General features: G+C 64.4%; 55 protein-coding genes (1 of these 55 only partly in view). 27 read left to right on the forward strand and 28 right to left on the reverse strand.

Going from position 1 to position 56,136, the window contains the following annotated elements; all coding sequences use genetic code 11:
* Positions 1 to 239 precede the first annotated feature (239 nt).
* Complete coding sequence (locus tag PSV38_RS14145) at positions 240 to 3,122, forward strand: peptidoglycan-binding protein (RefSeq protein WP_300548464.1); 2,883 nt, start codon at positions 240 to 242, stop codon at positions 3,120 to 3,122.
* Positions 3,123 to 3,125: 3 nt separating this feature from the next.
* Here the strand turns inward: PSV38_RS14145 and PSV38_RS14150 are convergent, their stop codons facing one another.
* From PSV38_RS14150 to PSV38_RS14190, 9 genes are all read right to left on the reverse strand, one after another.
* Positions 3,126 to 3,593, reverse strand: a complete 468-nt coding sequence (locus PSV38_RS14150) for a hypothetical protein (protein ID WP_300548465.1) — start codon at positions 3,591 to 3,593, stop codon at positions 3,126 to 3,128.
* A gap of 46 nt (positions 3,594 to 3,639) precedes the next feature.
* On the reverse strand, positions 3,640 to 4,671 hold the full coding sequence (locus PSV38_RS14155) for a phospholipase A (RefSeq protein WP_300548467.1): 1,032 nt from the start codon (positions 4,669 to 4,671) through the stop codon (positions 3,640 to 3,642).
* 65 nt (positions 4,672 to 4,736) lie between these two features.
* Complete coding sequence (locus PSV38_RS14160) at positions 4,737 to 5,267, reverse strand: hemerythrin domain-containing protein (RefSeq protein ID WP_300548469.1); 531 nt, start codon at positions 5,265 to 5,267, stop codon at positions 4,737 to 4,739.
* A 45-nt stretch (positions 5,268 to 5,312) separates the two neighbouring features.
* Positions 5,313 to 5,471: a DUF3309 domain-containing protein gene (locus tag PSV38_RS14165; protein ID WP_300548471.1), complete on the reverse strand. Its 159-nt coding sequence runs from the start codon at positions 5,469 to 5,471 to the stop codon at positions 5,313 to 5,315.
* A gap of 11 nt (positions 5,472 to 5,482) precedes the next feature.
* Entirely contained in the window at positions 5,483 to 5,680 is a 198-nt protein-coding gene (locus PSV38_RS14170; RefSeq protein WP_300548769.1) for a glycine zipper 2TM domain-containing protein, read from the reverse strand.
* 107 nt (positions 5,681 to 5,787) lie between these two features.
* Positions 5,788 to 6,408 (reverse strand): ABC-type transport auxiliary lipoprotein family protein, encoded by a 621-nt coding sequence (locus PSV38_RS14175; RefSeq protein WP_300548473.1) that lies wholly within the window; start codon positions 6,406 to 6,408, stop codon positions 5,788 to 5,790.
* Entirely contained in the window at positions 6,405 to 7,376 is a 972-nt protein-coding gene (locus tag PSV38_RS14180) for an MlaD family protein (protein ID WP_300548475.1), read from the reverse strand. The genes PSV38_RS14175 and PSV38_RS14180 overlap by 4 nt, the downstream gene beginning before the upstream one ends.
* Complete coding sequence (locus tag PSV38_RS14185; protein WP_300548477.1) at positions 7,373 to 8,116, reverse strand: ATP-binding cassette domain-containing protein; 744 nt, start codon at positions 8,114 to 8,116, stop codon at positions 7,373 to 7,375. The genes PSV38_RS14180 and PSV38_RS14185 overlap by 4 nt, the downstream gene beginning before the upstream one ends.
* Positions 8,117 to 8,118: 2 nt before the next feature.
* Positions 8,119 to 8,901 (reverse strand): ABC transporter permease, encoded by a 783-nt coding sequence (locus tag PSV38_RS14190; RefSeq protein WP_300548478.1) that lies wholly within the window; start codon positions 8,899 to 8,901, stop codon positions 8,119 to 8,121.
* Positions 8,902 to 9,083: 182 nt separating this feature from the next.
* Between PSV38_RS14190 and PSV38_RS14195 the strand changes: the two genes are divergently transcribed.
* The 9 genes from PSV38_RS14195 to PSV38_RS14235 all read left to right on the forward strand — a co-directional run bounded on the left by PSV38_RS14195 (position 9,084) and on the right by PSV38_RS14235 (position 16,173).
* Positions 9,084 to 9,920 carry a hypothetical protein gene (locus tag PSV38_RS14195; protein ID WP_300548480.1) on the forward strand — a complete coding sequence of 279 codons (837 nt, stop codon included), beginning with the start codon at positions 9,084 to 9,086 and terminating at the stop codon, positions 9,918 to 9,920.
* Between the two features lie 19 nt (positions 9,921 to 9,939).
* Entirely contained in the window at positions 9,940 to 10,389 is a 450-nt protein-coding gene (locus PSV38_RS14200) for a CHRD domain-containing protein (protein WP_300548482.1), read from the forward strand.
* Positions 10,386 to 10,775 (forward strand): acyl-CoA dehydrogenase family protein, encoded by a 390-nt coding sequence (locus tag PSV38_RS14205; RefSeq protein WP_300548484.1) that lies wholly within the window; start codon positions 10,386 to 10,388, stop codon positions 10,773 to 10,775. Before PSV38_RS14200 ends, PSV38_RS14205 begins: the two co-directional genes overlap by 4 nt.
* Positions 10,723 to 11,202 (forward strand): hypothetical protein, encoded by a 480-nt coding sequence (locus PSV38_RS14210; RefSeq protein ID WP_300548486.1) that lies wholly within the window; start codon positions 10,723 to 10,725, stop codon positions 11,200 to 11,202. Before PSV38_RS14205 ends, PSV38_RS14210 begins: the two co-directional genes overlap by 53 nt.
* Positions 11,203 to 11,412: 210 nt before the next feature.
* Positions 11,413 to 12,183 (forward strand): acyl-CoA dehydrogenase domain-containing protein, encoded by a 771-nt coding sequence (locus PSV38_RS14215; protein ID WP_300548488.1) that lies wholly within the window; start codon positions 11,413 to 11,415, stop codon positions 12,181 to 12,183.
* Between the two features lie 96 nt (positions 12,184 to 12,279).
* Positions 12,280 to 13,503, forward strand: a complete 1,224-nt coding sequence (locus PSV38_RS14220; protein ID WP_300548489.1) for an oxygenase MpaB family protein — start codon at positions 12,280 to 12,282, stop codon at positions 13,501 to 13,503.
* A 52-nt stretch (positions 13,504 to 13,555) separates the two neighbouring features.
* On the forward strand, positions 13,556 to 14,110 hold the full coding sequence (locus PSV38_RS14225; RefSeq protein WP_300548491.1) for a ProQ/FinO family protein: 555 nt from the start codon (positions 13,556 to 13,558) through the stop codon (positions 14,108 to 14,110).
* 84 nt (positions 14,111 to 14,194) lie between these two features.
* On the forward strand, positions 14,195 to 14,908 hold the full coding sequence (locus PSV38_RS14230; protein WP_300548492.1) for a c-type cytochrome: 714 nt from the start codon (positions 14,195 to 14,197) through the stop codon (positions 14,906 to 14,908).
* On the forward strand, positions 14,905 to 16,173 hold the full coding sequence (locus tag PSV38_RS14235; protein ID WP_300548494.1) for a cytochrome c: 1,269 nt from the start codon (positions 14,905 to 14,907) through the stop codon (positions 16,171 to 16,173). Before PSV38_RS14230 ends, PSV38_RS14235 begins: the two co-directional genes overlap by 4 nt.
* Positions 16,174 to 16,177: 4 nt before the next feature.
* Here PSV38_RS14235 and rocD read toward each other — a convergent pair whose 3' ends face one another.
* Positions 16,178 to 17,401, reverse strand: coding sequence for an ornithine--oxo-acid transaminase (gene rocD / locus PSV38_RS14240; RefSeq protein ID WP_300548496.1), 1,224 nt, complete (start codon positions 17,399 to 17,401; stop codon positions 16,178 to 16,180).
* A gap of 118 nt (positions 17,402 to 17,519) precedes the next feature.
* Here rocD and PSV38_RS14245 point away from each other — a divergent pair, with 118 nt between their 5' ends.
* Complete coding sequence (locus tag PSV38_RS14245; RefSeq protein ID WP_300548497.1) at positions 17,520 to 19,511, forward strand: S8 family serine peptidase; 1,992 nt, start codon at positions 17,520 to 17,522, stop codon at positions 19,509 to 19,511.
* On the opposite strand, the gene PSV38_RS14250 is transcribed toward PSV38_RS14245, so the two are convergent.
* Genes PSV38_RS14250 through PSV38_RS14260 form a run of 3 tightly spaced genes read right to left on the reverse strand, consistent with a single transcriptional unit; the run spans position 19,508 to position 22,964 of the window.
* Entirely contained in the window at positions 19,508 to 20,314 is an 807-nt protein-coding gene (locus PSV38_RS14250) for a hypothetical protein (protein WP_300548499.1), read from the reverse strand. The two genes, PSV38_RS14245 and PSV38_RS14250, sit on opposite strands and share 4 nt — an antisense overlap.
* Positions 20,311 to 21,126 carry a citryl-CoA lyase gene (locus tag PSV38_RS14255; protein ID WP_300548501.1) on the reverse strand — a complete coding sequence of 272 codons (816 nt, stop codon included), beginning with the start codon at positions 21,124 to 21,126 and terminating at the stop codon, positions 20,311 to 20,313. The genes PSV38_RS14250 and PSV38_RS14255 overlap by 4 nt, the downstream gene beginning before the upstream one ends.
* Positions 21,123 to 22,964 (reverse strand): thiamine pyrophosphate-binding protein, encoded by a 1,842-nt coding sequence (locus PSV38_RS14260; protein ID WP_300548503.1) that lies wholly within the window; start codon positions 22,962 to 22,964, stop codon positions 21,123 to 21,125. The genes PSV38_RS14255 and PSV38_RS14260 overlap by 4 nt, the downstream gene beginning before the upstream one ends.
* Before the next feature lie 262 nt (positions 22,965 to 23,226).
* Between PSV38_RS14260 and PSV38_RS14265 the strand changes: the two genes are divergently transcribed.
* Together PSV38_RS14265 and PSV38_RS14270 are read left to right on the forward strand one after the other, a co-directional pair.
* Positions 23,227 to 24,150 (forward strand): ABC transporter substrate binding protein, encoded by a 924-nt coding sequence (locus PSV38_RS14265; RefSeq protein WP_300548505.1) that lies wholly within the window; start codon positions 23,227 to 23,229, stop codon positions 24,148 to 24,150.
* Position 24,151: 1 nt separating this feature from the next.
* Entirely contained in the window at positions 24,152 to 26,203 is a 2,052-nt protein-coding gene (locus PSV38_RS14270; RefSeq protein ID WP_300548506.1) for a response regulator, read from the forward strand.
* Here the strand turns inward: PSV38_RS14270 and PSV38_RS14275 are convergent, their stop codons facing one another.
* A complete protein-coding gene (locus tag PSV38_RS14275; RefSeq protein ID WP_300548508.1) occupies positions 26,204 to 28,297 on the reverse strand; it encodes a TonB-dependent receptor in 2,094 nt (697 codons plus the stop codon).
* A 15-nt stretch (positions 28,298 to 28,312) separates the two neighbouring features.
* Between PSV38_RS14275 and PSV38_RS14280 the strand changes: the two genes are divergently transcribed.
* A complete protein-coding gene (locus tag PSV38_RS14280) occupies positions 28,313 to 28,453 on the forward strand; it encodes a hypothetical protein (RefSeq protein ID WP_300548510.1) in 141 nt (46 codons plus the stop codon).
* 101 nt (positions 28,454 to 28,554) lie between these two features.
* On the opposite strand, the gene PSV38_RS14285 is transcribed toward PSV38_RS14280, so the two are convergent.
* The 4 genes from PSV38_RS14285 to PSV38_RS14300 all read right to left on the reverse strand — a co-directional run bounded on the left by PSV38_RS14285 (position 28,555) and on the right by PSV38_RS14300 (position 30,339).
* A complete protein-coding gene (locus PSV38_RS14285; protein ID WP_300548511.1) occupies positions 28,555 to 29,214 on the reverse strand; it encodes a DUF3617 domain-containing protein in 660 nt (219 codons plus the stop codon).
* A gap of 216 nt (positions 29,215 to 29,430) precedes the next feature.
* Entirely contained in the window at positions 29,431 to 29,649 is a 219-nt protein-coding gene (locus PSV38_RS14290) for a hypothetical protein (protein ID WP_300548513.1), read from the reverse strand.
* Positions 29,650 to 29,659: 10 nt separating this feature from the next.
* Positions 29,660 to 29,842, reverse strand: coding sequence for a hypothetical protein (locus PSV38_RS14295; RefSeq protein WP_300548514.1), 183 nt, complete (start codon positions 29,840 to 29,842; stop codon positions 29,660 to 29,662).
* Between the two features lie 110 nt (positions 29,843 to 29,952).
* A complete protein-coding gene (locus PSV38_RS14300) occupies positions 29,953 to 30,339 on the reverse strand; it encodes an FKBP-type peptidyl-prolyl cis-trans isomerase (protein WP_300548770.1) in 387 nt (128 codons plus the stop codon).
* A 171-nt stretch (positions 30,340 to 30,510) separates the two neighbouring features.
* Here PSV38_RS14300 and PSV38_RS14305 point away from each other — a divergent pair, with 171 nt between their 5' ends.
* Complete coding sequence (locus PSV38_RS14305; RefSeq protein WP_300548516.1) at positions 30,511 to 31,503, forward strand: MDR family oxidoreductase; 993 nt, start codon at positions 30,511 to 30,513, stop codon at positions 31,501 to 31,503.
* Here PSV38_RS14305 and PSV38_RS14310 read toward each other — a convergent pair.
* Together PSV38_RS14310 and PSV38_RS14315 are read right to left on the reverse strand one after the other, a co-directional pair.
* Entirely contained in the window at positions 31,487 to 31,678 is a 192-nt protein-coding gene (locus tag PSV38_RS14310; protein WP_300548518.1) for a hypothetical protein, read from the reverse strand. The genes PSV38_RS14305 and PSV38_RS14310 overlap by 17 nt on opposite strands.
* A 12-nt stretch (positions 31,679 to 31,690) precedes the next feature.
* Positions 31,691 to 33,571, reverse strand: coding sequence for an AAA family ATPase (locus PSV38_RS14315; RefSeq protein ID WP_300548519.1), 1,881 nt, complete (start codon positions 33,569 to 33,571; stop codon positions 31,691 to 31,693).
* A 179-nt stretch (positions 33,572 to 33,750) separates the two neighbouring features.
* On the opposite strand from PSV38_RS14315, the gene PSV38_RS14320 reads away from it, so the two are divergent.
* The 5 genes from PSV38_RS14320 (at position 33,751) to PSV38_RS14340 (ending at position 42,628) form a co-directional block, all read left to right on the forward strand.
* The gene (locus tag PSV38_RS14320; RefSeq protein ID WP_300548521.1) at positions 33,751 to 34,791 is read left to right on the forward strand and encodes a ligase-associated DNA damage response exonuclease; all 1,041 of its coding nucleotides are present in this window, start codon (positions 33,751 to 33,753) and stop codon (positions 34,789 to 34,791) included.
* Entirely contained in the window at positions 34,788 to 36,470 is a 1,683-nt protein-coding gene (locus tag PSV38_RS14325; RefSeq protein WP_300548523.1) for an ATP-dependent DNA ligase, read from the forward strand. Before PSV38_RS14320 ends, PSV38_RS14325 begins: the two co-directional genes overlap by 4 nt.
* Positions 36,467 to 38,908: a ligase-associated DNA damage response DEXH box helicase gene (locus tag PSV38_RS14330; RefSeq protein WP_300548525.1), complete on the forward strand. Its 2,442-nt coding sequence runs from the start codon at positions 36,467 to 36,469 to the stop codon at positions 38,906 to 38,908. Before PSV38_RS14325 ends, PSV38_RS14330 begins: the two co-directional genes overlap by 4 nt.
* A gap of 17 nt (positions 38,909 to 38,925) precedes the next feature.
* Entirely contained in the window at positions 38,926 to 39,621 is a 696-nt protein-coding gene (gene pdeM, locus PSV38_RS14335; protein WP_300548526.1) for a ligase-associated DNA damage response endonuclease PdeM, read from the forward strand.
* A 175-nt stretch (positions 39,622 to 39,796) separates the two neighbouring features.
* Positions 39,797 to 42,628, forward strand: coding sequence for a hypothetical protein (locus PSV38_RS14340; RefSeq protein WP_300548528.1), 2,832 nt, complete (start codon positions 39,797 to 39,799; stop codon positions 42,626 to 42,628).
* Here the strand turns inward: PSV38_RS14340 and PSV38_RS14345 are convergent.
* Both PSV38_RS14345 and PSV38_RS14350 read right to left on the reverse strand, forming a co-directional pair.
* Complete coding sequence (locus PSV38_RS14345) at positions 42,618 to 44,861, reverse strand: ATP-dependent DNA helicase (protein WP_300548530.1); 2,244 nt, start codon at positions 44,859 to 44,861, stop codon at positions 42,618 to 42,620. The genes PSV38_RS14340 and PSV38_RS14345 overlap by 11 nt on opposite strands.
* The gene (locus PSV38_RS14350; RefSeq protein WP_300548532.1) at positions 44,858 to 45,616 is read right to left on the reverse strand and encodes a hypothetical protein; all 759 of its coding nucleotides are present in this window, start codon (positions 45,614 to 45,616) and stop codon (positions 44,858 to 44,860) included. The genes PSV38_RS14345 and PSV38_RS14350 overlap by 4 nt, the downstream gene beginning before the upstream one ends.
* Positions 45,617 to 45,891: 275 nt before the next feature.
* Between PSV38_RS14350 and PSV38_RS14355 the strand changes: the two genes are divergently transcribed.
* On the forward strand, positions 45,892 to 46,842 hold the full coding sequence (locus PSV38_RS14355; RefSeq protein ID WP_300548534.1) for an Hsp20 family protein: 951 nt from the start codon (positions 45,892 to 45,894) through the stop codon (positions 46,840 to 46,842).
* 79 nt (positions 46,843 to 46,921) lie between these two features.
* Here the strand turns inward: PSV38_RS14355 and PSV38_RS14360 are convergent, their stop codons facing one another.
* Positions 46,922 to 47,845, reverse strand: a complete 924-nt coding sequence (locus PSV38_RS14360) for an SDR family oxidoreductase (RefSeq protein WP_300548536.1) — start codon at positions 47,843 to 47,845, stop codon at positions 46,922 to 46,924.
* A gap of 160 nt (positions 47,846 to 48,005) precedes the next feature.
* Here PSV38_RS14360 and PSV38_RS14365 point away from each other — a divergent pair, with 160 nt between their 5' ends.
* The gene (locus tag PSV38_RS14365; protein ID WP_300548538.1) at positions 48,006 to 48,488 is read left to right on the forward strand and encodes a hypothetical protein; all 483 of its coding nucleotides are present in this window, start codon (positions 48,006 to 48,008) and stop codon (positions 48,486 to 48,488) included.
* Positions 48,489 to 48,549: 61 nt separating this feature from the next.
* Positions 48,550 to 49,008 (forward strand): hypothetical protein, encoded by a 459-nt coding sequence (locus tag PSV38_RS14370; RefSeq protein ID WP_300548540.1) that lies wholly within the window; start codon positions 48,550 to 48,552, stop codon positions 49,006 to 49,008.
* 55 nt (positions 49,009 to 49,063) lie between these two features.
* Here the strand turns inward: PSV38_RS14370 and PSV38_RS14375 are convergent, their stop codons facing one another.
* On the reverse strand, positions 49,064 to 49,282 hold the full coding sequence (locus PSV38_RS14375) for a SlyX family protein (RefSeq protein ID WP_300548542.1): 219 nt from the start codon (positions 49,280 to 49,282) through the stop codon (positions 49,064 to 49,066).
* A gap of 61 nt (positions 49,283 to 49,343) precedes the next feature.
* Here PSV38_RS14375 and PSV38_RS14380 point away from each other — a divergent pair, with 61 nt between their 5' ends.
* The 4 genes from PSV38_RS14380 (at position 49,344) to PSV38_RS14395 (ending at position 53,341) form a co-directional block, all read left to right on the forward strand.
* A complete protein-coding gene (locus tag PSV38_RS14380) occupies positions 49,344 to 50,147 on the forward strand; it encodes a BPSS1780 family membrane protein (RefSeq protein WP_300548544.1) in 804 nt (267 codons plus the stop codon).
* An 8-nt stretch (positions 50,148 to 50,155) separates the two neighbouring features.
* The gene (locus PSV38_RS14385) at positions 50,156 to 51,529 is read left to right on the forward strand and encodes a hypothetical protein (protein WP_300548545.1); all 1,374 of its coding nucleotides are present in this window, start codon (positions 50,156 to 50,158) and stop codon (positions 51,527 to 51,529) included.
* 81 nt (positions 51,530 to 51,610) lie between these two features.
* A complete protein-coding gene (locus PSV38_RS14390) occupies positions 51,611 to 51,973 on the forward strand; it encodes a response regulator (RefSeq protein WP_300548547.1) in 363 nt (120 codons plus the stop codon).
* A gap of 258 nt (positions 51,974 to 52,231) precedes the next feature.
* Positions 52,232 to 53,341 carry a PEP-CTERM sorting domain-containing protein gene (locus PSV38_RS14395; protein ID WP_300548548.1) on the forward strand — a complete coding sequence of 370 codons (1,110 nt, stop codon included), beginning with the start codon at positions 52,232 to 52,234 and terminating at the stop codon, positions 53,339 to 53,341.
* A gap of 15 nt (positions 53,342 to 53,356) precedes the next feature.
* Here the strand turns inward: PSV38_RS14395 and PSV38_RS14400 are convergent, their stop codons facing one another.
* The 4 genes from PSV38_RS14400 to PSV38_RS14415 all read right to left on the reverse strand — a co-directional run.
* Positions 53,357 to 54,475: an iron-sulfur cluster-binding domain-containing protein gene (locus PSV38_RS14400; protein WP_300548550.1), complete on the reverse strand. Its 1,119-nt coding sequence runs from the start codon at positions 54,473 to 54,475 to the stop codon at positions 53,357 to 53,359.
* Complete coding sequence (locus tag PSV38_RS14405; RefSeq protein WP_300548552.1) at positions 54,468 to 55,616, reverse strand: acyl-CoA desaturase; 1,149 nt, start codon at positions 55,614 to 55,616, stop codon at positions 54,468 to 54,470. Before PSV38_RS14405 ends, PSV38_RS14400 begins: the two co-directional genes overlap by 8 nt.
* Before the next feature lie 224 nt (positions 55,617 to 55,840).
* Positions 55,841 to 56,047 (reverse strand): DUF3606 domain-containing protein, encoded by a 207-nt coding sequence (locus PSV38_RS14410; RefSeq protein ID WP_300548553.1) that lies wholly within the window; start codon positions 56,045 to 56,047, stop codon positions 55,841 to 55,843.
* A gap of 48 nt (positions 56,048 to 56,095) precedes the next feature.
* Positions 56,096 to 56,136 carry the end of an MFS transporter gene (locus tag PSV38_RS14415; RefSeq protein ID WP_300548773.1) on the reverse strand. Its footprint extends 1,153 nt past the window's final position, so the window shows 41 of its 1,194 coding nt (coding positions 1,154–1,194); its start codon lies beyond the right edge, outside the window; its stop codon occupies positions 56,096 to 56,098.

The following is a 56,136-nucleotide window of genomic DNA, read 5'->3' on the forward strand; positions in this document are numbered from 1 at the left end:
GTTCAAACAACCACGGCCGGTCAGATGTTGATGCGTGCTGCGCACGCCCACCTCGACACTCCGCTTCTCAGCACCAAGCAGGCGCCCCGCTGGTGGCCTGCCACGGTTGCATTTCGTGGCACGCCACCGCCTCATCCCCACCCCGCGCTCCCATCCCAAGCACCCAACACAAGCGCCACACGCCCCCCCTAGCTTGAAGCCGGCCCTAGGGATGGCAACCCACGCGCCTCCCTCTAAAAATGACTCACTCCACTCACAAGGGCGGGATCATGGGCAGTCTATTGATCAGGGGCAGTCAGGGCGCAGAAGTCAAGCGCCTGCGCCAACAGTTGGCCAGAGAGCTCGGCCCCGACGGTGCCGACTACGCCAAGCTGGCCTCCGGCCAGGACTTCGACGCTGACCTGGAAGCCGCCGTGCGCCGCTGGCAATCCGGCACCGGCCTGATCGCCGACGGCGTGGTCGGCCCCCGCTGCCAATCCCTGCTGGGCCTGGTCACGCTGCCCCCCTTGGCCATCAACCTGGACCACGACGCCGTGCGGCGCCTGTTCCCCGCCACCAAACCCTCCAACATCGCGCGCTACCTGCCCTACGTGGCCGCCGCCCTGCAGGCCATGGGCTTGAACGACCGCAGCATGATCTGCGCGGCCCTGGGCACCATCCGCGCTGAAAGCGAGGGCTTCCTGCCCATCTCCGAATTCCCCTCGCAGTTCAACACCAAGCCCGGCATGGCACCCTTCAGCGCCTACGACGGGCGCAAAGCGTTGGGCAACACGCAACCCGGCGATGGCGCCAAGTTCAAAGGACGCGGCTTCATCCAATTGACCGGCCGCGCCAACTACGCCCAGTACGGCACTGAGCTTGGCATGGACCTGACCAGCAACCCCGACCTGGCCAATGCCCCTGAAGTGGCCGCCATGTTGCTGGCCACCTTCCTGGCCCACCGCGCCGACCCCATGCGCGCCGCGCTGGCCGAAGGCCAATACCTGGCCGCTCGCAAGATGGTCAACGGCGGCTCCCACGGCCTGGACCGCTTCAAGAACGTGTTCGACCTGGCCAAGCAGGTTTGGCCCATCCCCGAGCCCAAAGTGGGCGTCAGCTCTGCCACCCGCAAACGTGCCAGCGCTCCCCACATCAGCAAGAAGCGCCCCCTCACCGTCGCCAAAGACCCAGCCGACCTGCGCGACCGCTTCTACATGCCGCCCCCCGTGAGCCTGCCCGGCGAGTACCCGGATTCCAGCGACATCAAACGCTTCCTGTCCACCTACACCAAGGCCGGCCTGATCCTGGACCAGGGCCAGGAAGGTGCCTGCACCGGCTTCGGCCTGGCCTGCACGGTCAATTACTTGCGCTGGCGCAAACAGCAGATGCCCAAGGCGCTGGAGTCCGTCAGCGCGGCCATGTTCTACAGCTTCGCGCGCCGCTACGACGAGTACGAGGGCGAGAACTACGAAGGCTCCAGTTGCCGGGGCGCCATCAAAGGCTGGTTCCACAACGGCGTCTGCCTGAACACCGACTGGCCCCACCGCGACCACGATCCCGCCCAACCCAAGTACGGCTACGCCAAGCGGGCCGCGCAGACTACCCTGGGTGTTTACTTCCGCATCGAGGTCAAGTCGATCACCGACCTGCAGGCCGCGATCCGTGAGGTGGGTGCCATCTATGTGTCCAGCACCACGCACGAGGGCTGGAACCAGATCAGCAACCAAGCCCGGCCCCCCTCGGGCCACGCCGGCCTGCCCGTGATCCCGTATGACGGCCACCCGTCCGAAGTCGATGGCCACGCCTATGCCTTGGTAGGCTTCAACGAACAAGGCTTCGTGCTGCAAAACTCCTGGGGACCAGGCTGGGGCGCGGGCGGCTTTGCCGTGCTCACCTATGCCGACTGGCTGGCCAATGGCATGGACGCCTGGGTGGTCGCCCTGGGCGTCTCCGGCGTGATGGTGGGCGGCATGACCACGGCCGCCGCCAGCCAATCACGCGCCCATGCCAGCGACCCCAGCACCTGGTGGGACGAACGCCGCGCCTACCAACACAGCATCGTGCTGGGCAACGATGGCCGCGTGCGCCGCTACCTGACCGAAGACGAGATCAGCCGCACCTTGCTGCACCAGGCCTCGGTCTTGCCCGACACCTGGTTCCGCAGCCAGCCCGACAAGGTCAAGCGCCTGGTGATTTACGCGCATGGCGGGCTCAACAGCGAGGCCGACGCCATCAAACGCGCCCGTGCCATGGGCCGCCTCTTCACCGGCAACGGCTGCTACCCGCTGTTTCTGGCCTGGAAAACCGGCCTGATGGAGAGCATGGGCAACCTCATTCAGGAGGCCTTCGGCAAACAGCCCACCCGGGCGGCTGGCGTGGGCGAATGGATCAGCGACCGCACCGACCTTCTCATCGAAAAATCCATCGGCCGACCCCTGGTCAAACCCGTGTGGAGCGAGATGAAAGAGAACGCCGAATTGGCCTTCAACACCACGCGCGGCGGCGACCTGCTGATCACGGCTTTGCAGAAGCTGGTGTCCACCTGGGGCGATGACCTGGAGATCCACCTGGTGGGCCACTCGGCGGGCTCGATCATCCTGGGGCACATGCTGGACCTGGTGGCCAAGCGCGGCCTGGTCACCAAGATTTCATCGATCCAGTTGTGGGCGCCCGCCTGCACGGTGCAGTTCGCCAACCAGCACTACGCGCCGCACGCGGACCTGATGAAGAAGCTGCACCTGCAAGTGCTGTCCGACCGCATTGAGCGCGACGACAACGTGGTGGCCATCTACCGCAAGTCGCTGCTGTACTTCGTCTCGAACGCGCTGGAGACCGACCTGCGCACACCCATCCTGGGCATGGACAACGTGTTCAACGCCGACTACCGGGGGTGGGATGGCTCGTCCAGCACGGGCGAGTCCTTGCGCAACTGGCGCCAGGCGGCGGCCAGCGCCGGTCTGGTCGCTGGAGAACGATTGGTGGTGGTGGACCAGGACAAGGTCATCATCGCCAAGCCGGACCGCCAGGCCAAGGCCGCGCATGGCACGTTTGACAACGATGTGGACGTGGTCAGCCGCGCGCTGCAGCGCATCACCGGCACCGCCAAGTTGAAGACGCCGGTGGACGATCTGAGGGGCTTTTAAAATCTAAGTCGAATACGAAGCGTCATCCACCTGAATGTCATGCTCCAGGATGACGGCGCCCAGATGACCTTCGGGCGGACGGCCAAAGAAAGGCCCGCCTGGCTCGGAGAACAGATACACGTCGGACTGCAAGGCCCCGCAATGCGGGCAATGGTTGGTCAGACGGCTCACACCATCGTCACCAGGCAGCTCAACCCGCAGGTTGGGCGCCAGCAGCAAGAGCGCGTCGGTCAGCTCGGTGGGCGGGTTGGCGATACCGTACACATAGGTGCGGCTCTCGCCCGATTCACCCAGGTCGACCACATCGGCCGCGACCACGGCATGCACCTGGGTCAGGGCATGGCACTTCCAGCACGTGGCGGTGGAAGTGCGCATGTGGATCGGGGCGACCAGGCGCAAGGCGGCGGCATCCGCAGACTTGGGGGCAGCGCCTTGACCGGAGTTTTTCTTCAGGCTGTGGGGAGTGCTCATCCAATCGATCCCTAGAAGAGTGAAGGCTCCACGCTAACACGTCTTGTCAGAATTTGAAGATGGTCAACCCCAGACTCAGGCTGGTCTGCTTGAAGTTGTAATCCAGCAAAGTTTCGCCATAGCCCTGGAAGAGTTGGGCATACCAACGCAGGCCATCGGGCCGATCACGGAACACCGGGTAGGAGTAATCCAGCTGCACCGAGCCCTTGCCCGAGAACGAAGGCCGCCAAGCCACGGCCGCCGTGGAGCGCCCGGGCGTCCACATCATCTGCAGTTCGGCCCGCTTCATGTAATCCTGGATGTCGGGGTTGTCGTCGCCCACGGAGTTGTCGGTCTTCAGCCGGTGCTCCAGCCGCAGGTTGAACATCAGGTCGCGACGCTCAAGACCCGCCTGGGCATAAACGCGGTTCCAGCTGCGCGACAGCGGGTCGGGCTGGCCATTGGATTGGTGGACGATGCCGGCCTGCGTCATGCGCCATTTCCAGCCCAGCGGCAACGATTGCCAGGAGGCCGGGGTGGGCACCACGTAGATGACTTCGGGCTGGTAATCTGTGCTGCGGAAAGGCGCCGATTGGTCGCGGTTCCACAGCTGCCACATGGACTGCTGGGTATAGGCCACCCACAGGTCGGCCCCGGGCAGCAGTGCGTTTTCCCAAACCTTGCTGCGCAGCGAAACCTGGATTTTCGCCTCGCCATTTTGATAGCGGGGCAGGTTGCTGGCCTTGGCGCGGGTCGGGCTGCTGGGATTGCGGTTCACGCTCGCCATGCTGTGCAGGGGCATGAAAAAATTCGGGCGGTAGCTGGTGTAGTTGAAGGTGCCACGCTTGTCAGCCTGGTCCAGCTCCCAGTAGCGGGACATGAAGCTGCTTTCGGACTGTTGTGTGGTGGCAGGCGTCGCGGCCTGGCTGACGGGCACGGCCTCGGGAGTGCCAGGCACCGCAGCAGGTGAAGCCGGCAGGGTCACCATGGCTTCTCGCCCCGCCAGCCTGTCATAGCAGGCCAGGCGTGCGCTGGTGTCCGGCAAACCCAGGCATTCCTTCAGATCAAGGGAGGCCTGGGCGAAAGCGGGGGCAGACATCCCCACGCTCAAGGCCAGCAGGGAAGAACGGAGGGTGTGGTGTAGGGTAGGCATGCGTGATTGGATCACGCGGCCACTTCGGCACCAAGCTCCGACATCAATTCTTCCTTGCGGCTGGCCATCGCGTCGCCCAACTGGTGCAAATCCAGGTGAGCACGCTTGACCTTGGGGAACAACTCTTCTTCTTCCTCGGTGGCGTGGTGGTCGATGTACTCGCCCAGCACGGTCACCTTGGCGTCGTACAGGTCTTCGGTGGGCTCCATGTCCTGGATCTGGGCGATCAGGTCCTTGGCGCTGGCATGCTCCACCACCGCTTCCTTCAGCAGGTCTTCGGCCTTGGTGGCCTGCCCTGCAGCGGGATAGAAGATTTCTTCTTCGATCTTGGCGTGCACCGTCAGCAGCAGGCAGATGTGCTCGGCCAGGGCCTGCTTTTCTGCCTCGCCGCCATCGGCCTTGACCAGCTTCTCATAGTCCTTGAACAACTTCTTGACTTCCTTGTGGTCGGCGGTCAGCAGTTGCACGGCATCAGGGGTGGTCTTGGCCTTGGTTTTGGCAGCAGGGGTTTTGACAGCTGTTTTCTTGGCGGTGGTTGGCATGTTGTTTCCTTGGGTTGATGGAAAAAGTCAGTCAGTCAGCGAAGGTCAAAGTCGGCCCATCAGCATCAGCACGATCAGCACGACCAGGATCAAGCCCAGGCCGCCGCTCGGACCGTAGCCCCAGCTTCGGCTGTGGCCCCAGGTGGGCACGGCGCCGATGAGCATCAACAAAACAACGATCAACAGGATGGTTCCCAAGCTCATGATGGCTCTCCTTATTTCTTGATTTGATTGCCAATGACGCCACCGACGGCGGCACCACCGATGGTTCCGCCAGCGCTGCCGCCGGTCAGCACCGCACCCGCTGCAGCGCCAACACCCGCGCCCACAGCGGTGTTGCGTTCACGGGCGGACATGTCGCTGCACGCCCCCAGGCCAAGCAAAGCCAAGGCGGTGGTGGCGGTTAACGCCATGCGAACGGATGTTTGTCGAATGTGGTTCATGGCACTTCTCCTTTAGTGGGTAACACCTTGTTGTTAGCAAACGAGGTGCCCACGGGGGCTTTGCCGTGAAATAAATATCAGCGCAGGGTTTGGCTGACGTCTTGCGCCACCTGATTCAACAGCTGACTCATGGCAGCTGCCTGGCCCACCGGAGTGTCTGGCGACACTGGCGTGCTGGTGGTGCTGTTCCCGGAGAAAACCGGGGTGGGCGTGCTGCCTGGGCCGGTGATGCGCCAATTCACGTCCGCCCGCAGCTGCCCGGCGTTGCGCACATAGTCCAGCGGTGCCAGGTTGACGATCAATACCTGCCCGGTGGGCATGGACGGGCAATGCGAGTCACACACCGTCCAATTCGGCAAAGCTTGCCGCAAAAGCAGGGCCAGGTGGTTGGTCAGCCCCACCTCCAAGCGCTCGGCCCAGGCGGTGCTCGGCCACTCGCCCAGCGTGCTGTCGGCATTGCGGTAACGCACGGCATCGGTCTGCAGGTACTCCGGGATGTTGACGCGGCGCAGGGTGATGAACCTGGGGGCCGATGCGGCTGAGGCAGGCAGCGTGCCCACAGCGGGAGGGCTCACTGGCTGAGAAGGCGGCAAGGGCAGCGACAACAAGGTCGGCGCGGGCGCGGTGCTGCAGGCCCCCAAGCCCAAGGCCATCAGGACCAAACCATGGGAGACAACAAGGCGGTGCAAAGTGATCATGGTGCTTTCTTCCCAAACAAGATGGTGTTGGGCTGGCGTTCCAACTGGTCGGCGAAGGAGCGCAGGCTGCGCGCCGCCAGCGACAAATCCCGCACCGCCAGTTCGGCGTCTGAGCGCAAGGGCGAGCCCACGGCGCTGAGTTCCGCGACATTGCCCATGGCCTGTTGCGCGGCCTGCGCTGCATCGCGGGCAGCCTGCAAGGTTTGCTGAATTTCGGGCTGGGTTTGCAGCACAACCTTGCGCGATGCCTCCGACAATTGCTCCACCGACGCCAGGGTGGCTTGCGCCTGAGCCTGCACATCCTGCAAGGCCTTGGCCCCCACCACCAGGGTCTGCTTGGCCTGCGCCGCCGCTGCGCCGATCTCCTTGCCCGACAACGCCACCGCCTGTTGGGTCACCTTCAAGGTCTGGTCCAACTGCTTGATGGTCTTGCGGACGTCCTCCACCAGGTCGGCCAAGGGCAACTCTGAGACCTGGTCCAGCAGGGCGTCCAACTTGTCGCGCATGGCGGGGATCTCGGGCGGGGAGCTTGAGCCGCCGCCCAGCAACACCACGGGGGTCTCGGGCTTGAAGTCCAGGTCGATGCCGGTCTGGCCGGTCACCACGCTCTGGATGATGAGCTTGGCGCGCAGGCCGCGCTGCACCAGATCGGGCAGGTTGCGAAAGCTTCCACTCTTCTCATCGCCCATTTTCACAGCGTCGCTGCCCAAGGTCAGCCCCACCGGAATGCGCGTGATCAGGGACTTGGGGTCCACCTCGATGCCGATGCTCAACACCTCGCCAATCTTCACACCCCGAAAGCTCACCGGCGCCCCGACATACAGACCGCGAACACTGCCTTGAAAGTAGACGATGGCCTTTTGCCGCTTGGCGAACAGGTCGGCCCCGCCCAGGGTCACGAGCCCCACGACGATCAGGATCAAGGCCGCGACGACAAAACTGCCGACGAGCAAGGCATTGCGTTTCATAACTTCTCCCGGTGCAGGAACGCGTGCACGGTTGGATGGGTGGCGGTGTCCAGCAACTCGCTGGGCTTGCCATGGGCGATGGGTTTCTTGCTGTCGGCATCCAGGAAGATGCTGTCGTCGGCGATGGCGAACAGGCTGGGCAACTCGTGCGAGACCATCAAGACGGCGGCACCCGTGCGGTCCCGGATCTCCAGGATGAGGTCGTCCAGGCGCTTGGAGCTGATCGGGTCCAGGCCGGCGGAAGGCTCGTCCAGGAACAGCAAGCGTGGTTGCGCCGCGATGGCCCGGGCCAGGCCCGCGCGCTTCTTCATGCCGCCACTGAGGTCCGCCGGGCTGTAGTCGGCGAACTCGGCCATTTCAACCCAGGACAAAGCCTCGCGCGCCCGTTCAATGCGCTCGTCTTCGGACAAGTCCGTGTGCTGCTCCAGGGGCATCAGCACGTTCTCCAGCACGGTCATGGAAGACCACAAGGCGGCGCTTTGAAAGAGCACGCCAAAGCCGGACCGCAGTTTGGTGCGCTCATCGTCGTGGCTTTTCCAATAATCCTTGCCGTCGTACAGCACCTGCCCGTGGGCCGGCTCCAGCAGGCCGATCAGGTGTTTGAGCAAGGTGCTTTTGCCACAACCACTGCCCCCCATGATGGCGAAGATGGTGCCGGGCTCGACCTCGAACGACACCTCCTCCTGGATGAGCTTGTCGCCAAAGCGCATGGTCAGGTCTTGAACGCTGAGCAAGGCCATGGTCAGATCCCCAGCGCGTTGGCGCAGACCGAGAACACTGCGTCCAGCGCGATCACGCCCACGATGCCCGCCACCACGGCCCGCGTGGTGGCCTGGCCCACGCCAGCCGCGTTGCGGTCAGCGTGCAGGCCGTGGTAGCACCCTGCGATCGCCACCAGCAAACCAAAGGCAATGGCCTTGGCAAAGCCCAGGCCCAGGTGCTGAAAGCTCAGGGCATCGAGGCTGCGGTCAAAGTAAGCGGCCGGCGCCAGGCTCAGCATGCTGGCTCCCACCGCGAAGCCCCCCACCAAGCCGGCCGCGCAACCAAACACATACAGCAAGGGCATCACCAGCAGCAAGGCCAGCACACGCGGCACCACCAGGTGCTCGGTGGCATTCAGGCCCAGCACTTCCAGCGCATCAACCTCTTCATTGGCCTGCATGGTGGCCAGCTCGGCCGCGAAGGCGGCACCGGTGCGTCCGGCCATCACCACCGCCGTGATCACGGCGGCCATCTCGCGCGACACGGCAATGGCCACCAGGTCGGCCACGAAGATGCCCGCGCCAAATTTGACCAGCTGCACAGCGCCCACGAAGGCCAGGATGGCCCCCACGAGCACATTGACCACCAGCACGATCAGCAAGGCACGGGCACTGCAATCGGCCAGCACCCGGGCCATGTCCTGCGACCGGAAACGCCAATGGTTGGGCATCCCCCGTGAGATAGCCAGGATCACCGATCCCAAAAATGTGATGCCGCGAAAAGTGCCTTGCAGCGGTGCGGTCCGAGGCCAACGAATCGTCATGTCTGCCGTTCTAACACGAGGCTGAGGCCCAACAGGGCAAGAACAGTGCCTGTCGGCTTTGCCCGACGTCAAGTCGCGCCAATGTCTGACAAGCCAAAGAGACAGAGCCTACGAGTCGGCCTGGGACGCTTCTCCTAAAGTTTGATTCATCTCAACACCTCTCAGAACTCAGGAGCACCTTCATGCGTCATCGTTTGCCGAACTCTCGCCACCTGCGCATTGCATCTTCATGGACGGTGCTCACCTTGGCCGCCGCCGCCGCGCCGGCCTTGGCGATCGAGAACAGCATGCCCGTGATCGACCGCGTCGGCGTGTGGCTGGGCGGCTACAACGTGGACGCCGAGGGTGACCTCAGCTTGGCCACGCCGGATGGGAGCCAGTCCACCGGCAAGCAACGCGTGATCGATGGCTCGGACGTGGTCAAGCGAGCCCGCGTCGACTGGCTGTTGTTTGACCGCCAGGGCTTCTCGGTGGACCTGTACCACTACAGCCAGAACAAGTCACTCGGCGTGAGCGAGCCCTTCATCTACAACGGGCAGAGCTACTCCGCCACAGGCCAACTCAACACCAAGACCTCGTTCGACATCGGCAATTTTTCTTACCGCTGGTGGTTTGGTGGCGAGGACACCGTGGCCGGCGTGGGCGTCGGCGCGGCCTACTACAAGGTCAAGCTGAGCTACACAGCCTCGGCCACCCTGGGCGGCCTGTCACAGACCATCTCGGACGGCGAAAAGAAAGATGCCTGGGCGCCGTTGGTGACCTTGGGCTTTCGCCATCGCATCAGCGACCAGGTCAGGCTTTACGCCGACCTGTCGGGCTCCAAGAAGAACGGCGGTGAGACCTATGGCGACATCGTCAATGCCGGAGCCGGCGTCGAGTGGTTCCCCTGGCGCAACATCGGTGTGGGCGCTGAATACAACCATACCCGCATCCGCGTGAACTACAAGACTGACGATGCCGTGGCCAAGCTTGATCTGAAGCTGAACGGCCCAGCCTTGTACCTGCGGATGCGTTTCTAACCATCAACAGGAGCTGAGCATGAACTTCCATTCCTTGACCCTCAAGCGTTCGTTGCTGGTCGGCTTGTTCGCGGCCGCCAGCATGACCCTGGTTCCATCGATGTCACACGCGGCCACCTTCACCTCCACCCTCTCGGGCGAGGCTGAATCACCCCCCGTGACCACGATGGGCACCGGCACCGTGGATGCCACGTACACGTCTGCCACCAAGGTCCTGAAATGGAAGGTCGTGTACTCCGGCCTGAGTGGTGCGGTGACGGCCGCGCACTTTCACGGTCCGGCCATGCCTGGCCAGAATGCAGGCGTGGTCTTGCCATTGAGCGGAAAGCTGGACAGCCCCCTTGAAGGTGAAGCCACCCTCACCGAAGCACAGGCGGCGCAAGTGATGGCTGGTCAGTGGTACGTGAACTTGCACACGGCAGCCAACCCGAAGGGCGAGGTCCGGGGTCAGTTGGTCGTCAGCCCATGACGGGATGGCTGGCATCGCTGATCGGACGGGCCGCCATGCGCCCGTTCGCCAAAGCCCTGCCACCTTTGGGTGACACCGAGCGCGCCGCCCTGGAGGCGGGCTCGGTGGGCTTTGAAGGTCAGCTGTTTGCCGGTCAGCCTGATTTCAGCGCCTTGCTGAAAGTCAAGCCCCAAGCTTTCTCTGACGCCGAGCAAAGCTTCCTTGATCATGAAGTGCTCGAGCTGTGCGCCATGCCTGATGACCACGCCATCGACCAGGCGGGCGATCTGCCGCCGGAGGTGTGGCGCTTCCTGCGCGACAAGTGCTTCTTCGGCATGATCATTCCGCCGGAGTATGGCGGCCTGGGCTTTGGCCACCGTGGTCGGCCTGGCCTTCCATGCTCATGACGACAGCCTGCCCGAAGGCCAGCGCGACCTGGGCATCACCTGCGCGCTGCTCCCCGTTCCGACCGAAAGCATGGAGATCGGCCGCCGCCACTTGCCCATGGGCAGCGCCTTCATGAACGGCCCCATCCATGGCCGCGAGGTGTTCGTTCCCATGGACTGCATCATCGGTGGTGAAAAACAAGTGGGCCAAGGCTGGCGCATGCTGATGGAATGCCTCGCCGCTGGCCGCGCCATCTCACTGCCCGCCTTGGGCAGCGCCATGCAGCAAGGGGCCTTGTTCGTGGCCAATGGCTATGGCCAGATCCGTGAACAGTTCGGCTTGCCCATCGCCCGCTTTCACGCGGTTGCCGGGGTCATCGCCGATGATGTCGGCAGAGTTGTACGCGACCGACGCCGCCCGCCACTACACCGCCGCCGCACTCGATGAAGGCCAGCAGCCCAGCGTGGCCAGCGCCGTCCTCAAAGTGCATTTGACCGAAGCCGGTCGACGCGCCGTCAACCACGGCATGGACATGCCTGGGTGGCAAGGGCATCATCGCCGGGCCATCCAACCTGCTGGGCATCGGCTACCGCCACGCGCCCATTGCCATCACCGTGGAAGGCGCCAACCTGCTGCCACCCGCATGTGCTCGACGAGATGCACGCCATTGAAGTCCAGGACGAACAGCCCCTCGGGCAAGCCTTGTGGTCGCATGTGTGGCACGTGGTGCGCAACCTGCGCCGCAGCGTGTTCGGCGCCGCACTCATCGGCCGAGCACCCGCTGACTTGAAGGCCGAAGCGCAACTGATCACCCGGCTCAGCACCCAGTACAGCTTCACCGCCGATCTGGCCATGGGGCTGCTGGGCGGCCAACTCAAGCGCATGGAGTTGCTGTCGGCCCGGTTGGGAGATGTGCTGGCCCACCTGTACATCGCCAGCGCCTGCCTGTGGCGCTACCAGGTGGATGGCAAACCCGAATTGCTGCCTTTTGCCCAGGCCGGCATCCGCCAACAACTGAACCGGGCCCACCTCATCTTGCAAGACTTGCACGCCAACCTGCCCTCCGCACCGGCCCGTTGGATGGGCGGTTTGAGCCTGAGGGCGACGGGCCGACTGCATCCCCTGCGCAACGAACAGCGGCTGGCCCTGGCCGAACTGCTGCGCACGCGCAGCGACTTGGTGGGCCATTTGTGTCCCGACCTGAGCCTGCCCAAGCAAGGCGGCCAGTGCGACCTGGTCAAGGCCCTGTCCTTGGGCGCCCAACTCGGCGAAGACACGGGCGCCTTGAACAAAGTGCTGCGCCGCACCCAATCGATGGAAACCGCTGCCCAAAGCGCCAAGAACCCGGCCCTGGCCTTGCGCTACCTGCAAGCCGCCGACCGCGTGATTCAGGTCGATGACGTGGCTGCGGACCGCGCAACAGCTTGAATTCAAGGGCATACCCGACGCCCCCAAATGGGTGAACCGCGCTGAAGTCACTCGCCCGCCATCAAATGGTGGGCAGCCATGGTGCAAGATCGGAGCATGACCGTCCCCGCCTCCGCCCTGCCATCACCACCCCATCGCCATGGTGCGGATCTGGCCACCACCCGCCGCATCGCCAGCCGCTTGCGCCTGATGATCCGCGGCAATCCGGAGCCCACCCCCGGTGAGTGGGCTCGCCTGGGGGCAGCCCTGTGGCGCGGCGACCCGCTGGCCGACGACTTGGCCCACTGGCTTCAAGACGTGGGCATGGGGGTCGGCCGCCCCATGCTGGAACGTGCCATCGAGCATGGCCTGGACGCGGTGCCGGATGCCCCCGAATCCCTCTGCCGCTTCATGCGGGCGGTGGCGCAAACCCCTGCCTGGGTCGACCCGGCCCAACTGGCCCAAGGCGCCCGTTTCATCCAGAGCACCGGCCAGCACGGCATGCTGGTCCTGCGCGATGCGGGTCTGATGGCGGGCTACCAAGCCTCGTCCATCAACAAGACACTGGTGATGACCGGCTCGCTGCAACGTGGCGCACAACGCCGCCTGGCCGAAACCTCATCTTGGTGGATGGACTGCACCACCGATGGTGGCCTGAGTCGCCACAGCGCCGGTTTCAAAACCACTTTGCGGGTGCGCGCCATGCACGCCCTGGTGCGCCAGAATCTGCTGCGCCGCCCCGACTGGGATTCGGCCGAGCATGGCCTGCCCATCAACCAGGTCGACATGCAAGCCACCTACCTGGGTTTCAGCGCCGTCCACCTGATCGCGCTGCGCATCACCGGGGTCGTGGTCACCAAAGCCGATGGCGCGGCCATGATGCACCTGTGGCGCTACATTGGCTGGCTCATGGGCGTCGAAGAAGAACTGCTGTCCGAGACCGAGATGCAAGGCCGCACCTCGCTGTACCAGAACGTCATCAGCCAAGCGCCGCCTGACGACAGCAGCGCCGCCCTGGGCCGCGCCTTGATGGACGAACCCCTGAACCGCCACTACCCCTGGGGTGGCGCACTGCGCGGCCGCTTCAACCGGGCCCGCCATCTGAGCATGCTGCGGCTGTTCGTCGGGCTGGAGGGCATGCAGCACCTGGGTCTGCCGCCCGCCCTGCCCTGGCACCCACTGCTGACCACCTTGCCGCGCCTACTCTGGACCGGCGCGCACCACCTGCTGCCCGGCGGCCAAGCGCGCCTGGTGCGTGAAGGGCGCGCCAACCAGTTGCGCTACATGCCCATCGTGTTCGGCAAACACCCCCCCGTGGTGGCCCAACACGTGGCACCGTAGAAGCGGGCACAATTGCGCCCTCTGACCTCTTGATCTCGATCGCCCAGTTTCCATGTCTTCGACGCCCCCCTCTCCTTCGCCGACCCCAGATGCCATGACGCCGGCCGCCTGCGCCACGCAACTTCGGCAACTGTTCCCGGCGCTGTTTGACTGCGCGCCCAGGCCCTTGAAACTGCGCATCCAGGCCGACATCCAGGAGCGCGCTCCTGGCGTGTTCACCAAGCAGGTGCTGTCGGCCTTTTTGCGCCGCCACACTGGCAGCCATGCCTATCTGGTGGCCCTCAGCAAGGCCACCCACCGCTTCGACCTGGATGGCCAGCCGGGCGACGAGATCAGCGAAGAGCACCGCAAAGTTGCCCTGGAAGAACTGGGAAAGCGCCGAGCCAACCACCAGGCCAAGGTCGAGCTGGAACACCAGCAGCGTCGCAACCGAGCCACCTTGCTGCGCGATTTCCAGGCCACCACCTTGACGCCCGCCAATTTCTGCGCGCTCAAGGGCGTGCCGGTGGAAGAGCTCGACCACCTGCTGGAGTTGGCCCGCAAGGAAGCCCAGGAAGCGCCGCCTCAAGACCGCCGCCCCCGCCCGCCCCAGCCACGGCGCCGCTGAACCGTGGCAGGCGCCTTCGTGGCCCCTGCCCACTGAGACATCTTGCCCACTGCCGGTCGGATTGAAACCGCAGTAGATTCAGGGATGCGCTCCCACCTCTTCGCTTTCACCCTGACGGCTGGCGTCGTCGCCGGTTCGTTGCACGCAGCCCCCCGGGTCGAAGACAGCATCGGCCAGCGCGTGCAGGCCTGCACCGTGTGCCATGGCCCCCAAGGACGCGCTGCCAGCGATGGCTACTACCCACGCATCGCAGGCAAACCCGCCGGTTACCTGTACAACCAGTTGCGCAACTTCCGCGATGGGCGTCGCCACTACGCGCTGATGGCCAACCTGCTGGACCCGCTGTCCGACGAGTACCTGCACGAGATCGCGAACTACTTCGCCGCACTCGACCTGCCCTATCCCCCGCAGCCGCCCACCGCCCCCTCAGCCGCCGAACGCCAACGGGGCCAGGAGTTGGTAACCCGGGGCGATCCCCAGCGCAAGATCCCCGCCTGCGTGCAATGCCACGGCGTGGCGTTGACGGGTGTTCAGCCCGCCATCCCCGGTTTGCTGGGCGTGCCCCGCGATTACATCAACGCCCAACTGGGGGCCTGGCAAAACGGCAACCGCCAGGCCAAAGCGCCCGATTGCATGGCCACCATCGCGCAACGCCTGCGGCCCGAAGACATTGCTGCCGTGTCGCAATGGATCTCGGCCCAACCTGTGCCTGAACATGCCAAAGCGGCCACCAGCTTGCCTGGCCGCCTGCCCATGCCTTGCGGTGGTGTGCTGGATGGCCCAGGGGCTCAGCCATGAAGCGCGCCATGGCCCTGTTGCTGCTCATCGGCCTGGCCCTGGCCGCGGCCGTTGTCGCCTTGAACGTGCGTGGAGAAGACCCGGTCACCTCAGGCCCGCAGCCGCCCGTCAGCCCCCAGCTCATCGCCGCCGGTGAATACCTCGCCCGCACTGGCAACTGCATGGCCTGCCACACCGCGCGGGGTAGCGCGCCCTACGCCGGGGGCCTGGGCATCCAGACGCCGTTTGGCACCGTCTACACCTCCAACCTCACGCCCGATGCAAACACCGGCATCGGCGCCTGGTCATCGTCGGAATTTTGGCGAGCCCTGCACAACGGCCGCTCGCGCGATGGTCGCCTGCTCTACCCCGCCTTCCCCTATCCCAACTACACCCACGTGACGCGAGCCGATTCGGACGCGATCTTTGCCTACTTGCGCAGCCTGCCCGCCGTGGCCCAGGCCAACCGTCCCCACGAGTTGCGCTTTCCCTACGACTCGACCCCGGCCTTGGCCGTGTGGCGCGCCCTGTTCTTCAAACCGGGTCAGTTCGAGCCCGACACCAGGCAATCGGCCCAGTGGAACCGAGGAGCCTACCTGGTGCAAGGCCTGGGCCACTGCAACGCCTGCCATGCCAGCCGCAATGCGCTGGGTGCCAGCAGCGGCACGCTGGACCTGAGCGGCGGGCTGATCCCAGTGCAGAACTGGTACGCGCCCTCGCTCACCTCGCCGCACGAAGCGGGCGTGGCCGACTGGCGCCTGCCTGACATCGTCGAGTTGCTGAAGACCGGGGTGTCCGCGCGAGGCACCGTGGTCGGTCCCATGGCCGAGGTCGTGCAAAACAGCACCCAGCACTGGGCCGATGCCGACCTGCTCGCCATGGCCACTTACCTGAAGGCCTTGCCACCCGACCCGCGGGCGCGCGAACCCGCCAAGGTGCCCCCGCCTTTGCCAGACAGCCGTGGCGCCAAGCTCTACAAGGTGCATTGCGCCCAATGCCATGGCGACCAGGGCGAGGGCGTGGCCAAGGCCTACCCGGCCCTGGCAGACAACCGCGCCGTGACCATGGACTCGCCCGCCAACCTGGTGCGCATCGTGCTGGCCGGCGGCTTCGCGCCCTCCACGGCGGGCAACCCCCGCCCCTATGGCATGCCACCTTTCGCCATGGTCTTCAGCAACGATGACACGGCCGCCGTGGTCTCTTACATCCGCAGCGCTTGGGGCAACCAGGGCCAGGCGGTCTCCACGCTGGACGTGATCCAGTTGCGCAACGGGCTGCCCTATTGAGGCGTCACCCTGGTGGAGCGGCTGACAGCACCACGTCGATGACGGCATCCAGCGCCCGCCGCAACTGCTTCTTCCGGATGATGAGCGGTGGCGCCAAGCGGATGACCACCTCGTGGGTTTCCTTGGTCAACACGCCCCGCTCTTTCAGGGCATCGACCAAACCGCGGGCACCCAGTTCAGGCACGATTTCAATGCCCATCATCAGGCCTTGCCCCCGGATGTCGCGCACGATGGGGCTGGCGCCCAAGGCCGCCTTCAGGTAGGCCAGGGCCCAGTGGCCCAGCCGATCCACCCGAGCGATGAACTCGGGCTCGCTCAACAGCTTCAAGGCCGCCATGCTGACCGCCGCCGCGATCGCATTGCCGCCAAAGGTCGATCCATGGTCGCCCGGGCGCAGCACGCCCAGGACCTCGGCACGGCCCACCACGGCCGACACCGGGTACACGCCACCGCCCAGGGCTTTGCCCAGGATCAGCAAGTCAGGGTCCAGATCCTCGTGCTGGAAGCAGAACAGGCGCCCGGTGCGCGACAGGCCGCACTGGATCTCGTCCACGATGAACAGCACGCGGTGTTGTCGGCACAGTTCGCGGGCCCGCTTTAAATAGCCAGGCGGTGGCAGGCGGATGCCCGCTTCGCCCTGAATGGGCTCAACGATGAAGGCCGCCGTGCGCGGCGTGATGGCCTGGGCCAGCGCATCGGCATCGCCAAAGGGCACGGTCTTGAAGCCCGGCAAGTAGGGGCCGAAGTTCTCGCGGTACTGCGCCTCGGTGGACAGGCTCACCAGCGCCAGGGTGCGCCCATGAAAGTTGCCCTCGCACCCGATGATTTCGCCGCGATCACGCGGGATGCCCTTGACCGTCTCGCCCCATTTGCGCGCCAGCTTCAAGGCGGTTTCCACGGCTTCGGCCCCCGTGTTCATGGGCAGGGCCTTGTCCATGTGGGCCAAGGTGGTGAGCTGGTCCAGCCACAACGGCAACTGGTCGGTGTAGAACGCCCGGCTGGTCACGTCCAGCGTCTTGGCCTGCCGGGCCAGTGCCTTCAGCACCTTGGGGTGGCTGTGACCCAGCGAGGCGGTTGAATAGGCACTCATCATGTCGGTGTAGCGCCGCCCGTTCACGTCCCACAGGTGGATGCCTTTGGCACGGTGCAGCACCACCTCAATGGGATGGTAGTTGTGCGCCCCGCGGGCCAAGTCCAGGTCGATGAGTTGCTGGCTTTTCTTGCTCAAATAGGCCTCCTGGCGTTGCAGGTTTTGTGCCCAGTGTCCTCCCTTTGACCCAGAAATGGGCGCGGATCAGCACCCGAATGCGCGCTTTGTGTGCACTCTTGATCCGTAAACTGAAGCGATGACCTTCCTGCGCCGCCTCGCCCTGCCCGCCGTCATCGCCTTGCTGGTGACGGCGCCCGCCTCCATGGCCCTGGCCGCCGAAGAAGCCGCCCGCGTGATCGTGAAATTCAAGGCAGGCTCTGGGCTCATGCGTGCACAGGCGCAGTCTGCGACACCGCAGCGCGCGGAACATGCCCTGCCCCTGGGGCAGCGCATCGGCCGCCCCCTGCACGACGGCGCCGGATTGACGAGTCGCGCTCAGGTCATCCTGGCCGATGGCCTCAGCTCGGCCCAACTCGCCGCCCGGCTCGCGCAGGAATCCGATGTCGAGTACGCGGTGGTGGACCAGAAGCGTTTTCGCCTGGTCGCCCCCAACGACACGCTGTATGGCGACAACCTGGCGGGCTTCACCCCCACGGCTGGCCAGTGGTACTTGCGCGCCCCCAGCGGCGCCATCCAGTCTTCCATCGATGTGGAGCCCGCCTGGGGCATCACGCAAGGCAGCACCAGCGTGGTCGTGGCCGTGCTGGACACCGGCGTGCGTTACGACCACCCCGACCTGAGCGGCAACCTGCTGCCCGGTTACGACATGGTCAGCAATGTGGGCATGGCCAACGACGGGAATGGCCGTGACGCCGACGCCTCCGACCCGGGCGACTGGATCACCTACGGCGAGACCACGGGCAGCGGCCAGTTCGCGGGCTGCGGCCGCGATGGCAGCAACAACCTGGCGGCCGAGAACAGCACTTGGCATGGCACGCAGACCACCGGCATCATCGGGGCGCTGACCAACAACGGCACCGGCATGGCCAGCGTGGGGCGAACGGTGCAGGTTCTGCCCGTGCGCGTGCTGGGCAAGTGCGGCGGCTACGACTCGGACATCATGGCCGGCATGCTCTGGGCCGCAGGCATCGGCGTGTCGGGTGTGCCCGCCAACCCCAACCCCGCCAAAGTGATCAACCTGAGCCTGGGCGGCGGCGGCGCCTGCAGCCAGGCTTACCGAGACACCCTCAGCCAGTTGACCAACCTGGGCGTGACCGTGGTGGCCTCGGCAGGCAACAGTGGCCTGAGCGTCACGGTGCCCGCCAACTGTCCTGGCGTCATCGGGGTGGCCGGGCTGCGGCACGCGGGCACCAAGGTGGGCTACTCCGACCTGGGCCCCGAGATCTCCATCAGCGCGCCCGCGGGCAATTGCGTCAACACCCTGTCTGGCCAGCCCTGCCTGTACCCCATCCTGACGACGAGCAACGCAGGCACCACCACGCCGATCGCGGCCAGCGCCATCTACACCAACAGCTACTACACCTCGCTGGGCACCAGCTTCTCGGCGCCCATGGTGGCGGGCACGGTTGGTTTGATGCTGTCGGTGGACCCCACGCTCACCCCGGCAGCAATCCGCGCCATCCTGATGGGTTCGGCACGCGCCTTCCCCACCACCGGCGGTGACAACGGTGACGGTGGCAGCACCACCGTGGCGCGTTGCGCCGCGCCTTCGGCCACCGAACAGGCCCAGTGCTACTGCACCACGGCTACCTGTGGCGCGGGCATGCTGAACACAGGCGCCGCACTGGCCGCGACCAACGCCGGCTTGCAAGCCCAGATCGATTTCTCAAAAACCGGCGCCGTGCCCTCCCAGGCCCTGCCCCTCAGCGGGGCCAACTCCTGGGTGGCCAGCGGTCGGAGCATCGCCTCCTACCAATGGACCTTGGTCAATGGTGGCGGCATCGTCACCTCCCTTTCCTCGGCCACGGGCAGCAGCATCTCGGTCACGCCCAGCGCCCTGGGCCGCTTCACCGTGAGCCTGACCATCACCGATGACCTGAGCGCCACCTCCACCACCGTGCAGACCATCGACGTGGTCACGCCCTCGGTCACCGCCTCGACGTCCAGCGGTGGCGGAGGCGGCGGCGGTGCTTTGGACGGCATCACCTTGATGGGCCTGCTGATCGCGATCATCGGCGCAGTCGGCCTGGCCAGGCGAGCCCGCCCTCGCGCCTCACCAAAGAACTAAGTCGGCCAGGTCCGCCGGGCCACGCCCTCGTAGCAAACGTCAGCGCACGAGGTCGGGAACAAGGTGCCCGGTGGCTTCTCCACCGCCTCGACATAGCAAGGCTGCATGCCGGCCAGGAACACCGGGAAGTACAGCAGGTTGTAGTCCCGGGGCGAGAAGCCAAAGTCCGCGCCAAAGGCCGACACCAGTGCACCGAAGTTCATGCTCAAGGGCTTGCCCACCGATGCCAGGTAACGCTCGACTTCAAAGGCCAAGGTCACATGCGGCCCATCGCCCACGCCCAGCTTGCGGGCCAGGGTCATGGTCGGCTCGATGCGCTCATCGCGCGAGGCCAGCGGGCGGCCATAACCGGCCAGCTTGCCCTGGTGCTTCAAGTGCCGGTCAATGCACTCACCCAGGGACGAGCCCGCCTGCATCTCATCGTGCGTGCGCTTGAAAAAAGCCAAGGCCTTGAACTCATTGCGCCGCCCATAAATGGTCGCCTCGGACACCGCTTGCGCCGCGCTCATGGCCAGGACCGGCGTGGTGCGGGTGGTGCCGCCCAGACCCGCCACGCGGTTGTTCCAGATGCGCGCATCCGGGTAGCTGGTCCAGACCCAGATGGCTTCCAACACCTGCAATTGCGCGGGCTGCAAACGCCGACCGGTGATACCGAAGGCGCACAGGTCAAACCAACCCATCTTCTCTTCAAAGCCCGTGTGGAGGTCGTGCCCGCGGAACACCGCGCGCGTGCCCGGAAACGCCGCGCCCACCTTGGTCGTGAGCTTGCCCGCCGCTTGCTGCAACCGTTCAGGCCCCTTCATGCGGCCTCCTTGCTGGCCAGTGGCGCTGGCTTGGCCGGGTCGTCCTGAAGATCCACCGGGTAGAAGGGAAAGCGCTTGAAGCCATAACGCCATTGCTCCAGGGCATGCACCGCCGACCCCGGCAGGCGCAACAAGAGGTGCAGCATCTCGCCCTCTTCGGGGCCAAAACCCAGGTCCACCAAGGCCGCCGCGGCCACACCGGTCATGGCCAATGGCAAACCAGCTGCCGCCTCCATCGCTGCCAGGTGCGTGCTCAACCAGGGCAGGCAGGTGCCTGTGCTCAAAGAGGCCAGCACCGTCAAGGCCTGCACCACCACCGTGGGCGTGCGCAAGCCATTGGGGTCAAAGCCGACGGCGTGCTCCTGCACAGGCCACACGTCATCGGGCAGCACGGGCGGCTGGGCGATGCGTTGCTGCCAGGCATTCAAGTCGGTGCCGCAATCGGCCCAGTCGCGCATGGCCAGGAACACCTCCCGGGCACCACCGCTTTGCCCGGCCCCCACGGCCAATGCCGCGATCAGGCTGGCCGCGGCCGTCGAGCCGCCCACACCGCCACACATGGCCGCGTGCACCGCCGGATCACGCGGCCCCGGATTGGCCAAGGCCACCGCCAACGCATCGAACAACTGGGCTTGCTGGGCCGATGGCGCTTCGCCCCGGAACAGCAGGTAGACCATGTCGGCCCAGCGCGCCCTGCCCAGCATCTGGCCATACACGTCATAGCCGTGGCAATGGGCCGCACGGGTCGCGAAGGGGTTGTCGGCCTCGGGCTCCTCCAGCCAGATGCGCGTGTGGATGGGCGAGACGCTCATGGCGCGGTATCCAGCGTTTGCATGCGCAAGCCCATGGGCGGCACCTCTTCAGGGTCGATGCGAACGTCCAGCAAGGTGGGCCCCTTGCGGTTCAGGATCTCAGCCATGTCCAGGTCATTGAAGTCTTGCGGCGATCGGATCACATGGCCCGTGATGCCCATGGACTGCGCCATCAGGCTGAAATCAACTTGTGGCAACTCGAAGGCGATCTGCTCAGCCCCTGCCAGCCTCTGCCCATGCTTGACCATGCCCAGCGCCGCGTCATTGAGCACCACGAAAATCACGGTCAACTGCTCTTGGGCCGCGACGGTGATCTCCTGACCGTTCATGAGGTAACTGCCATCACCCGTGATGCACACCACCGGGTAGTCCGGATTGCCCCGGGCGATGCCCACGGCCGCACCAATGGCCCAACCCATGGGCGCAAAGTCCATCAGTACGCGCAACCAGCCGGCATGGTCCAGGCGGCGCTCGCCGCGGCGCGATGGCGTGTGCATGGTCGGCGAGTTGGCCGCTGGCATCGTCATGCCCGGCACCAGGCCCATGCGGCGGTTGCGCAACTCCAGGTAATGGATGGACCAGGCTGTGCTGTTGCCCGCATCGGCGATGAAACGCGTGGTGGGCGGAAAGCGATTCGACAACTCGGTCATCAGGCGCTGCGGTTTGATGGGCGAACTCATGTCCTCGCGCTTGTCGGGTGTCCTCACAACGACCTCGGCCACGTCGGTGTGCACACGCGAAGGCTTCCAGGGCAGGCCCAGCGCGGCTTGCTCGATGTGCATCACGTCCAGCAAGCGCTCGAACACCGAACGGATGCGGCCGCGCACGTGCTGCTGCGCCATCGGCGAGCGCATCAGGTGCTCATCGTTCGAATCGATGTGGACCAGGTGGTGGTTCAAGACGCTGGCGCTCCAGGCACCGCTGGTCCACTCGCCCAGGCTGGTGCCAATGGCCAAAGTCAAGCTGACCCCATCGCTCAAAGCCTGGTGCGCCGACTGGTGCCCGGCAAAACCGAACACGCCGCGGTACAGGTAATGGTGCGGGTTGATCAAGCCCTTCGCATCGGGCGTGGTCACGAAGCACGAATCCGTCAACTCGGCAAAATGCATGATCGCGTCGATGGCCTCGCCGCAACCGCCACCCACGATGAGCACTGTCTTGCGGCTGCGTTGCACCGCCTCGAACAAGGTGTGGATGGCATCCTCGTCGATCAAGGACGGCTTGACCAGCAAACGCTTGAGGTGCTGGGGCGACAGACGCTGCTCGACCTGGCTGCGCAACAGGTCCACCGGGATCGACAAATGCACCGGTCCATGCGGGGGCTGCGAGGCACGGATCAAGGCGCTGACCAGCTTGTTCTCCAACTGGTCCGCGTGCGAGACCAGCGTGTTGTAGCGGGTGCAATGCTGAAGCATGCCCACCGTGTTGACTCCCGTGCAGGAGGACTCCTGCAGCGCGCGCTTGCCAAACAAGGGCAGTGAGGGTTGACCCGTGATCGCCAGCATGGGCACACTGTTGTCAAAAGCACACGCGATGCCGGTCAACAGATTGGTCGCGCCAGGGCCTGATGTCGCGCAACACACCCCCAAGCGCCCGGTCTCGCGGGCATAGCCATCGGCCATGAAGGCTGCGCCGGCTTCATGCCGGGCCAACACCGGCCTGGGCCCGCCGCGCCGACTGCTGACCGCCAGTGCGTTGTACAAAGGCTCAATCGCACCGCCAGGCACCCCGAACACATACTCCACGCCCAGGGCTTCAAGGTAAGAGACGATGAGGCTCGCCGCCTCGACGGACGTGGACGGGTGGTCCGCACGGGATACAACTGCTGATGGGATCACGGTGTCAATCCAAACCACGCCAACCCCAAGTCCAACCACTGAAAGCGGCGGCGTGTAACAAAATGATACTTAGCCAGTTCCGTGCCGTCATCCCCCTCGTCAAGGGTCATACCCCGAGATAAGTGGCCGCGATATCCCGATATCCACCACATGGGTACCGCCAATCGCGAAACACTGGGTAAGCTATCGCATCCGGTCAAGCTCCGAATGGAGGACATCAGCTTTGCTTGCATGCCGTGCATTTTGGGTGGCCGTGCGTTGGGTGACATTGGCAGTCATGGTGGGGCAGTCGCCTCTGGCGCATGCCGCGTCAGACGAGGCTGCGCGCTCCATCGCGGTGATCTACCCTGACATCGGCGAGCCCTACCGCAGCGTGTTCTCCACCATCATCGGCGGCATCGAAGACCAGACCAAAAGCCGCATCGCGAGCTTCCCGGTGGGGGCTAACCCCAACACCCAGGACCTGTCCAACGAGTTGCGCCGCCGCGACATCCGCGCCGTGATCGCTCTGGGCCGCAACGGCCTCAAAGTGGCCACGAGCCTGGACCGCACCCTGGGCATCGTCGCAGGGGGCGTGCTGTCGGTGCCCGAATCCGATGCGCAAAACCTGTCGGTGCACAGCTTGGCTCCCGACCCCGCCTTGCTCTTCGCCAAACTGAAAACGCTGGTCCCGTCGGCCCGGCGTGTGATCGTGGTTTACGACCCGCGCCAGAACGCCTGGCTGATCAAACTGGCGCGCGAGGCCGCCAAGTCGCAAGGCCTGGAGCTGCAGGCCTTTGAGGCCGAAGACCTCAAGACCGCGACCCGCCAATACCAGGACAGCCTGAGTTCGGCCGACCCCAAACGTGATGTGCTGTGGCTGCCGCAAGACTCCACCACGGTGGATGAAACCGCCGTGCTGCCCCTGGTACTGCAAGAAGCCTGGAACCGCAACCTGGCCGTCTTTTCCAGCAGCGCCGCGCATGTCAAGCGCGGCGCGTTGTTTTCGCTTTACCCCAACAACGTTGAACTCGGCAAAGCACTGGCCGGTTGGGCGATGGGGTATGTCTCTTCCGGCACCGCCATTCGCGGTGTACGGCCCTTGAAGGAAGTGCTGGTGGCGGTGAACACACGAACCGCCAATCACCTGGGCATCAACCTGAATGCCTTGCAACAGCGCTTTGACATGGTCTTCCCGGAGCCCTGACATGAACAGTCACACTCAACCGTTGTTCATTGAGCGCAGACTTTCAGGTTTTCTGCGCCAGATGACCTTTCAACGCCAGCTCAGCATCGCCGTCATCATCGGCGTGATCTGCATGGCCTTGTTCTCGTCCATGGCCAGCTCATGGCAAGGCAGCCGCCAGATCCGCGACACGCTGATGCGCCAGAGCATGAGCATCGCCACCAGCCTGGCCACGCAAAGCACGCTGGCACTGCTGTACGCCTCGGCCGACAATGCCCACGATGCGGTCAACGCCACGCTGGCCTACCCCGATGTGCTGCGCGTTGAAATCCGCACCAGCGATGGCGGTGTGCTGCTCTCCAAAGGCAAGGCGGGCACCGAATCTGCCACCAAGGCCCTGCCCTCGCCGCCCCCGCGGGAGGCCTACCTGGAGGCTGAAACCGAAGACACCTGGCAGTTCATCGCGCCGGTGTGGACCAAACCGGCCGCCTCCCCCTTCGATGTCGAGCCCCCCGCCACCGAGTTCCTCGGGCAGGTGCGCCTGGTGCACAGCAAGGCCACGCTGACGCGCATGATGGCCAATATCTTCTTCGTGAACCTGGCCAGCTCGTTTTTCTTCGCGGCGCTGTTCCTGATCGGGATCCGCTTCCTGGCCACACGCATCACCCGGCCTTTGAACAGCCTGTCCAAGGCAATGGCCCGCACCGAACGGGGGGAAGCCGATGTGCGCGCGGAGGTTGATGGCCCGCAGGACATCCAGGCCATGGCCCAGGCCTTCAACCGCATGAGCTCGGTGCTGCAAGAGCGCGGCGAAGAAGTGCAACGCCATCGTGAGCACCTGGAGGACCTGGTCCGCGACCGCACCGCCGAGTTGCGGACGGCCAAAGAGCGCGCCGAGATCGCCAACGACGCCAAGAGCGCCTTCCTGGCCCGCATGAGCCACGAGTTGCGCACCCCGCTCAACGCCATCATGGGTTACGCGCAGATCCTCAAGATGGACAAGACGCTCACCGAGCGCCAGGTCGTGGGCCTGAACACCATCCACAACAGCGGTGAGCACCTGCTGCTGCTCATCATCGACATCCTCGACCTGTCCCGCATCGAGGCCGGCAAGACCGAGCTGTACCCCCACACCGTCCATCCTCCGTCCTTCCTCAGCGGACTGGTCGACATCATCCGCATCAAGGCCGAAGAAAAGGCACTTCGCTTCGATTTCGAATGCGCGCCAGACCTGCCCGCCGCCGTGGAAGTCGATGAGAAGCGCTTGCGCCAGGTGCTGCTCAACCTCTTGAGCAACGCGGTCAAGTTCACCGAAGCGGGCCAGGTGCGACTGGGCGTCACCGTGGTGAACCGCGATGCCCGGGCTCAACAGATCCGCCTGCGCTTTGAAGTGCAAGACACCGGCACCGGCATCCGGGGCAGTGAGCTGCAGCGCATCTTCGAGCCGTTTGAGCAAGCCGGCGACGCCCGCAGCCGCTCAGGCGGCACGGGTCTGGGGCTGGCCATCAGCCGCCAGCTGGTGCGACTGATGGGCGGTGAGGTGCACGTTGACAGCCAGGATGGCATCGGCAGCCTGTTCTGGTTCGAGTTGACCCTGCCCTGGGTGGACCCCGCCCCCGGCAATGGCTCCGCCGTGCCCCCCTTGCCGACTGTCACCGGCTACCTCGGCCCACGGCGCAAGGTGCTGATTGCCGACGACGTGCCCGCCAACCGCACCATGCTGATCGACTTGCTCAGGCCGCTGGGTTTCGACACGGTGGAAGCCAACAATGGTCAGGCCGCCCTTGACCAGGTGCAAAGTGCTGCGCCCGATGTAATCCTGATGGACCTGTCCATGCCAGTGATGGATGGCCTGGAGGCGATCCGTCAGCTAAGGAAGTCGCCGACCAGCCAGTCCTTGCCAATCATTGCGCTGTCGGCCAATGCGTCCAACTCGGACCGCACCCAGGCCATGCAGGCCGGTGCCAATGGCTTCATGACCAAACCTTTTGAACGGGCCATCCTCCTGGCGCAATTGAGCGCTCACCTGAACCTGAGCTGGACTGCCGACGCGTCGGCCGCCGATCCGCATTGATCAGAACTGGTAGCTGGCCTGCACGTAGATCGACCGCCCCGGCAAGGGGAAGTCATAAGGCAAGGAAATGAAGGGCTGTCCCGCATCGTAGGGCGTGGGTTCGCGCGCATCGACATCCAACAGGTTGCGCACCGACATGGCCACATCCCAGCCCCGGGCGACGCGGTCCGTGCGCAAGGTCAGATCCACCGTGGCATAGCCCTTCAGGTCCGCGCGTGGATCGCCGGGCTCACGTGGCCGATCGCTCACCCAATTGACTTGCGGGTCCACAGACCAGCCCGGTGTGAAGCGCCAGTTGGTCCGCAGGTACACCTGGTGCCTTGGCGCATTCGCGGCGGCCTGCCCCGTGGCCTCGTCCACCGAACGCTGGTAGCTGTAGTTGCCCGTCAGGCGCACATCTTTCACCGCGTCCCAGGTGGCCTCGAACTCCAGGCCATTGCCATTTTGCTGGCCATTGTTCTGGTACACCGAACTGATCAAACGGATGATGTCCTTCATCTCGTAGTGAAAGAAGTTCATGCCCAATTGCAGCTTGGTTAGTGGCTGCCATGACACGGCCGCCTCCACCGTCCGGATTTTTTCAGGCCGCAGGTTGGGGTTACCCGTCACCACCGGGTTGTTGATGGCGTACAACTCCGACATCGAAGGGGCGCGAAACGCCGTGCCATACAGCAGCTTGGTGGTGACGTTGTAGGCCGCCTCCCAGACAAGCGCCAGGCGCGGGTTGGTCGTGCTGCCAAAGTCCGAGTAGTGGTCGTTGCGCACGCCGGCGGTCAAGGTCCAGTCCTTACCCAAGTTCCATTCGTCTTGCGCATACAGGTAGCGCTTGGTGCGCCCTTGTGGCTGCATGAAGGGCTCTGTGGCCGACACGTCGACGAGGTCGGCCCTTGACCCACTGCCAATGATCGAGAAATCGGCATGGAAATTCTTGGTCTCGCGCGTTTTGTAAACCTCTTCGCGCTCCGCTCCCAGCCCCAGCCGAATGCGGTGCATCTTGAAACCGGTATAGGTGGCCGAGCCGCCCAGTCGCCCATGCCGCTCCCATTTGGCCGGGTTGCCAATCACGCCATCGCTGAACGCGGTCGCCCCGGCGAACGTGGTGCCGGCCGGGAACAAGGTCAGGTCGGTCAGCTCCGTGTAGTGCATGAAGCTGAGCTGCAGGTTTGCCGCCCAGTCCTCGGCGATGTTGCGGTTTTCATAGGTCAGGTCGGAGGTGATGGTCTGGCTGTAGATCTGCCCCTGCGGATCCAGGGCCGAGGCCACCCCCGTGCCGGTGCCGATGTCATCGCGCTCTTTGTAGGCCACGCGAAAACGCCACTTGTCCAGGCCCAGGTCCAGCGCACCATCGACTGAATCCCGGCCATTGTTGATGGGCCCCGGCGCGCGAGAGGCCTGCGTGCCAAAGAGGGCATCCAGCCCCGTTTGTCCATCCGCCTGAACAATCCGCCGCGCCCCCTCCGTCTGCCCGATGCGCAAGTAGCCCGACACGTCCACAGCGCCCCACTTGCCACCGTGCAGCATCCAGGCATCGCCCGTCTTGAACGAGCCGCCCCGCAAGCCCACCTCCGTGCCGTTGATGTCGCCCGAGGACTTGGTGATCACGTTGATCACGCCTGAGAACGCATCGGCGCCGTACAAGGCCGAACCCGGGCCCCGGATCACTTCGACCCGAGCGATGTTTTCGACCGGCATGCCGCCCCAGCCTCCACCCCGGTTGCCGGTGTAAACCGTGGTCATGGGGATACCGTTGATCAGCATCAGCACCTGGGGGTTGAAGCCCAGGTTGATGCCACGGATCACGTAGACCGGCGCGAAGCCTTGTGTCTCGCGCGCCACATGCAGGCCGGGCACGGTTTCGAGCACCTCGTCCAGGTCGGTGGCGCCGATCGAGGCGATGTCTTGTGCGGTGATCACGGTGGCCACGGCTGGGGCTCGGCTGACCGGCACCCGCGAGCCGGTGGCAATGCTGACAAAGGGCTTGTCGCCATAGGCCAAGGCCAGCTCGTCCTCCTCGCTCACGGCCTGGGCCAACGCCTGTCCGCTCAGTCCGATGACGGTGCAAGCAGCCGCCACCCAGTGGGCAGCCAGGGCCACTGATGAGGGACTGAAATGGAGATTCGCGACGTGCCGATGCAGGGTCATGATGTGCTGGCTTTCATGATGATGGCCGAGTTCAATTCCACAAACCTTGGCGACTGGCGCCGACACCTGCCGCGCTCCCCGGGCATCAAAAAATGGCCAGCACGATGACCATGGGGAAACGGGACAACGCAATATATACCAGCGGCACTAGCCGACCCTCGGGACTACCCAGGCTTGCAATGTTGCCGCAGTCATGACACCAGCCGAGATCATTTTGCCGACTTGTTGCCCGGCGGGGCATTCAAGGTCTTGGCACTGATCGGCTTGAGGTCACCGCAATTGGCGCCCAACCAGGTCGAGGTGTTCGTCATGTTCATGGTCTTGGTCTCGCCTTTCATGGTCATGATCGTGGCCACCTTCATGGTGTAGCTCTCGGGGCTGTTGAAAACGGCCTCGCCATCGGTTTCTGACTTGGGATCAATGCAGCTTGAATGCCACGTCCAACGACTGCCGCTGCGCGACTTGATCTCGGTCTTGCAATTCGCATCGCCGTTCTTCTGTGCCAGCCACTGGTTTTGATCCAGCGACTCTTTGCTCAGGCAAAGCTTGATGTCGCCCGAGCCCCCACTCATGTCCACGCCCTTTTGCTTCATCATGGCCTCCATCTGCTTGCGCACCTCGGGCGGCAGGTTGTTCATCTGAGCGGCCATGGGCGGGGCTTTCACGCCGTCCACGGCACGCTCACTGCGAACTTGCCAAAGCCCAGGCTTGATGGGAGGAGCGTCAGCGGCGTGAGACGACAGGCTGAGGGTCGAAGCGCCAAGCAAGGCCAAGCCGCGTCGGGTGATCAAGCGCATTTTCTTCTCCAAGGGGTGATGCCGCAGATCGAATTTCACGGCCTTGGCATGATGGCATGGCTGGCAGGCCATGGCCAAATCCGGAATCAGCGGGCCATCAAGTTTAGGGCGCGATGGCCGCCACGAGGCGGCTGACGATGCCCCGTCCTGGCCGACCCGTGAACACATTGGTCAAGGCGTTGTGGGGTGCGCCGCTTCACGCTGCAAGGCAGTTGGGTGGATGGGGGACGTGGTGGCCGGGATGAAGGGCAGGTCAAGGCCCTGCAAGGCTGAGAGCGTTGAAGCCGATCAGTGCGACGCGACCGGCTGTTGCCACTGCGTGATAGCGAACTGCAAGGCATCATCACGCGACATGAACAGCTTGGCAAACATGCATTTGGCCGGGCGGTCGCCACGGGCTTGCCCTTCACTGATGGCCAGGCCGGCCTTCCACTGACCGTCGCCCAAGGACTCGGCAATGGGAATGGCGAGGTACTCGCCCACCGAAAAAGCGGGTGCTGTGTGCATGGTCGGCTCCTTAAACGTGCGAGTGGCCGCCGGGCGCGCTGAAGCGCAACTGCCCCGCCAAAGCCAGTTCAGTTTCCACAATCTCATCAGCGATGCGGTCAATCTTGCTGCTGTCCCATACGTTGGCCGCATAAGCTTCTTCAAGATCATCGCGCAGCTGCTGATATTTGCTGTTCAGGTCTGCGTATCCCATCGGAAAACTCCCGTGTTGAGTTCTGCTGCGGTCATGCTCTCAAAATATCAAGGGTTTCTGTGTAGGACAACACCCTGAATGAGGGTCGGACCGCGCAAAAAAGGCAGGCCTTACTTGCCAGCAATGCTGATCAGCTCAACCTCAAAATGCAAAGTGGCATTGGGTGGAATCGCCCCCCCAGCGCCGCGTTCGCCGTAAGCGATGGCCGAAGGACAGGTCAATTTGGCCTTGCCACCCACCTTCATGCGCTGCACCCCTTCGGTCCAGCAGGGGATGACGCGGTTGAGGGGGAACTCGGTGGGTTCGTTGCGCTTGTAGGAGCTGTCGAACTCTTTGCCATCGGGGAAGGTGCCGCGGTAATGGACCTTCACGGTGTCGCTGGCGGCCGGGCTGGCACCGGTGCCGTCTTTCACCGAGAGGTAGACCAGGCCACTGGGCGTAACCACAGCGCCTTTTTCCTTGGCGGCCTTGGCCAGCGCCGCATCGGGCGCTGCAATGGCGGATGACGCGGCGGACACGGCCAGCACGGCCGTCAGCAGGGAAGATGTCAGGGCGGCAATTCGCACAGCGGGTCTCCAGGTGATTGATTGAGTGAGCGGGCATCATCGCTCATCCTGGTGTAGTGTTCCGTGCCTTGACAATTGGTTTCACATCCCGAGGAGATGCACGTGTTCAACGCCCTGGTGCTCGACAAGAACCCTGATTTCAGCGCCACCGTGAAGGCGGTCGATGACGACTTCTTGCCCACGGTGGCCGACGGCCTCGGCGTCACGGTAGCGATCGACTACTCCACGCTCAACTACAAGGATGCGCTGGCCATCACCAACACCTCACCGGTGGTGCGCAGTTGGCCCATGGTCGCCGGCGTGGACGGCGCGGGCACGGTCATCGACAGCGAACACCCTCACTGGCAGGTAGGCGACCGGGTCGTGCTCAACGGCTTTGGGGTAGGAGAGACCCACAAGGGTTGCCTGGCTGAAAAAGCCCGCCTGAACGGCGACTGGCTGGTGGCACTGCCCGAGGCCTTCAGCACGCGCCAAGCCATGGCCATCGGCACGGCGGGCTACACGGCCATGCTGTGCGTGATGGCACTGGAGCGGCATGGCGCCTTGCACGGCGGTGGTGAAGTGCTGGTGACCGGAGCCACCGGGGGCGTGGGCTCGATCGCGGTGGCTCTGCTGGCCCGGCTCGGCCACGTGGTGGTGGCCGCCACGGGCAAGGCTGGTGAAACCGACTACCTGCTGCGCCTGGGCGCGAACAGGGTGATCGACCGCGCGGAGTTGTCGGCGCCGGGCAAGCCTTTGCAGAAAGAGCGCTGGGTGGCCGTGGTCGATGCCGTCGGCAGCCACACCCTGGTCAATGCGTGCGCTCAGACCAGCTATGGCGGCGCCGTGGCGGCTTGCGGCCTGGCGCAGGGTTTCGACCTGCCCGGCACAGTCATGCCCTTCATCTTGCGGGGCGTGGCGCTGCTGGGTGTGGACAGCGTGATGGCCTCGCTGGACAGGCGTCAGGCCGCCTGGCAAAGGCTGGCGCAGGACCTGGACTTTGGATTGCTGGACCAGATCACCACCGAGGTGGCTTTGCAAGACGCCATCGAAGCTGCCGCTCGCCTGCGGGCCGGGCAAGTCCGGGGTCGCGTGGTGGTCAGAACCACGCCTTGACCAGGTTCGCGGCGCCTGCGACCGCCACCCCGGGCAGCTCTACCGAGTAACTGCTGCCATGAACCTGGGGTATCCAGGTGGTGAACACCTTGGACAGCTCGATGACTTTGCCAAAAACTGCGCCCGGCATGAAGACCGGGAAGTACAGCCGGATGAACTGCACCATCTTGTCCATGAACACGAGGGTTCAGGCGTTCAGAACGGCCTGCAGCGGCTGGCCGCTGATGGTTTCCTGGTCAAGCAGCAGGTGGGTCAAGGCTTCCAGCCGAGGGCGGTGCTGGGTGAGCACGGCCTGGCATTCGGCCTGGGCTTGTTCCAACAACAGGCGGGCTTCGTCCAGCACGCTCTTCTGGATGTCGGGGCCGATGAGTTCTTTGGGCACGCCGGCCATGCTGAGCAGGCCAAAGGTCTTGCCAAAGCCGAAGCTGCCGATCATGGAGGTGGCCAATTCGGAGGCGCGCTTGAGGTCGTCCGCCGCGCCCGACGAGGTGTTGCCGAACACCATCATTTCGGCCTCGCGTCCGGCCAGCAGCATCGCCAGGCGCGACTTGAGTTCGCGTTCGCCATACAGGGGCTCTTCGGTGTGACGGGCCACGTAAGTCACACCCAGCGCACCACCGCGAGGTTCGATGCTGACGCGTTCCACGCTGCCCGCGTTCAGCACGTGGGCCACCAGGCCATGGCCGCCTTCGTGCACGGCCAAACGGCGCAAGGTTTCGGGGCACAAGGTGCCTTTGGCGGACGACACTTCGCCGCCCAGCTGGAAGGTCTCGATCGAGCGGTACAGCAACTCGGCCGTGACCTCGGGTTGGCCGCCTTCGGCCGCGTACGAGGCCGCGCGGTTCACGCAGTTGGCGATGTCGGCGGGGGACATGCCCGTGGCGGTGCGGGCCAGCGAGGCCAGGTCGATCTGCTCGGCCGCCTTGACCTTTTCCAGGTAGAGGGCAAACAGGGCCTCGCGCTCGGTGCTGGTCGGCAACTCGGTGCGCACAATCATGTCGAATCGGCCAGGGCGGCGCATGGCCTTGTCGATGTTGTCGACGTGGTTGGTGGCGCCGACCACGACCACGTTTTCAAGCGGTGAGAAGCCATCCAGTTCGACCAGGATGCGGTTGATGATGCGGTTCTGCTCCTGGTCGCCCGCACTGCTGTTGTCGCCACCGCGCGAGCGCTTGCCCACCCCGTCCAACTCGTCAATGAAGATGATGCAGGGTGCGTTCTCGCGGGCACGCTCGAACAGCTCCTTGACCTTGCCGATGCCGGCGCCAAAAAACATCGAGCTGAAGTGCGAGCCATCCACGCTGATGAAGTTGGCGCCACACTCCTTGGCCAAAGCACGGGCCAGCAGCGTCTTGCCGGTGCCCGGCGGGCCGTCGATCAGCACGCCACGCGGCGCGTGCGCGCCGACGCGCACATATTCAGCCGGGTCGGTCATGAAGGCGACCACGCGGCGCAGCGCCTTTTTGGCCTCGTCCGCGCCGATCACGTCTTTGAACTCGGTGTCGGGCCGCTCGGCCAGCTTGGTGCCGCCAAAGGGCAAGGCGCCACCGCGCATCTGGTAGAACATCAGGCCGCCAATCAAAAAGACCGGTAGCAGGGCCAGGCTGAGCCGCCCTAGGCCTTCCAGGGTTTCATTGAACTTCTGGCTGGGGGTGCGCGGGTCGATGTCGGTGCGCGTCAGCACAAAACCTTTTTGCAGGCTGAGTTCACCCAGGCGGCCCAGCAGGTTGGTGCTGCAACCCGGGCCGCAGTCCACCAGGCGGGTGCTGTGGTGCTTGCCAGCCTTGTCGGTGTAGAGTACCAAGGAGCCACTCGTGGCCACGGACACCACCTGGCCGCTGGACACGGCTTTTTCAAAGGCCGAGGCTTCCGTCGGGCTGTTCAGCCAGGCATCCGGGTTCTTTTCGAAAGCCCGGGCCGTCACATCCTTGCGGGCCTGAGCCTCGCGGACGGCGGTCTCTTGCAAGACGGACACGCCCGTCCAGGCCAAGGCCAGCAGCAACACCAGTCCGACCCCGACGAGTTTGCGGCGCTGAGACGACGATAAAACGAGCTTGAACTTGGGCATGGCAGCACTTGCAAAGACGGACAAACAGGGGGCAACGCTCAGTGTCGGCCAAGCGCCGGAAACCGAAGCCCCGAGTTGCGCCAACAAATCCCTGTTGATGCGCCTGAAAATCGTGCGCACACCGTTTGCTACCCTTTCTTTAGCACGATGACCGCTTGTAGCACCCAACCCAAAAATTGATGGCCGATTCCAACAAAGATCTGGTGGTGGCACGACCCCAGGGCCTGTATTGCCCGCCCGGCGATTTCTACATCGACCCGTGGAAGCCCGTGTCCCATGCGCTGATCACCCACGCCCACGGCGACCACGCTCGCGTGGGGCACGAGCACTACCTGGCGCCAGAGGAGGGGCGGCGGGTGCTGCAAGCGCGCTTGGGCGCCGACATGCCCTTGCAGACGCTGCCCTATGGCCAGGCCATCACGCACCGCGGTGTGCGCGTGTCATTTCACCCCGCCGGCCATGTGCTGGGGTCGGCCCAGGTCCGCCTGGAGCACGAAGGCCGCGTGTGGGTGGCCTCGGGCGATTACAAGACCGGGCCCGACGCCACCTGCGCGCCGTTCGAGCCCGTTCGCTGCGATGTCTTCATCACCGAATCCACCTTTGGACTGCCGGTGTTCCGCTGGCAGGCGCAGCAGCAGGTGTTTGACGACATCAATGCGTGGTGGCGGGCCAATGCGCAGGTGGGTCGACCGTCGGTGCTGTACGCCTACTCCTTTGGCAAGGCGCAACGCGTGCTGGCGGGCATTGACCCGTCGATCGGGCCCATCGTGGCGCACGGCGCCATGACGCTGATGAACGAGGCTTACCGCGCCAGCGGCGTGCCCCTGCCAGCCACGCAGTCGGTGTTGGACACCTCACCTGCGGATCTGAAAAAATCGCTGGTGCTGGCCCCACCCTCGGCCCAAGGCAGCGGCTGGACCAAGCGCTTTGGCGAGCACAGCGATGCATTCGCCTCCGGCTGGATGCAGTTGCGCGGCACGCGTCGGCGCCGGGGGCTCGACCGGGGCTTTGTGCTGTCCGACCATGCCGACTGGCCGGGATTGCTGGAGGCCGTGCAGGCCACCCAGGCGCCCCGCGTGATCGTGACGCACGGCTATGTGGAGCCCCTGGTGCGCTACTTTGGCGAACAAGGTCTGCAGGCGGGGGCCTTCAAGACCGAGTACGGCGATGAAGCGGAAGAAGGCGAAGAAGCCGTGCCCGTGGCGGAGACGCCGCCATGAAGCGCTTCGCCCAGTTGTTCGAAGCCCTCGACAGCAGCACTTCGACCACGGCCAAAACCCAGGCCCTGGTGGCGTATTTCCAAAGCGCGCCTGCGGCCGACGCGGCCTGGGCCCTCTACTTCCTGGCCGGGGGCAAGCCCAGGCAGACGGTGCCCACGGGCGTGATCCGAACCGCGGCCCGCGAGCACGCCAGCATCCCTGAATGGCTGTTCGACGAAAGCTACGACGTGGTCGGCGACCTGGCCGAAACCATTGCCCACATCCTGCCGCCCGCCAAGCAACTGACCGACGTGGCCCTGCACCGCTGGATGGAAGAACGGCTGCTGTCCTTGCGTGGCCGCGAGCCCGCATCGACCATGGCCGCCCTGCAAGGCTATTGGGACGAGCTGGACACGCCGGGCCGCTTCCTGCTCACCAAGCTCATCGGTGGCGGCTTTCGGGTGGGCGTGGCACGCAACCTGGTGCTGCGCGCGCTCGCCCAGGTGACCGGCCTGGACGCCAAGCACCTGGCGCAGCGCCTGATGGGCTACACCGACAAGCAGCATGTGCCCACGGCCGCGCGCTACGAGGCCTTGTCCGACCCCGAATCGCCATCGCAGGCGGCGGGCCAGCCTTACCCCTTCTTCCTGGCTCATCCACTGCAAGCCCCGGTCGACACCCTGGGCCCGATCACTGACTGGCTGGTCGAATGGAAGTGGGACGGCATCCGGGCGCAGTTCATCAAGCGGGGCGCCGAGTCCTGGTTGTGGTCACGCGGCGAAGACCTGCTCAATGGCCGCTTCCCGGAGCTGGATTCGATGGCGCAGGTCTTGCCTGATCACACCGTGATCGATGGCGAAATCGTGGCCTGGAAAGACGGCCATGTGCAGCCTTTCGCGGCCCTGCAAAAACGCATTGGCCGCAAGACGCTGAGCAAAGCCATCCTGGCCGAATGCCCCGTGGCCTTCCTGGCCTACGACCTGATCGAGCACCAGGGCGAAGACTGCCGGGCGTGGCCGCAATGGCGGCGGCGTGAGCAACTGGATGCCCTGATCAGCGCGCCCGCCCTGCCGCAAACCGACCTGCCACTGGAAGCCCCCATCGAGCCCCACATCCTGCCCGCGCCCCGGGCACCGCTGCAACTTTCGCCCCTCGTCACCGCCCCCGATTGGGCCACCCTGGCCGAGTGGCGCGAAGAGTCGCGCCGCCGTGGCGTGGAGGGTTTCATGCTCAAGCGCCGCGACAGCCTGTACGGCACTGGCCGAACCAAGGACGTCGGCCTGTGGTGGAAATGGAAGGTCGACCCCTTCACGATCGACGCCGTGCTCATCTATGCGCAAAGCGGCCACGGCCGACGGGCCAACCTCTACACCGACTACACCTTCGCCGTGTGGGACGACGACCGCCTGGTGCCTTTTGCCAAAGCCTATTCCGGCCTGACCGACGAAGAGATGCGCCAGGTGGACCAGCGCATCCGCCAGACCACCATCGAGAAGTTCGGGCCGGTGCGCAGCGTCACGCCCACGCTGGTGGTTGAGCTCGGCTTTGAAGGCATCCAGGCCTCCAGCCGCCACAAGAGCGGCCTGGCCGTGCGCTTCCCGCGCATGCTACGGCTGCGCTGGGACAAGCCCGTGAAGGACGCCGACACCTTGGTCAACTTGCGCGCCCTGATCCCCACCCCGGACGCCCAGGCCGCATGAGCCGCCAGCCTGCGGCCTCCTGGCTGGCGGCCAAAGGCTGGGCACCGTTCGCCTTTCAGACCGAGGTGTGGCAGGCCATGGCCCAGGGCGACAGCGGCCTGCTGCATGCCACCACGGGCGCGGGCAAGACTTACGCGGTGTGGTTGGGCGCCCTGCAAGCTCTGGGGCCAGCGCACCCGGGCACACGTGGCGCACCGCCCCTCACCGCGCTGTGGATCACGCCGATGAGGGCCCTGGCGTCCGACACCTTGACGGCCTTGCTCGCCCCTTTGCCCGAGCTGGCACCTCGGTGGACGCTGGACATGCGCACCGGCGACACCACCAGCGCGGCCCGTGCACGGCAAGCCAAGCGCCTGCCCACGGCCCTGGTCACCACGCCTGAAAGCCTGAGCCTGCTGCTCACCCAGCCCGAGGCCGCCCAACAGTTGGGGAGCGTGCAACTGGTGGTGGTCGATGAGTGGCACGAACTCATCGCCAACAAGCGCGGCGTGCAGGTGCAACTGGCCCTCGCCCGCTTGAAGCAATGGAATCCTCACCTGATGGTGTGGGGCTTGTCGGCCACCTTGGGCAAGCTGAGCGAGGCACGCGACACCCTCACCGGCCCGGCTGGCCGCATCGTGCAAGGCCAGTTGCCCAAGGCCTTGACGATCGACACGCTCTTGCCCGACGAGGTGCAGCGCTTCCCGTGGGCGGGCCACTTGGGCCTGCGCATGGTGCCCGCCGTGGTCCGCGAGATTGAGGCCAGCCGCAACAGCCTGGTCTTCACCAACACCCGATCACAGGCGGAGCTTTGGTACCAAGCCCTGCTGGAAGCCAGGCCCGACTGGTCGGGCCTGATCGCCCTGCACCACGGCTCATTGGACCGCGGCGTGCGCGAATGGGTTGAGGCCGGGCTCAAGGCGGGCACCTTGAAAGCCGTGGTGGCCACCTCCAGCCTGGACCTGGGCGTGGACTTCTCGCCCGTGGAGCGCGTGCTGCAGATCGGCTCGGCCAAGGGCGTGGCCCGCCTGCTGCAACGCGCGGGTCGGTCGGGTCACGCGCCGGGCCAGCCTTCGCGCATCACGCTGGTCCCCACGCACAGCATTGAGCTTCTGGAGGCCGCCGCCGCGCGCCGCGCCGTCAAGCAAGGCCACATCGAGGCCCGCACCAGCCCGGACAAGCCCTTTGACGTGCTGGTCCAACACGTGGTCACCGTGGCCCTGGGGGGCGGCTTCGACTGCCAGGCGCTGTTCGAAGAAGTGCGCACCACGCACGCCTACCAACACCTCACGCCCGACGAATGGACCTGGGTACTTGACTTCGCCGGACGCGGCGGGGACTCTTTGCAGGCCTACCCCGACTACCGCCGCATCAAGGCCGACGCGCAGGGTCGTTACCACCTCGTCAACCCCCAACTGGCGCGCCGACACCGCATGTCGGTGGGCACCATCGTGAGCGACGCCAGCCTCAAGGTGTCCTACCTGCGCGGCCCCGTGCTGGGCACCGTGGAAGAAAACTTCATCGCCCGCCTGCGCCCACGTGATTGTTTTCTGTTCGCGGGCCGTTTGCTGGAGTTGGTCAAGGTGCACGACATGACGGCCTACGTGCGCCTAGCCAAAGGGCAACGGCCTGCCGTGCCGCGCTGGAACGGCGGCAAGATGCCGATGTCTTCCGAGCTGGCGCACGCCATGCTGGAAGAACTGGCCGACTTCGCGTCCAAGCCCGAAGAAGGACCGCACCCACCCGAGATCCAGGCACTGCGGCCCTTGCTGGCCGTGCAACAAAGCTGGTCATCCCTGCCCACACCCGACACCGTGCTGGTCGAAAGCCTGAAGTCGCGCGAAGGCCACCACCTGTACATCTACCCCTTCGCGGGCCGACAGGTCAACCTGGCCTTGGCCACACTGTGGGCCTATCGGTTTGGTCAAATCGCGCCGCGCACTTTCTCCATCTCGTTCAATGACTATGGCATTGAGCTCTTGAGCACCGAGCCCGTGGACGCGCACTTGCTCCCCTCCTTGCTCAGCACCCAGAACCTGCTGCACGATGTGCTGGGCAGCCTGAACGCGGCGGAGTTGTCGCTGCGACGCTTTCGAGAGATCGCCCGCGTGTCGGGCTTGGTTTTTCCCGGCTTTCCAGGCGCACCCAAAAGCAACAAGCAAATCCAGGCCTCCAGCAGCCTGTTCTTCGAGGTGTTTCGCAAGTACGACCCTGCCAATCTGCTGCTGAACCAAGCCGAGCGCGAGGTGCTCAAGCAAGAGTACGAGCTGGACCGACTGGACGGCGTGCTGCAGTCCTTGCAAGCCAAGCGGTGGCAGGTGAACACCTTGAAGCGGTGGACCCCGTTTTCCTTCCCGCTGCTGGTGGAGCGCCTGCGCGAACGCCTGAGCACCCATCAGTTGCAGGACCGCATCCAACAGTTGCTCATCGAATTGAACGACAAGGCCAGCCAGGCCTGAACCCCATGGACCCACGCATGGACCACACGCTGAACTGGCCGCGCGACCCGCCAACGCGGCTCAGCCTGCAACTGATGCCCGAACGCGCGGCTTTCGACCCCGCCACCGGCACGCTCTTCGTCGCCGACGTGCACCTGGGCAAGGCCGCGGTGTTCCGCGCGCGCGGCTTGCCCGTGCCGCAAGGCACCACCACCGGCACACTGGCCCGGCTGTCTCAGGCGCTGGACCGCTGCCAAGCCGAACACCTGGTGGTGTTGGGCGATTTCTTGCACGCCAAAGAGAGCCACGCCAGCGGCACCCTGGCAGCCTTGTCCCACTGGCGCCAGCGTCATCCACACCTGCACTGCCAGGTGATCGAAGGCAACCATGACCTGCACGCCGGCCGCGTCCAGGCCTCATTCGGCATCGAGTCGAGCACTGAGCCCTATGCCCGCGGCTTCTTGCGCGGCGTCCACCACCCGCCCGAACCGGGCAGCGGCCAAGCCCCTGACACCCTGGCCCTGGCTGGCCATGTGCACCCGGTGCTGACTCTGCGAAGCCGCACCGACCGCCTGCGTTTGCCCATCTTCTGGTTGCACCAAGGCGTGCTCACCCTGCCTGCGTTTGGCGAGTTCACGGGGGGCTTCGCCATCGACCCGGCCGCACAGCCCGAAGGTGAAGCATTCGTGGTCGGCCAACAAGTGCTACCGCTGGGCCGTAAAACCAAACACTAGGGATTGCCCGTGTCGCGTTATATGACTGCAGGTGGATTCCCCCTGCTCAAATGAGGGGGTCGCGGTGGCCCTGAACCGACAAACCCGCGCTTCCCGCCTTACGCCACCCTTGGCGCTTGCTTAAAGTCAAAGCACCCCATGGCTGCTTTGCCGTACAAGCTTTAGGAATTTCTCCATGCCCACCCCCCTTCGCCAAGCGCTGCGCAAGACCTTCCTCTTCTCCGTCCTGTCGACCGCGCTCCTGTGGTCTGGCGCGCAGGCGGCCTCACCCTCGTTCCTGGCCTTCGAAAGCGGCCATGTGCGCCCCCTGGCCCAGTCGCCCGACGGCACGCGCTTGTTCGCCGTCAACACGCCGAACAACACGCTGGATGTGTTCAACATCACCAGCAACGGCCTGCAACTGCTCGCCCGCATCCCCGTGGGCCTGGAGCCGGTGGCCGTGGCCGCCCGCAGCAACAACGAAGTCTGGGTGGTCAACCACCTGTCGGACAGCGTCAGCATCGTCAAGCTGGACGGCGCTCCCCGGGTCACGCAGACCCTCTTGGTGGGCGACGAGCCCCGCGACATCGTCTTCGCCGGCTCGCCTGCCCGCGCCTTCATCACCACGGCGCACCGGGGCCAGCAGCGCATGGACCCTTCGCTGAAAAACGTGCCCGGCGCGGGTGATCCCAAGCTGACCACCGCCGGCATCGGCCGCGCCGACGTCTGGGTCTTCAACCCCGCCAGCGTGGGCAGCTACGCCGTGGGTGGCGTTCCCCTGCGCATCATGAGCTTCTTCGCCGACACGCCGCGCGCCCTGGCCGTCAGCCCGGACCGCAACACCGTCTACGTGGCCGCCTTCAAGTCAGGCAACGAAACCTCGTCGCTCAATGAAGAGGTGATCTGCGACAGCTTCGATTTGAAGATGCCCTGCTTCGTCAAAGGCAAGCTCATGCCCGGCGGCCGTTTGGGCCCGCAGACCAATGCCGAAGGCAAGCCCGCCCCCAAGACCGGGATGCTGGTCAAGTACAACAACGCCACCAAGCGCTGGGAAGACGAGGTGGGCCGCAACTGGAACCCCGCCGTCGAGTTCACCCTGCCCGACAAGGACGTGTTCGCCGTCGATGCCAACGCCTTGACCGAGAAGGTGGCCTTTCCCCACGTGGGCACCGTGCTGTTCAACATGGTGACCAACCCCGTCAGCGGCAAACTGTACGTGACCAACACCGAGTCCAACAACATGACCCGGTTTGAAGGCTCGGGCAAGTTCGGCGGCTCCACGGTGCAGGGCAAGCTGGCCATGGCGCGTGTGACGGTGATCTCCGGCTCGACCGTGTCACCGCGCCACCTCAACAAGCACATCGACTACAGCAAGCTGGTCACCAATCCTGGCTTTGACCCCACCACCAAGAACCACAGCCTGGCCAGCCCCCTGGAGATGGCCGTGACCAAGGATGGCCGCACCCTGTACGTGGCCGCCTACGGCTCCAGCCGCATTGGCGTGTTCGACACGGCCGAGCTGGAGGCCAATACCTTCAACCCACGCACCGCCAGCGCCAACTACATCAATGTGAGCGGCGGCGGACCGAGCGGTGTGGTGCTCGATGAAGCACGCGGCCGCATGTACGTGATGACTCGTTTCGACAATGCGGTGAAGGTGGTCAACCTAGCCACACGCACCGAGATTGCCCAAGCCCCTTTGGTCAATCCCGAACCCGCCAACATCATCGCTGGGCGCCCCTTCCTGTATGACGCCCAGCGCTCGTCGGCCAATGGCGAAGCTTCATGCGCCAGTTGCCACACCTTCGGCGACACCGACGACCTGGCCTGGGACCTGGGTGACCCCGATGGCCTGGTCACGAAGAGCCCCATTCCCAGCCGGTTCACCTCCGACCTCGCCTTCCCGATCGCCAAGCTCATCTTCGGCGTGAAGAACAAGATCAACGGCAGCGATGACCCCAAGGACTTCCATCCCATCAAGGGCCCCATGACCACGCAAACCCTGCGCGGCATGGTCAACGCAGGCGCCATGCACTGGCGTGGCGACCGCGCCGTGGGCGCCTTTGGCACCTCGGCCACCGACACGAACCTGTCCTTCAAGAACTTCTCGGTGGCGTTTGAAGGCCTGCTCGGCAACCCGGCCCCGATGAGCGAGGCGGAGATGCAGACCTTCGCGGACTTCCAACTCGCGGTGCAACTGCCGCCCAACCCGATTCGCAACCTGGACAACTCGCTGACCCCGGCCCAGAAGCGCGGCTTTGAGTTCTACTTTGGCGACCGTCCTTCAGATGGCTTCAAGATCCTGCGGGCCGATGGCACGTCGATCACGCCCAGCAACAACTGCAATGGCTGCCACACCGTGGATCCGGCCAAGGGCCTGTATGGCACGGGTGGCGATCAAAGTTTCGAAGGCAACTCGCAGATCTTCAAGATCCCGCACCTGCGCAACATGTACACCAAGGTCGGGCGCTTCGGCACACCTGCGGTGCCCTTCTCCAGCGCGCCTGGTTCGGGCTTCATGGGGCCCCAGGTCAGGGGCTACGGCTTCATCAACGATGGCACGGTGGACTTGTTGGCCCACTTCTTCACGGTCCGCGTGTTCCAGCCCACCTTGAACTCGGGCTTCCCGCTCATCAACCCGGACGCCACGCGCCGCGATGTGGCGGACTACATGCACGCCTTCGACAGCGACCTGGCGCCCATCGTGGGCCAGCAAGTCACGCTGGCGTCTTACAACCCCGTGGCCGTGAACCCGCGCATCGACCTGCTCATCCAACGCGCCCGCACCCCCTTCGTGTCCAAGGAACTGGGCGGCAACGTGACCGAATGCGAACTGGTGGCCCAGGTGGTTGAAGCTGGCACCAGGCGCGGCTATGTGTACGACGTGGCGGGCGCGGCTTTCGTGGCCGTGGATGGGACACGGCGCAGTGATGCGGCCCTGCGCTCACTGGCTGGCGTCCCTGGTCAGGAAGTGACCTACACCTGCACGCCACCCGGATCGGGCAAGCGCATCGCTTTCAGCAGCTGACCCGCCACCAGCCGGGCAACAAGCTGCGCACCTCGGGTCGGCCAAATCGGTCGTCCATGAGGTGCACCACACCCCGGTCGGTCTGGGTGCGGATCACGCGTCCCGCCGCCTGCACCACCTTTTGCAAACCGGGGTACAGGTAGGTGTAGGCGTAGCCATCGCCAAACAGGTCGGCCATGCGCAGGCGGATCTGCTCATTGACCGGGTTGACCTGGGGCAAGCCCAGGGTGGCGATGAAGGCACCGATCAGGCGTTGCCCGGCCAGGTCAATGCCCTCGGCGAACGAGCCACCCAGCACCGCAAAGCCCATGCCCTGCCCGTCTTCGGTGAAGCGCGCCAGGAACTGGGCCTGGTCACCTTCGCTCATGCGCCGTGACTGCTTCCAGGTGGTGACTTGCGGCATGCGCGCGGCCCACAAAGCGGCCACCTCGTCCAGATAATCGAAGCTGCTGAAAAAAGCGAGGTAGTTGCCGGGCTGCTGCCCGTACTGCCGGGCCATCACGTCCACCACCTTGGGCAAGGACGCCAGGCGGTGCTGGTAGCGGGTTGAAATGTTGGCCGCTACCTGAACCGCCAATTGCTCATGGCTGAAAGGCGAGTCCACATCGATCCACGCGGTGCTGTCGGGCAGGCCCAACAAGTCGCCATAGAACCGCTGAGGCTGCAAGGTGGCCGAGAACAAAGTGACCGAGTGCGCATTGGCAAAACGCGGCCGCAGGAAACTGGCGGGCACCACGTTGCGAATGCACAAGGTGGACTGCTTACCGCCCTTGGTGATGTCGAACAGCGAATGCTCACCAAAGGATTCGCTCAGGCGTGTGAAGTGCAAGGCCTCGAAGTAGAAGTTCTGCAAGGCTTCATCGACCAGGGTGGGGTGCTCGCTGAGGTGTTCGGTGATGGCGTTGGTGGCCTGCTGCAGCTTGAACATGAAGGCCTCGGGCAGCTGGGCATGCACCTGGTAGTCGTCCAGTTGACCGTGGTGAGTGGCGTTCCAGCCCTTGTGCAAGCGGTCGAGCATTTTCTTGACCGGGACCGGTGCCGAACGGCGCGCCGCGCCCAGGCTGGCTTGGCTCAAGGCCGCCGTGTACATCTTGCGGGCCCGCTCGACCAGGTTGTGCGCCTCGTCCACCAGCACGCTGACGCGCCAGGGCTGGCCCACGGCCAAGCCATGCAGCAAGGCGTTCAGGTCGAAGTAGTGGTTGTAGTCGCCCACCACCGCATCGCTCCACTTCACCATTTCCTGGCCCAGGTAGTAGGGGCAGACCTGGTGGGCCAGGGCCACCGTGCGCAGCGTGGCCTTGTCCAGGGTGCCGGCCGCGGCGGCGGCCGCGCGGGCCTGCGGCAGGCGGTCGTAAAAGCCTTGCGCCAAAGGGCAGGAGGCGCCATGGCAGGCCTTGTCGGGGTGTTCGCAGGCCTTGTCTTTGGCGACCAGCTCAATGACCCGCAAAGGCAAGGCGGGCGCGCTGCACTTGATCAATGCCAGCGCGCTCAAGGCCACACCGCGCCCCGAGGTCTTGGCCGTCAGGAAGAACACCTTGTCCAGCTTTTGGGCCGGGCAGGCCTTGAGCAAGGGAAAAACCGTGCCGATGGTTTTGCCGATGCCCGTGGGGGCCTGAACCATCAGACAGCGACCTGCGCTGTTGGCCTTGTAGACCGCCTCGGCCAAAGCGCGCTGACCGATTCGGAACTCGGTGTGCGGAAACGGCAAAGCGGTGAGTGCCCAATCGCGGGCGGTGCGGTGCGCCAATTCCTGATCGGCCCAGTGCAGGAAGCGCTCGCATTGCGCTTCAAAGTGCTCTTGCAGGACCGCGGCGGTGCAAGGTTGGCACAACATGGTCTCGTCCTGCGAGCCAATGTCGAAATACACCAATGCCAGCTCCACCTCGCTCAGGCCACGCGCTTGGCACAGCAGCCAGCCATAGACCATGAGCTGTGCCCAATGCAGTTGGCGGTGGTTGTCGGGCTGGCGGTCCAGACGGCCCCGGAAGGTTTTGACCTCTTCCAGGCGGTTCAGCTGCGGGTCATAACCATCGGCCCGACCACGAACCAGCAAGTGCTGGTGCTCGCCACTCAAACTGATTTCGGACTCGTACCCCGGCCCCCGGCGCGAAGCCACCAACTGGTGGCCGGCGATGCCCTCTTGCGCGGTGGGCGAGGGCGTGAAGCGCAGGTCCAGGTCGCCCTGCTTGGCGGTGAACTCGCATAAGGCCCGGACCGCCACCGTGTACTTCAATCGCCCACCTCACCCAGGCTGGCCTGCGTCGGCTCATCGCCCTCGATTCGCAGCGGCGTGGCCTTGGCCAGGGCCATCCACACCGCGAAAGGCAGGTCGCAGGCCACATGCCGTGCGGGGCGGGCGACCTCGAGCTGCCCGCCATCCAGGTCACCGTGCCAAAGCCACACCCCGAACTCCGGAGGGATTTCTGCAGGGTCGGCAATGCCTGCCGGGAACACGTAATGACACTCGCAGCACAGCCATTGGTAAGACTGGCGCTTGGCCTCGTGGCGCAGGTCGGACAGCAGGTCGGCGCGGCTGGCCTTGACCTCGTGAACCACCGGCTGCAAGTAGGCTTGCACCGAGGTGTTGCGCACCGAGAACACATCAGGGCGCGCCATGCGCCAAGACGCCTTGCCCTCAATGGCGGCTTCGTGCTTGGGCCACAAGGCCGCGGGCGCCAGCTCCAACGAACAGGGTGCCGTTGGCATTTCGGCCTCACCCTCCACCCGGGCGCGCAAGGACAGCTCGCGCCACACCACCCGCCCGGCGTTCATCAACTGCAACGCCACTTTCTCTGCCAAACGATCGTGGGCGCTCAAGGCGCGGCGGTTTCGCTGACGGGCCAGGGCCAAGCACTGGACACCGGCCTCGGTGAGGTGCAGGGTTTCGCGGCCTTCAGGCGTGGTCCGCAGTGACGCCAGGCCAGCGGCCAGGAGGTCGATCTCAATCGCGTCGCGACAGGGCCAACCCGCCGAGCGCCAGATCTGCATCAACCGGGTTCGGTGGGCACGCCCGAGGGGGGCTGGGGGGGAGTCCGGCAACATGCCTCAACTGTATACGCATACAGCAAACCATCAAATCGGAGAAGCCATCGCCCTGTCGGCAACCCAGCAGAACCTGAGCAAGGGGCAGCGCGGACAGGAATGTTTTTCGGAAAAAGTTACGCGGAGTGCCTGCCCGGATCAACCGCGTCCCAGACGAGCGCGGGAATGGCAGTTGCCCCTCCTGACAGGCAGCAGTCCCCCATCAACTTTAGGAAACCAACATGACCATCAACCTGGAACAATCCGTCCAAGTGAGCGCCCCTCTTGAAGATGTCTACAACGTGTGGTCGCAGTTCTCCAGCTTTCCGGATTTCATGGGGAAAACCCATGACACGGAGATCACCGAACAGGAAGAAAACAAGGTCATCTCCTGGCAAACGATGAAAGGCGTGCGAAGCAACGCCACGGTGCGCTTCACCCCCGTTGACGATCACCACACCGCAGTCACCGTCAGCGTTCACTACCCCAACGGCGTCGGCACCGAAACGACGGTGCAGGAGGTGACGCAGGAAATTGAAGCCGACCTGAACCGCTTTGTGAAACTGCTGCAAGGCCAGCCCGAGGCCGGGCTGCCAAGCGGTGGTGGTGACCAGCACAAGGAAGACGCCGACGCCAATGTCGGCGCCGATTTGCTGGGCCCGGCCTACGCCATGATCAAGCCCGACGCCGAATCGCCTTTGGCCATCAACCGCGAATTTGCCCAAGCCCTGGGAAAGAATTTGGACCGCGCAGCCAGCGTCTGGATCAACTCCATGGTGCAAGCATTCGTGACGCCGCTGAAGCAGATGCGGCGCTTGACGGAGCAGTTCGATGCTGGCTTTGGCAGTTTCATGTGGGGCGGGCTTGAAAGGCGTCACATGCTGGTCCCCCAGCAGCCCGCTGATTGGAGCCCGGACATCGACGTCTCGCGCGAAGGGCAATCGGTGCAGGTCACCGCCATGCTGCCCGGTGCTACCGAGAACAGCATCGAGGTCGAGATCCGCGATGGCCAATTGCTGGTCTCGGGTGAATGCAACTTCTCGGAAGACGGCCACTCCTCCAGCCACTTCCGCGAGTCAATCGACTTGCTCAACAAGGTCGATTCGCGCAGCGTCGAAGCCCACATCGACGAGCAGGGCCTGTTGGTGATCACACTGCAGCTGCACGAAGAGGAAGCCGACGCCATGGCTTAACGGCGCCCGTCGGACCGCCCAAAAAGCCCGGCCCCGCCCTTCAACAAGGCGGGGCCGGGTTCATTGGCCAGGGCTTTTTTTAGATCGCGCCCACACTGCCTGTGATGGGCAAGACGATGCCGGTGATGTACCCCGAGCACACGGGCGAAGCGAGGAACACATAGGCAGGCGAGATTTCCTCGGGCTGCGCTGCCCGCTTCATCTGCGTTTTCTTGCCAAAGTCCTCGACCTGGTCCGCCGACAGATCGGCCGGGTTCAGCGGAGTCCAGACCGGCCCTGGCGCCACCGCATTCACACGGACGCCCTTGTCCAACAGATTCTGCGCGAGTGACTTCGTGAAGGCATGAATGGCGCCCTTGGTGGTGGAATAGTCCAGCAGATCAGCGCTGCCATTCAGGCCCGTCACCGACCCCGTGTTGATGATGGAGGCGCCTTCTTGCAAATACGGCACCGCCGCTTTGGCCATGTGGAAGTAGCCGTACACATTGGTGCGCAAGGTTTCGTCAAAGCGCTCCTCGCTCAGCAACTCGATCGAATGCGTGTGCTGCTGGAAGGCGGCATTGTTGACCAGCACATCCAGTTTGCCGAACGTGTCCACCGTGTCTTCCACCGCGCGAACGCAAAAATCCGGGTCTTTCACATCGCCAGCGATCAACAGGCTGGGCTGCCCTTCCTGCTCGATCAGGCGAGCGGTTTCCTGCGCGTCTTCATGCTCGTTCAGATAAATGATGGCGACACTGGCGCCTTCGCGCGCGAAGAGCACCGCCACAGCGCGCCCGATCCCCGAATCGCCCCCCGTGATCAAGGCCGTTTTACCGGCCAGCTTGTTGCTGCCTTTGTAGCCCGGTGCCAAAAATTGCGGCTTCAATTGCAACTGCGCTTCCAGGCCGGGGTGGTCGTCAAGATGCTGCGCTGGCATGGTCTCCGGCTGCAGGCGGTCGCCTGCCTGCACGGCGTCGCCGTCTTCCAGAGTTTCGGTGGTGTCGGTGGTGTCGGTGGGCATGGTTTGCTCCTGGTTGCCGATGAGGGCGCCCTCAGGCGCTGTTGTCAACAAAGGAGCAATCCTCATTCCTGTGTCAACGTTGCCATTGGTTTCACAGGGGTGGCAGGCACGGCGATTGCTGAACGACCCTGTCTAACCATTCATGCCCTGGGAGGCCAGCATGCACCACGACCTGATACCTGTCCTGACCGAGGACATCGATGTCCTCAGAGACTTGGTGAACAAGGTACAAAGTACCCGGGATTTCCGCCACAAGCAAGAGTTGACCAACGACCTTTACCTCTCTTTGAACGGACACATGGCCATCGTTGAAAAAACCGTGCTGCCCATGTTGCGCACCTTCACTGGCGCGTCTTTGCCCGATACCTTTTCGGTCCACTACGAGGAGATCCGGTCCTTGTTGTCCGACCTGATGGCCCGCCGTGTGGAATTGGTCGGCCTGGACGCCGCGCTGGAGGTGCTCTGCGCCACCTTGAACTTGCAAAACGAGCGCGAAAGGCTTTTCTTGTTGCCGGCCGTCGAACGAGCGTTGGACACCGACGAGCGCGCGTACTTGGCCCTGGCTTCCTGCCATCAGCTGTCCCGGGAAATGCGCAAGGGCATGGTGAACCTGCCAGCGGCCCTGATGCCTTCCATGACCTGAAAGAGTTGCCAGGAGGCAAAATGAAGCTCACTCGCCGTCTTGATGCGGCACCGGAGCCTTGATGACCTTTTACCGCGACCGACAGACACTGGCTTGCTGCTTGATCAGCATGATGGCCACTACAGCCCTGGCCGCCGACACCTCTCACGAGCACCGCGCCGCCTGCGTCGCGGCCTTGACCACGCAGGCCGAACCCTTGGCCGCGCGGCTCAAAAGCGGGGATCGCAGCGTGCAGGCCGAGCTGCTGAAGCTGACGGAAAGCGGGTTCGCCATCATCGGCATCGCGTACCAAGATGGCCTGCGCAAGCCTCAAGCCGACCAGTTGCTGGACACCGCCAAAAAGGTTCAAAAGTCGATGCCGCCCCCCGCGCTGAGCCAGTTGCAGGCCCGTTGCCAGATTGAAGGCGAACAGGTGCTGGCCGATGCCAACGCCCTGGAACGCTTCCTGGTCACCAGCGCGGCTGAACGCCGGGTCAAGCGCATTGCCGAAAAGCACAAGCCCGTCCGAGACGGGTCCTGAACAGCCGCGAAGAATGGACCTGGGCAAGGTGGCCCGGCGCCAGGATGCCCAGGTGTCAGTAGTGCGGAGGTAGCTCGTCGCGCAAGCTGCGGAATCCGCCGACCCCGCCGTCGGGTTCCTGGCGCCTCAGCTGGCTCACCTCTGCCATCAGGAGGTCGATTTGCTGCTGTTGTCGAGCCACGATCTGGTTCAGGCTGTCCACCAGATCCTCGGTGAAACTGGCCTTGATTTCCAGGTCCGTCAGGCGCTGCTCGGTGTCGTTCGGGTGTTCCATGCCTGTATTTGACACGAAGTCGGTGGATGATCACGAACCACCGCCCTCAGGGAGCCCCTACATGCCAGAACACAACCACTACGCGCCGCCCCGCACCGAAGTTCGCGACATCCCCGTCGGCGAGCCGCTGGACGGCGACCAGTTCAACCCCGAGGGTCGCACTTGCCAGGCCGGGGCCGGTTGGCGTTGGTATGGCGTGGCCTGGCGCCCTTTCAAAGCCCAGCCGTTCGCTTGGTGGGGCGTTTTGCTGATGACCTTCGTCCTGCTCGTGGTCGTGTCCATGATCCCCTTGCTGAACCTGCTCACCTCGATTGTCTTCCCGATCGCCATGGCCGGATTGGGCTCCTGCGCCCTCAGCCAGTTGCGCGATGGCCGCTTTGAGATCAGCCAGGTGTTCGACGGACTCAAGCGCCGCCCCGGCGCGCTGCTGACGGCGGGCTTGCTGTACCTGCTGATCACGATGCTGAGCATGGGCGTGGTCTTCCTTTTCAGCACGGCCAGCGTGACGGCCATGTTCCTGGGCAGCGTGATGGAGCGCCAGCTGGCGATGCAACAGGTGTTTTCGGCGGGGGGCATGCTGGTGCTGGGCTACTTCGCGGCCATGGCTCTGGCCATGAGCACCATCCTGTTCGCGCCCTACCTGATCCACGAAAGGAACGTGCCCGTGCCGCAAGCCTTGCTGATGAGCTGCAAGGCCTGCTTCAAGAACATCCCGGCCTCCGTGGTCTGGTTCCTGAGCTACATCTTCTGGGCCGTGGTGGCCACCATCCCTCTCGGCCTGGGCTGGCTGGCGCTGCTGCCGGTCCTGGTCATCACAGGTTACGTCGCTTACCGCGACATTTTCTTCGAATCAGCCCCGCAATAGGAAACCACATGTCATTGATCAAATCACTTTGGGTGATGCTGGCCCTGGGCAGCCTGGGCTTCACCAGCGCCCAGGCCACCCCCGCGTTGGACGCCAGCTGCAAACTGCGCTACCCCATCGTACTGTCGCACCACTGGTCGGCACGCGCCATCTGCTCCGAGCGGGCCGCGGCCACCGGCCCCGCGTCTTGCGTGCAGACAGAGGACTACGCCAAATACTGCACCCAAAAAATCCAAGACACCCAAGGACAGCCGACCTGCGCCGAATGGCGCGTACCCGCCAGCGAGGAAGACCTGCCGCCTCGCAACACCAACCGAGTCGATGGCTCGCTGCACCGCGATGTGCGCAGCTACCACCGCTACTTCAGCAAGGCCATCGTTGATCGACTGCGGGACACCTGCGGCAACGCCGTCTACATCGCCGACAAGCCAGCCTTCGCGTCTTACGAAGTGCGGGCTCGCTCGCTGCGCAACACGGTGAACGAAGCCCTGGCCCGCGAACACGCTGACAAGGTCATCCTCATCGGCCTGTCTCAGGGCGTGCAGGACGCCCGCTACATGACCGCCAAGCTGCTGGTGGACGACCACAATCCAGCCCTGGGCACCCTGAACACCAAGGTGGCGGCCCTGGTCGGCCTGGCCGGTGAAGATGGGGGGGCCGAATCCGCCTCTCTGGCACTCGACTTCCTGTCCCTGAGCCTGGGTGGCCACTGGGCCAACTACCAACAAGCCATCGCCATGATCGGCGATCAAACGGTCAACGACACCAGCTGGAAGCGCACCACCGATGGCGGCGACACCTACGTGCTGGGCGAACAATGCCGCGGCGCCGAATGCAACCTCGACACCGAAGGCCGCTACAAATCAGCCCTCCACTCCCTGTTCGACCTGAGCCCGCAATACATGCGACCGACCCTGGCGCAGCAAGGGGCGTCGGCCACCGCCAAGTGGCAGCAGCTCATGGACTACCTGGGCATTGAGCAAGCGCGTTGGGCTGACGTGGTCCCGCCCGAGCTGGAAGCAAACAACGGAGTCGACTACTTCAGCTATGGGGCCAAAATCAACAACTGGCTTCCGGCCTGGGGCGGCACGTTCACCCAGGACTTCCTCTTCTTCGCCGGCATCACGCTGAGCAGTGGCGCCAATGACGGCTACGTCAGCGTCAAGCGTCAGCAGTACGCCAACACGGCCGCCAACTTCCACCACGTCAAGACCCTGGACGGCACCTTGTGGGGGCGCGGCTACCACCACATGTACTTCAGTGGCCGCAATGACAAACTCTACGCCCCTCAACCCTGGGACCAGGAGGCCGCCCCCTACAAGGGACCGGCCGCTGATTTTTACCATCAGGTGGCGCGCGACCTCAAGGTGCGCGGCTTCTGAGTAGCCCCATGGGGCAGGGTTAAAATCCGGCGATGTTTTTGGTGGTTCAAGGTGGTCGAGATGGGTAGGCGCGTGTTGGTTGTGGATGATCATTCGGACACCGTGGATGCGCTGGTCGCTCTGCTGGAGTTGGAGGGCCATGAGGTGCGCTCCGCCGTGACCGCCGAACATGCCTTGGCCTTGGCCGAACAGTTCGAGCCCCATGTGGTGGTGCTCGACATCGGCCTGCCCAACATGGACGGCTACGAACTGGCCGCCCACCTGCGCTTCAAGGTCGAGCCCAGCTGCGTGTTCATCGCCGCCACCGGCAGCGGCGCCCTTTCCGACGTGCTGCGGAGCAAGAAGGCGGGCTTCACCGCCCACCTCACCAAGCCGATCAACATCCCTGAATTGCTGGCCCTGTTGGTGCCCGATGACCTGGTGACCGACCACTCGCCACGCTGAGTGGAGCTTGGCGGACGCAATCGGCATGCCGTTTTAAACACAACAGCGCACCTTGTTACCAACAAATACAAACCATGCGCAAAAGCGGCCAAACGCCCCAGTGGAGACCCCCTCATGTATGGGGAAATGGTCACAGTTGTGACAATCATTTAGGCACGTTCCCCGCCCCTGGTTAGACTGCGATTACCTTTTCACCTAAGTGCAGGGTCTATAAAAGTGAACACCAGGGTCAGTAAAAAAACGCAGTTGATGGGCGCGATGGCCATTTTCATTGCCTCGACGTCGGTTTCGGCCGCATTGCCCCTTTATCGAATCGTCGATCTTGGCGTCGTGGATGGTCAGTTCAGCCCGAACAGCGCCAGCGCGGCGGCCAGCATCAACAACTCCGGCCAGGTGGTGGGCTGGAGCCAAGTCACGCCAGGCACCGCTCGGCGTGCGTCGGTCTGGCAAAACGGCGCGCCCGCTGAACTTGGCTTGCCAGATTTCGAATACAACCGCTTTGCCACCAGCGTCAATGACTCTGGGGTTGTCGTCGGGTACAGTGATTTCAGCCCTTTGGGCAATGGCAGCCAGATGGATTCCTTCCACGCCAGGGCCTGGCATCAGGGGCAAGTCACTGACCTTGGGCAGGGCGTTGCCAAGGGTGTCAACAATGCCGCGCAGATCGTGGGCCACAGCTATTCGGCCGGGGCTCAGGCTCCCCAAGCCACGATTTGGCAAAACGGCACAGCCACACACTTGGCCTCCATCGGCACGGCCCCCAACGCCTTTGCCTACAGCTACGCCAATGCCATCAATGATGCCGGCCAAGTGGTCGGTTACAGCGCGGGCCCTGATTTCTCCGACCACGCCACGCTTTGGCAGAACGGCCAGGCCATTGACCTGGTCGATCCCATGGACTGGGGATACAGCTATGCCTACGACATCAACAACCATGGCGCCGTGGTGGGCTCGAAAAATGATCAAGCCATCATTTGGCGCGATGGCCTTGCGTTCAACCTGGGAACCTTGGCGGGCGTCGAACCTGATGCCCTGAGTTCGGCCAACGCGATCAATGACGCCGGTCAGGTCGTGGGCTGGATCGGTGGCAACGGTCTGGAACGGCGCCCATTCCTGTGGACCGCCGAGTCAGGCATGGTGGACATTGACAGCCTCATCGACCCCAACGACCCCCTCAGATCGCTGGTGAGTTTCGATTCGGTGCTGGACATCAACAACAAGGGCGAGATTGTCGGCGGCGCCTTGTTTAGGCGCAATGGTGTCGAGTGGCACGCGTACATGCTCGCGCCTGTGCCCGAACCCTCGACATGGGGCCTGGTGTTCGCTGGGCTCCTGGCCCTGGGCATCGCCGCACGCCGCAAGGCATGAACCGACCGGCGAAGTTCAGGCGTCCAGCACCAAGTTGCGCGATGCGGGGTAAGCGGTGCACAGGTACACCGCCTTGCCCAGCAAGTTGCCACTGACCTGACCTTCGTGCACGGTCAGTTTGCAGGTGCCGCACATGCCCTGGCAGCAGCCGGATTCCAGCAACACGCCGTGGTCCAGGCCCAGTTGGAGCAGCGTTTTGCCCTGGTCTTCCTCAGTCAAGGTGATGCGGGTGTTCAGGTGCTGAAAGAAGACCTCCGCCCCAGCGGTCTCGAACGCCGCGCCAGAAAGCGCCGGGGGCTCGGCCACCACGAAACGCTCGGTGTGCACACGGCCCAGATCGACATTCAGGCTGCGCAAGTGCTCGATCATTTGATCCATGAAACCTGTCGGGCCGCACAGGTAGATGTCACGATCGAGCAGATCGGGGCAATGCTTTTGAAGCTGCGCCGCGTCCAGCCTCGGCGCCAGGTCGGGTAAGCACACTTGCTCCGCCGTCAGGCCGCTCAGTGCGGTGGTGACCTTCACGCCGTCCTGGGCCCATTGCTGCAAGGTCTCCCAGAAGATCACCTCGGAGGCCTGGCGGAACTGGGCCATCACCTGGATGTCGGGGCGCACGGACTCGGGCTGCGTGAGCAAGGCGCTCACCATGGAATGGCAGGGCGTGATGCCTGAGCCAGCGCACAAGAACAGCACCTTGGCCTGACCCTGATGGCAAAAACGGCCTTGGGGATGGCCAATCTTCAGGTTCATGCCAGCTCGCAATGTCTGGTGCATCCACCGGGAAGCCTGGCCGTTCTCGGTCTGCTTGACGGTGATGCTGAAGCGCCCCTTGGGCAGCGCCGACAGGCTGTAGTAACGGCGAACCGTTTCTCCTGCGATGGGCAGGAAGACCTCGACGTGCTGGCCGGGCTGGAAACCGCGCCAATGCTGGTTGGGACGCAGCACAAAGGTCTTCACGCCGGGGGCTTCGTCGATGACCTGCTCCACCAGCGCCTTGAGCTCGTAGGTCCATAAGAAACCGTTGAACCAGCGGTTGAAGTCGGTCATGGTGTTGCTGACCACGTAGTCCACCCACTGGGGTTGAACCGAATCCAGCGCCCAGCCGTTGACGCGGGCCAGGGCACGATCAAGCATGGCGAGCCCCACCATCGGCGGCTTGCGGGTTCGCGTCCGCCTTGGGCGGGAAAGAAAACTTCCACATCACCGCCACGTAGTTGCGGATGGCGTGGAACCAGGTCGGGTTGCACTTGTAGGGCAGGCCGTGGCGCTGGCAGACTTCCTGCACCTCCAGGGCGATGTCCGGGTAGTGGCGCGAGGGGATGTCGGGGAACAGGTGGTGCTCGATCTGGTAGTTCAGGTGGCCCCACAAAATGCTCATGGTGCGGCCGCCCTTGAAGTTCACGCTCGAATCCAACTGCGTCAGGTACCAGTGCCCCTTGTGTTTGAGCGCATCTTCGGGCTGCAGGGGCTCGGTCAGGTGCGTGGCCTGGATGGTCAGGCTGATCCAGTAGTTGTTGATGCCGTCGACCAGCATGTTGCCCAGCATCACCTTCCAGAAGGAGTAGCCGGTGGCCAGCGCCAGCAGCGGGAAGAGCAGGTATTCCTTGAACAGCACGCGGTTGATCGACAACCAATGACGGCGCTTGAGCTGTGCGTCGGTCACGCCCGGGTGGTGCACGGGCGCATAGCCCTCGTTGCCCAGGGGAAACTTCTCGGCACGGTAGGCCTGGCGAAAGCCCAGGTTCTGCGCGTTGAAGCCGTACAGCACGATGGGGTAGGCGAAGAACAGGTACATCGGCACCTGCCAGCGGTGCATGCTGTTCCACGGCTGCTTGTCGTTCATGCGCAGGATGCCGTGGTTCAGGTCGGGATCCATCTCGTACACATTGGTGTGCACGTGGTGCAGGCCGTTGTGTTCGCGGCGCCAGCCTTCTTCATCGACCGGGGCCTTCCACTTGAAATTGTGCGAGTGGAATTGCGGGATCTCGGCAAAGCTGTCGTACTGCCCATGCAGCACGTTGTGCCCGATCTCAATCGATTCGAGGTTGCGGTGCAGCAAGGTGAAGGCCACCCCCAAACCGAAGGTGATCGGGTCAGGACTGATCCACAGCAGACCCCGCCCGACCAATTCAGCCAGGCGTGATTTCAGACGCAGGCCCTTGATGTAGGCAACGTCGGCGGGGCCCAGCTTGGCACGGTAGCGCTGCTTGATGGCTTCAAATTCGGCTTCGATCTGGTCGTACAACGCGAGGCGTTCGGCGCAATTGGGATTCATGAATGACGGGTAGTGCTGGTTTGCGGGGGATGGTAACGAGTTGTGTTCACCGATCGATGAGCACTTTCCCCACAAAATAAGGTCAAATTGCCGCCCTGGGCATGCTGATTGCCGCCAGCGCCGACCAATCTCGGTCAGCCCGCCCCGGGGATTCGCGATTGTGCCCTCAGTTCACGTTCGCCTTAGAACGCAAGAACTGGCATTGACCCGGTCTGATCTGCGCTTCAGCTTGAATGCGAATGGCCGGAACTTTCCTGTTCCTGCAGGTACTCGTCGATGTCATGGGCGCGGTCCCCCACTTCGTCGATGGCGTTTTTCAGCACCTCGCGCGAGATGCCGAACTTCCGGGTCCAGTGGCTGACCTCGTAGTCTTCGTTGAAGTTGATGCGCAGGCGGTCGCCGCCGCCTCGGCTGTGAGTGTTCTGGCTCATGATGGTTCTCCGTTGGATCTCACAGGAGGGGCAAGCGTCGTTCCCGATTCAACGCGCCTGCAGCCGCCGGGCGGCCAGGAAAGCCAGCG

Source organism: Aquabacterium sp., assembly GCF_029946005.1.
Classification (GTDB): Bacteria; Pseudomonadota; Gammaproteobacteria; order Burkholderiales; family Burkholderiaceae_C; genus Aquabacterium.

Coding starts and splice junctions, on each gene's coding strand:
- PSV38_RS14375 (WP_300548542.1), bottom strand. CDS start 49,282: ATGGAACACCCGAACGACACCGAGCAGCGCCTGACGGACCTGGAAATC.
- PSV38_RS14155 (WP_300548467.1), bottom strand. CDS start 4,671: ATGTCTGCCCCCGCTTTCGCCCAGGCCTCCCTTGATCTGAAGGAATGC.
- PSV38_RS14235 (WP_300548494.1), top strand. CDS start 14,905: ATGAAGCGCGCCATGGCCCTGTTGCTGCTCATCGGCCTGGCCCTGGCC.
- PSV38_RS14195 (WP_300548480.1), top strand. CDS start 9,084: ATGCGTCATCGTTTGCCGAACTCTCGCCACCTGCGCATTGCATCTTCA.
- PSV38_RS14365 (WP_300548538.1), top strand. CDS start 48,006: ATGCACCACGACCTGATACCTGTCCTGACCGAGGACATCGATGTCCTC.
- pdeM (WP_300548526.1), top strand. CDS start 38,926: ATGGACCACACGCTGAACTGGCCGCGCGACCCGCCAACGCGGCTCAGC.
- PSV38_RS14330 (WP_300548525.1), top strand. CDS start 36,467: ATGAGCCGCCAGCCTGCGGCCTCCTGGCTGGCGGCCAAAGGCTGGGCA.
- PSV38_RS14190 (WP_300548478.1), bottom strand. CDS start 8,901: ATGACGATTCGTTGGCCTCGGACCGCACCGCTGCAAGGCACTTTTCGC.
- PSV38_RS14370 (WP_300548540.1), top strand. CDS start 48,550: ATGACCTTTTACCGCGACCGACAGACACTGGCTTGCTGCTTGATCAGC.
- PSV38_RS14270 (WP_300548506.1), top strand. CDS start 24,152: ATGAACAGTCACACTCAACCGTTGTTCATTGAGCGCAGACTTTCAGGT.
- PSV38_RS14185 (WP_300548477.1), bottom strand. CDS start 8,116: ATGGCCTTGCTCAGCGTTCAAGACCTGACCATGCGCTTTGGCGACAAG.
- PSV38_RS14145 (WP_300548464.1), top strand. CDS start 240: ATGACTCACTCCACTCACAAGGGCGGGATCATGGGCAGTCTATTGATC.
- PSV38_RS14380 (WP_300548544.1), top strand. CDS start 49,344: ATGCCAGAACACAACCACTACGCGCCGCCCCGCACCGAAGTTCGCGAC.
- PSV38_RS14150 (WP_300548465.1), bottom strand. CDS start 3,593: ATGAGCACTCCCCACAGCCTGAAGAAAAACTCCGGTCAAGGCGCTGCC.
- PSV38_RS14160 (WP_300548469.1), bottom strand. CDS start 5,267: ATGCCAACCACCGCCAAGAAAACAGCTGTCAAAACCCCTGCTGCCAAA.
- PSV38_RS14290 (WP_300548513.1), bottom strand. CDS start 29,649: ATGCACACAGCACCCGCTTTTTCGGTGGGCGAGTACCTCGCCATTCCC.
- PSV38_RS14410 (WP_300548553.1), bottom strand. CDS start 56,047: ATGAGCCAGAACACTCACAGCCGAGGCGGCGGCGACCGCCTGCGCATC.
- PSV38_RS14165 (WP_300548471.1), bottom strand. CDS start 5,471: ATGAGCTTGGGAACCATCCTGTTGATCGTTGTTTTGTTGATGCTCATC.
- PSV38_RS14325 (WP_300548523.1), top strand. CDS start 34,788: ATGAAGCGCTTCGCCCAGTTGTTCGAAGCCCTCGACAGCAGCACTTCG.
- PSV38_RS14340 (WP_300548528.1), top strand. CDS start 39,797: ATGCCCACCCCCCTTCGCCAAGCGCTGCGCAAGACCTTCCTCTTCTCC.
- PSV38_RS14395 (WP_300548548.1), top strand. CDS start 52,232: ATGGCCATTTTCATTGCCTCGACGTCGGTTTCGGCCGCATTGCCCCTT.
- PSV38_RS14400 (WP_300548550.1), bottom strand. CDS start 54,475: ATGCTTGATCGTGCCCTGGCCCGCGTCAACGGCTGGGCGCTGGATTCG.
- PSV38_RS14170 (WP_300548769.1), bottom strand. CDS start 5,680: ATGGCGTTAACCGCCACCACCGCCTTGGCTTTGCTTGGCCTGGGGGCG.
- PSV38_RS14285 (WP_300548511.1), bottom strand. CDS start 29,214: ATGGCCTGCCAGCCATGCCATCATGCCAAGGCCGTGAAATTCGATCTG.
- PSV38_RS14220 (WP_300548489.1), top strand. CDS start 12,280: ATGACCGTCCCCGCCTCCGCCCTGCCATCACCACCCCATCGCCATGGT.
- PSV38_RS14385 (WP_300548545.1), top strand. CDS start 50,156: ATGTCATTGATCAAATCACTTTGGGTGATGCTGGCCCTGGGCAGCCTG.
- PSV38_RS14225 (WP_300548491.1), top strand. CDS start 13,556: ATGTCTTCGACGCCCCCCTCTCCTTCGCCGACCCCAGATGCCATGACG.
- PSV38_RS14210 (WP_300548486.1), top strand. CDS start 10,723: ATGGCGGCCTGGGCTTTGGCCACCGTGGTCGGCCTGGCCTTCCATGCT.
- PSV38_RS14175 (WP_300548473.1), bottom strand. CDS start 6,408: ATGATCACTTTGCACCGCCTTGTTGTCTCCCATGGTTTGGTCCTGATG.
- PSV38_RS14320 (WP_300548521.1), top strand. CDS start 33,751: ATGGCCGATTCCAACAAAGATCTGGTGGTGGCACGACCCCAGGGCCTG.
- PSV38_RS14200 (WP_300548482.1), top strand. CDS start 9,940: ATGAACTTCCATTCCTTGACCCTCAAGCGTTCGTTGCTGGTCGGCTTG.
- PSV38_RS14230 (WP_300548492.1), top strand. CDS start 14,195: ATGCGCTCCCACCTCTTCGCTTTCACCCTGACGGCTGGCGTCGTCGCC.
- PSV38_RS14360 (WP_300548536.1), bottom strand. CDS start 47,845: ATGCCCACCGACACCACCGACACCACCGAAACTCTGGAAGACGGCGAC.
- PSV38_RS14310 (WP_300548518.1), bottom strand. CDS start 31,678: ATGGACAAGATGGTGCAGTTCATCCGGCTGTACTTCCCGGTCTTCATG.
- PSV38_RS14350 (WP_300548532.1), bottom strand. CDS start 45,616: ATGCAGATCTGGCGCTCGGCGGGTTGGCCCTGTCGCGACGCGATTGAG.
- PSV38_RS14405 (WP_300548552.1), bottom strand. CDS start 55,616: ATGAATCCCAATTGCGCCGAACGCCTCGCGTTGTACGACCAGATCGAA.
- PSV38_RS14205 (WP_300548484.1), top strand. CDS start 10,386: ATGACGGGATGGCTGGCATCGCTGATCGGACGGGCCGCCATGCGCCCG.
- PSV38_RS14280 (WP_300548510.1), top strand. CDS start 28,313: ATGGAGATTCGCGACGTGCCGATGCAGGGTCATGATGTGCTGGCTTTC.
- PSV38_RS14255 (WP_300548501.1), bottom strand. CDS start 21,126: ATGAGCGTCTCGCCCATCCACACGCGCATCTGGCTGGAGGAGCCCGAG.
- PSV38_RS14215 (WP_300548488.1), top strand. CDS start 11,413: ATGCACGCCATTGAAGTCCAGGACGAACAGCCCCTCGGGCAAGCCTTG.
- PSV38_RS14355 (WP_300548534.1), top strand. CDS start 45,892: ATGACCATCAACCTGGAACAATCCGTCCAAGTGAGCGCCCCTCTTGAA.
- PSV38_RS14245 (WP_300548497.1), top strand. CDS start 17,520: ATGACCTTCCTGCGCCGCCTCGCCCTGCCCGCCGTCATCGCCTTGCTG.
- PSV38_RS14295 (WP_300548514.1), bottom strand. CDS start 29,842: ATGGGATACGCAGACCTGAACAGCAAATATCAGCAGCTGCGCGATGAT.
- PSV38_RS14250 (WP_300548499.1), bottom strand. CDS start 20,314: ATGAAGGGGCCTGAACGGTTGCAGCAAGCGGCGGGCAAGCTCACGACC.
- PSV38_RS14315 (WP_300548519.1), bottom strand. CDS start 33,571: ATGCCCAAGTTCAAGCTCGTTTTATCGTCGTCTCAGCGCCGCAAACTC.
- PSV38_RS14180 (WP_300548475.1), bottom strand. CDS start 7,376: ATGAAACGCAATGCCTTGCTCGTCGGCAGTTTTGTCGTCGCGGCCTTG.